Genomic DNA, 57,520 nt, shown 5'->3' on the forward strand with positions numbered 1-57,520 from the left:
GTTAAGGCCGCGACAAGGATGCTGCATACACTGCCTCTTGATACCTGCCCTCCCGAAATATCCAGGCTTTAATGCCTGCGGTCGATGGTGACGTGCCGACAATCACCGCCACGGGATGGGGAAGATCATGTGCATTTTGCCTCGCGAATCTCGCAAAACTGGCAATGTCAGTCCCTGAGATGTGAGGAACTGCCTGCGGATGCGTATGCCAGTATCCAACCAAGCGCAATCCCTTCCTGTTTGCGTTCTCGATTTCAATGCGGCAGCGATCGCTGCTCAGTTCGAGCCACGTTCTGCCAGCGCGGTCCGCAGGATGTGGCGCTGAAGCATGACACAGTACAATGCCGCCGGGATGGGCGGGATCGACAAACAGCTGCCCGCCTCGCTCATTTTCTCCCTGTGACTGCCGGTAGTGACCGAACATCTCGGAGACCTGCCGCCCAACCTGCAGCTCCGCATTCATATCCGGCCAGGCCCAGCGCCATGCTATTTCATTCATGCGTTTTGCCCGGGTTTCGGCCAGTTACGTTCAAAAATACTCTGGACAACTCCTTCAGGAAGTACAGGTCCCGTATAGCGTCCTCCTAACACTCCGGCCTCATCAGGGCGATACACACTGGAATGCCATTGAGTGACATCCCCTACAGTCGTCAGGTAACGTATTGCGGCCTGAGTGACCATTGTTGCAACACCATTCATTCCCGCCGAGCCTCCCGGTATAAAACTTTCACCACAGGCAGGAAGAGGCACAACGCCCCCATCCGGCCAGTCGGTAAACCGGTGCTTGAAGTCACCTCTATCGCTAAAAAGATATCTTGCATCAAAGCGGCCTTCAGGTGCGATCAGTGCATGCCCGACAAGTGTATGCGGCTCACTCCAGGCCTGTATCAGCCCCCATTTCGCTCCGGAGGCTTTCTTTTCCCAGAGGGCAGACTCTGATTCCCAGTCAGCTGTCGTGATAATAACCAGATCAACATCCTCGAAAATATCGGGTTTTTGACCCATAACCCATTCGATGTATGTATCCAGCGCGGTGACATCAAGCACAGGCAGATCCTGAAGCAGACGATGGCGCATGGCCTGAGACTTAAATTTGCCTAAATCCTCAGCACCCAGCATATGCCGCCCCAGATTGGGTGACTCCAGTCTGTCAGGATCGATAAGGGTCAGCCTGCCCAGACCGGCCCTGGCGAGTTGAATACTCACAGCAGATCCCAGCGACCCTACACCGACAAAGACAACATGCGAGTTCTCAAGTGTTTTTGCTGTGTTACTTCGATCCCGTGAAAAAAATGCCCCACGATCAATAACGTTCACACGCGATGACAGAATACTGGCCGGAGGTCCTTCTTTCTTTAACCCGGACTGACGGCGTGAGGATCTCAGGCCGTAAAAATTTGTACGGTCTGTTTCCTTCTTTCTGGTGCACAGGTTAACAGTAAATCTTGCCGCCCCGTCCCCACCCGGTAATGCCATGACAACCCATCGAGAAAGCAAAGCACTACTTTTTTCTGACCATTCAGACATCGCGGCCAGGGATTCTTCAGAAATATGGGGAGCAAGCCATTCGAGAAACGCGTGAGGTTCAGGCACCTTAATGCCAGGCAAAGACGTCAGTTTGACAAAGAAACCTGCTTCATGGGGGCTTCTTATCACAACCGAACGGCCAGTGGCATGTCTGAAATGCCGGCGGATAGCGTTCTTGTCAGACGAAACCCATACCGGGTTGAGACCAGTATGTCCGGTATACCTCGGATCGCTTACAACATACAAAACTGAACCCGATTCAGGTTCCCCCAGAAGAATCAGGCTACGTGCCGATCGTTTAAGCTGCCAGAGCCAGTAAGTGGAAATTTCATTCTGAAACTCCATCTCACGCCGTGCAGGATCTGCGTTTTCCAGAGAAAAAGACACAATGCTCGCAAAACGGGACAAGCTGTCCTGAACAATTTTCTCAGGCGAGCCCGTAACGGGCTTTTCCCTGAATCCATGGAGACACAACCCGGACGCCATGGCATGGGGCCAGACTAACCACGGTGAAGGTTCAACCTGAAGGCTAGGGGATTCAGACGGGAAACCGTTGGGAAAACCAATCCGTAGTCTTCGCTCAAGGCCGGTGTAATCAGCGGGTAAAGGAAAATAAAAGGCGGCCGCCTCACCGACCCGCAATTCTGCGGGCCTGAGAAGAGCCGAAGCATTATCCGCGCCCAGACAGTCTTTAAGGGCGGAAATGCCGCGTTGTATCATCTCATCCTTCATATCAGCCGAGTCGCCCGACAGGTGCCACATTTGCCTGAGACTGGTTACTGCTGACTGAACTCCCGAACAGAGACCCCATTGCGACAGAGTTTCGTGTCACACCGTCTTGCCGCCCGGGCATCGTCCAGTTTGCCGGAATGCTCTCGTTAACTTCGCGAACGAATGTCGGACCAATACCGAACTGCTCCTGGACCGCCTTCGCAAAGGTTTCTGTCGACGCGTGGCTGTCGAGCCCCAGCGTCAGCGCCGAACGGGCACTCACATGCCATTTATTAAAGGCATCAACGTATTTATAACCTTCATCTGGGCGATTCCATTTTTCCGCAAAATTCTCGCCGTTATCTTCAGGATTGCAGACGTAATACTCATTACTGTAACGGTGAATATGGTCAGGCATCCTGTTCACGATTGCCAGGATAGCCTGAAGCGGGGTGAAGGCGGTATATTCTGACTGCGCGACAACATCCAGATAAGCGTGAGTCGCAAGCGTGGTGATAACTGCCGAAATAGGCCGGTATTCTTCATTTTTCGTCCTGATCGCCCATTCATCCCTGTGCCTTTTCATCAGTTTAATGCTCGCACGTAACGGATCATCTTTTTGATATTCTTTATATTCAGGCAGCGGGGCCTGGGTCGCAGAGTCCATTGCTGCACGACTTTTATTAAACTCAACAACATGTTCAAGCATGATGTCATGCTTTGACGCATCATGCAGCCAGTCTGCATAAGGAATGGGACTGCTTGCCTTCCAGCCGTGCTCCCTGTCGGGTACTTCGAGCATGCCCAGTCCGTCGCTTTGCTCATTATGATGGCAGGGACGTGCAGGTGTGACATCAATGTGGAAACCCGGATTTTCATCGGCGTAAACAATCCTGACACCGCGACGAAGTTGTTGAATATCCTCCTGAACCCTACTGCCCTCCTGGAAACGACGTTCAATGACCTCTAATACAGTCCGGGCATCGATCCCTCTGGCATGGGGTAACCAGACAATCGCATCTGCATCAATTGTCCCGAGATCTGCTGGCGCACCAGGCACCGGGTTAATCGTTGTCTGAAGACGCATAGAACCCTGGGGAAAAATATGGGCATCCGCAAGCAGGGGATCATCGGCAGCAGAAAGAATTTTTTCCAGCTGAGAGTAGCGAGCATCAATAACGCTGTACTGAGCTGCTGATAACGAAATTTTTCGGGCTGCACGGAGAAGAAAATACTCCCAGCTGCGGTGTTTAGTCTGTTCGTTACTCATGGACGTTGCTCCTCTGTACATCCGATGCTAAGCATGGGGCGAAACTGGTTTGCGTTATTTTTGTCACGGTCAAAGATGATGTAGGGATGCTGATGCTGGGTCGTCAGCAAAGCCCCAAATTCAATGGCCAGCGCAGCAGGTAACGCGGCAAAAACATGAATGGCCTGGGTCGTGGTGGCTTCTAACTGACTGAGCAGCTTCTGCAGCTCATCTCTGAACGCATGGATGACCCTGCGGTTTGTCACCATGGCATAGCTGGGTTCAGGGACAGTGAATTCTACAATCCGGGCACCCGGCAGTGCGGCGGTAACATCGCCTCCTGGTACCGCTGCGGAAAGAGACAGCACCAGAGCAACTGGCCCCTCACCTTGCGGAAGTTCAGAAGAGGTAAACGCCGGCGGCAGGGCATCTGTATCCGGCCAGCGCAATATATGTTCCCTGTTAAATGAATACTGAAAGCGTTTATAGCGGTCGCCAATGGTCTGGCCGAGGAAAAACAACGCCGGAATATCCGCAAGCCCAACTATGGCCAGAGCCGGCTTATCGCCAAATTGCCCCCCGCGGCGGGCAAGCCCGGCCTCGAGTTTTTCAGTGATTAAATCCTTAATCGCCTGCCAGTAACTCGCATCCCTTCCCCGTGAACTGGGCTCAGGGAACACAACCGTAACCGGATGGCACTGTGCCGTCAGCCCTTCTGCAGACATGGCGGTAAGAAGGGCCTGCGCCGGAATTGCAACCAGAGTCTGATGATGCTGGCTTTGAACGATAACCGGTATGGCGCGTTCCTCCCCGGGCGTGGAAGCCGCTAGGCGAATTCTGGTCAGGCAGGCAGAGTGAAGTCCGCTAAGATCGTCTTCGGGATAATTATCGCCGTCACGATCAACCCGATCATGGCATCCCGGACACAGTAGCATAAGATTCTCGCTGTCATTCGTCAGTGCCAGGGCCTCTTCTTCGCTGTGTGTGGCGTTTCCCCTGGGGCCTTTCGGGCTGGCAGGAAGAATATGGGCTACTTCTCCCCATTTCATCGGCGTACCAATACGAAAATCATGTGTCAGATCGGTTCCGCAGAGCTCACAATGACCCGCAGCACGGATCCAGACCAGAGTTTTCACTTCAGGGCTAGTGTTAAAACGCCCACTCGAATCATCCGCCTTTTTTTTCGCATTCACGTAAGGGCACTCCTGAAAAGGAAAAACCATTAGCACGGGAAATAATGAAATAGGTACTGTTCATATTTTTTTCAATACGCAACCGCGAAAAATATAACTCGTGAAACAAAATACGGAGCGGACTGCCTATAGCGCTGCCAGGTCTGCATTTGGTACAAAGCAGACGTTAAAGCCTACAGCATCGGGATGCTTTCGGATGCCGCGTCAGCGGCATGGAGGCGCCAGATGAGGTTACATGTGTCTGTGGAGTCAAATGGCGCCGAAAGCCCGGCGTAGCCGGTTGCCGGGCTATAAATTCTGCCACCCTACCCCCGGCCCTGATTAGCCTTAACTTGCGAACAGCAATGAAGAAGTAAAAGTAATCCCTTTTAACCCCGGTGAGCGGGCTTTACGGCGTTTACGACGTAAAGGGCGTGATTTCCGGGGCCTTGGCGGCGGCAGCTTGCTGCTGACGCTTAGGGGGATGTTCTTCTGTTATTTCAGCGACACCAGGGAACTTAACACGGTAGCTTGTATCTGACAGTTTGTGGTGATTAGCTACCACCACTGAAGCAGAGTGAGCCGCCCCTTCACTTAAGGTCAGAAAAGCAAGCACCGCTGAACCTTGATTTGCAGCATATGGCCCTCCGCCAGCACATCAGGTTTCTAGATTGATGGCTGTGAGGATCGTGGTCCGGCCTGCATGCTGCTAGTTAGTGCTTATGCTGTAAGCAACTTCTCTCTCGAAAAACAGTGAAAAAAGTTGGTTGCACATGTTGAGTATGCAACTTACAACCGCTATATTGTGTGTACGGAAAGATTCCGTACACAATCTAGAACGTTTTGAATAGGTGATTAACCTAAGTATATACCGGTCGAGTGACCAACATAATGTAGTAATTAACTGTTTTTACAGAAGCCTGTGAGAACAGCTTGGAGAACAAATGTATGTCCGCACTGAGAAAGCAGCGCATAGATCTAAGATTAACTGATGACGACAAAAGCTTAATCGAAGAAGCCGCGGCAATGTCAAACCAGACTATTACACAGTTTGTAGTTGCCAGTGCCTCAGAACGTGCAGCGGAAGTGATTGAACAACATCGCAGAATGGTTCTAAACGAGGAGTCTTGGAACCTTGTCATGGATGCGATCGCAAACCCTGCTGCGCCGAATGAGCGGCTGAAGCGAGCAGCGAAGCGTCTACAAAAAATGAGGTAGCTTAAACGTGATGCAAGAGCTGGCGATAGAGATGATCAACGACGAATTTGACTATGACATAGGCGAATTCGATTGTGGAGAAGAAACCTTAAATACATTTTTGAAAGACCATCTCAAGCGGCAGCATGATGGGCAAATTTTAAAAGGTTATGTATTAGTAACCAAAGAACAGAAGCCTAAGCTGTTAGGCTATTACACATTATCCGGGAGCTGTTTCGAGAGAAAAATGCTCCCGTCAAAAACACAGCAAAGAAAAATCCCTTATCAGAATGCGCCAAGCATTACTTTGGGACGCTTGGCTATTGACAAATCAATTCAAGGTCAGGGATGGGGTGAATTGCTAGTAACTCACGCAATGAATGTCGTCTGGGATGCATCTAAGGCCGTAGGAATATATGGTCTCTTCGTGGAAGCTCTGAACGATAAAGCTAAGCGCTTCTATACCAGATTAGATTTCATACAGCTCGTTGGTGAGAATAGTAATCTGCTATTTTACCCGACAAAATCTATTGAAAAAATCTTTACCGAAGAGTAACTAGAGAAAGCCTCTGAATCTTCTGAGGCAGTTTTATATGCAACAACAATAAAATAACAACAGCTAAGATTAAGGTGGCTGAAATGTTAGAGTTTTTTAAAGAAATTTATGCTTCAGTAAAATCCAACTCTAGTGAAATAGTTAAAAATTACTATATTGGAGCATTTATATTCTCGTGGCTCACTATTAACTGGAAATTTGGTTTAACGATACTTTTTAGTGAAAGTAAGATTGAAGAGAGAATAGATAAAGCAGGTTTTTATCTAACCACTGACAAGTGTCTGACTCTCCCCTTTATTGTATCTGTTTCCATTTGTTTATTGCTGCCCATTATTAATATGATTATTGCTTACGCTCAAAGAAACCCTAATAAGTATTTGCGCGGCGGGTGATGCTGCCAACTTACTGATTTAGTGTATGATGGTGTTTTTTTGGTGCTCCAGTGGCTTCTGTTTCTATCAGCTGTCCCTCCTGTTCAGCTACTGACGGGGTGGTGCGTAACGGTAAAAGTACTGCCGGACATCAGCGCTATCTCTGCTCTCACTGCCGTAAAACATGGCAGTTACAGTTCACATACACCGCCTCTCAACCCGGTACGCACCAGAAAATCATTGATATGACCATGAATGGCGTTGGATGCCGGGCAACCGCCCGCATTATGGGCGGTGGCCTCAACACGATTTTACGTCACTTAAAAAACTCAGGCCGCAGTCGGTAACCTCGCGCATACAGCCGGACAGTGACGTCATCGTCTGCGCGGAAATGGACGAACAGTGGGGCTACGTCTGGGCTAAATCGCGCCAGCGCTGGCTGTTTTACGCGTATGACAGGCTCCGGAAGACGGTTGTTGCGCACGTATTCGGTGAACGCACTATGGCGACGCTGGGGCGTCTTATGAGCCTGCTGTCACCCTTTGACGTGGTGATATGGATGACGGATGGCTGGCCGCTGTATGAATCCCGCCTGAAGGGAAAGCTGCACGTAATCAGCAAGCGATATACACAGCGAATTGAGCGGCATAACCTGAATCTGAGGCAGCATCTGGCAAGGCTGGGACGGAAGTCGCTGTCGTTCTCAAAATCGGTGGAGCTGCATGATAAAGTCATCGGGCATTATCTGAACATAAAACACTATCAATAAGTTGGGACCATTACCTTTCTTCTGATCCGATTTCTGGTGAAATCGGAACCTGCGCTAATCCTTGCTGGCTTATGTCAGAACAGCGAATGGAAGAAGGTCGAATCCCACCTACAGACGTTGCATGATCTGTTGACTAAGTGGATCAGAACTGGCGATGAGAATCCTCCTTCTGAATATCAAAGCCAGGATTACAAATGAATAAGTTTGAGCTGATGCAAAAGCAGGAGAAAATTCAGAGGGAATCTGGAACTATAGCTATATGCCATTTGATGTTGTATAGGCCGATCATTTTTTCTGACTGATCGCAAATGTTAAACACAATTCGTGTCCCCGGAAATAGTCGTCATTTCCAGTATTTTGGTCAACCATACTCGGAGCGGATTATCATTACTTTTCCGATGCCAGGCGACAGTGACATCAAACGGGACCATTTTTTCTGGCATCTCCAGTTTACAGTAATTTCCCTGCGCTCCTATCGCTGATGGAATGAAAGCAATGGCGTCATTCGCAGTGAAAAAAGCGCCGAGCGTCGTATAACACGGTAACGTAGCGATGACATTATTTTTCATTCCGGCTTTGTTAAAAAAATCATCAACCAGATTTTCAATATTACCGGCACTCGGAGCAAATTTAACGGCAGGAATGTCTGAAAAGGACATTTTCATTTCAAGTTTTCCCGGAATAGCTGAGCCGTGTCTGACCACACAGCAGTACTCTTCACGCCGGATGTTTTTGCGTATCAGTCCGGGATCAATATGATTCGAAAAACCCAGTACCAGATCGACATCGCCGGAATTAAGACTTTCAACGTGGTGCCTGGAATTGAAGTCTTTGATTTCAACGCTGGCCCGCGGTGCCTGCATATGTAGTGTCTTCAGTAAGGATGGGATGATAGTAAGTTGAGCATATTCGTTTGCCATTATGCATATGCTGAAGTCCTGAATGTTCGGATTAAATACCTGGGGTGAACGAAGCTGGCTAACCTCATCCAGAATTTTTTCTATTTTAGGCACAAGAGAAAGGGCATAGTCGGTCGGCTCAAGTCCTGCACTCCTGCGTACAAACAGCTCGGTTCCGAAATAAGTTCTCAGTCTTTTAAGATATGCACTGACCGCCTGCTGAGAGATATCCAGCTTTGAAGCTACCCTTGAGACATTAAGTTCTTTAACCAGCAGTAACAATACACGCATGTGTTTGATATCAATGTAATCCACGTTTAGTTGTACCTCATACAATGTTTGCTTTATTTAAATTGTATCATAACCCATATATGATTTCTCCTGTCTTTCATAAACATATCCGAGGTAAATAATGAAAACTGTAATTCTGATTGGTGCTCAGGGGAAAATGGGCAAAGCGGCGCTGACCGGTTTGGGCGATCACAAAGTGATTACCGCCAGTCGCTCAGGAAAAGGTACGGACTATCAGGTAGATATTACAAGTCATGAATCCCTGAGAGCACTTTTCAAAAACGTCGGCGCCTTTGACGCTGTTGTTAACGCCGTTGGCCACTGCGAGTATGCTAATTTTGTCGATATGACAGCTGAGCAGTGGGAGCTCACTGTCCAGAGCAAAATGCTGGGTCAGATCAATGTCGTTAAAATAGGCCTTGAGTACATCAACGACCGCGGCTCATTCACTTTAATTTCCGGCATTCATAATGTGAAACCTATCCCCGGCTCTATAGCTGACGCGACAACCAGCGGTGCTATCGACACATTTGTACAGTGTGTGGCTAACGAACTGCCCCGCGGGATCCGTATCAATGTAGTGAACCCAACCGTACTGGAAGAAGCCTGGGATGTTTACGGCCCTATGCTGCCAGGGTTCCAGCCAGTTCCGGGCAAACTGGTCGGAAAAGCGTTCCAGCGTTCTGTTGACGGATTTATCAACGGTAAAGTTCTCTTTGTCGATGCCTAACTGCCAGTCAGTCTGTTATTCAGCGTAACTGTTATAGCCTGAGGAGGAGCATAACTCCGGACTCAGGCTATATGCGTTGGGAACTAAATGAATTTGTGGGTAATGCTCACGACGGTTTTCAGTACGCAGCTTCAGTGCTTATTTCCCTTTTTTCTAGTGCTCCCGCGAAAATACTGAGCAGGAAAGCGAAGAAAACGACCACACCGGCAAGCCATGTGGTATGCAGGAGACCGAAATGGATTACGACCAGGCCACCTATCCAGGTTCCGCCAGCGATACCGATATTGAAGGCCGATATATTCAGCCCTGATGCCACATCCACAGCTTCAGGAACGAATTTTTCAGCCTGCCTGACAGCCAGATATTGCAGTACAGGGACGTTTGCAAATGCGGCAGCACCCCAGACAAATGTAGTGACCAGCATCAGCCATGAATTAGATGCTGTCAGATATAAAGCGAACAACACCAGGGACAGTAATAAAAATATAATTTTAAGAGCATTAATAGGGCCATGTTTGTCAGAGATCCGTCCGCCATACAGATTGCCCAGTGCAGCTGCAAAACCGTATACCAGCATGACACCGCTTACCGCAGCGGGTGAAAATCCGGATATTTCCTCAAGAGTAGAGGCAAGGTAGGTAAACGTTATAAACGATCCCCCGTACCCTATCGCGGTCAGGGAATATGCCAGTATCAGCTGAGGGGTTGTCAGGACCTTAATCAGAAATCTCACGGGCGCGGGTTCAGATTTTTTTATGCCGCGGGGTATCAGTAAAAAGCTGCCTGCAAAGGCGATCATTCCGAGGACAGACACTGAAAAAAATGTGGCTCTCCAGCCAAGGTGCTGAGCGATGAAAGTCCCCAGGGGAACACCGGTGACCAGAGCGACGGTCAGCCCGGTGAACATGATAGCTATTGCACTCGTGGCTTTCTCTCTTGGAACAAGGCTGGCAGCGATTGTTGAACCAATGGAATAGAACACGCCGTGTGCCATGCCGGTAATGATCCTCGCCACAATCAACGAGACGAACCCGGGTGCCTGCCAGGCATACAGATTGCTTAGAGTAAAAACGGCCATCAGGCACAGAAGAAGCGTTTTGCGGGGCATCTTTCCTGTTGCTGCTGTTAAAAGAGGTGCCCCCACTGCCACGCCCAGCGCATAGAGACTGACAAGCAGACCCGCTGACGGTACTGAAACTGATAAATCAGCTGAAATGATGGGAATGATTCCAACAAGGACAAATTCAGCTGTCCCGATAGCATAAGCGCTGATTGTCAAAGCGAAGAGTGCTATTGGCATAAAAATCCTTAATCGATAAATGTAAGGATTAATACTGAAATATCTCTGTGAATAAGAACAGATTTATGCCGTTAAAACACTTTTGACTTCAAGGCAAAGATGAAAACAACTTTAGCAGAAATGCAGATATTTATTGCTGTTATAGAAACAGGGACATTATCACGAGCTGCGTATGAGCTGGATCTTACCGTATCAGCTGTTAGCAGAGCGCTTCGACGACTGGAGGAGAAATTAGATACCGTACTGGTCAGACGCTCAACGCGGAGACTGGAATCCACTGAAGAAGGAAGGACATTCCTGGAATATGCCAAACAAATCATTGCTTCAGTAGAGGATGCAGAAGAACATGTCACCATGAAACGTCGTCATCCATCCGGGAAGATTCGGATCATTGCGTCCACGTCTCTTGTACTGCACGTCATTACACCGGTTCTGCATCGATATCAGAAATGCTATCCTGAGATAGAAATTGAAATAATTTCAAATGACAATGTTTATGATTTGCTTGAACACAGAAGTGATGTTGCTGTTTGCATCGGAAAACTCAAAGATTCCGGCTTACATGCGAAGATACTTGGGCTGTGCCAGATGATGTTTGTTGCCTCTCCGCGATACATTGCAGAGCATGGTATGCCTCATCGAGTTGATGCATTAAAAAGCCACAGGCTGATAGGTTACAAACAAAACTCCTTAATGAATGACTGGCCTCTGGATACGGGCGAAGAACACTATTATAAAATTCAGCCATCCATTGTCGCTTCAAACAGTGAGATTATAAGACAGCTGGCCATTCACTCGTCGGGTATTGCTTGCCTGCCAGAACCGTATGTAAAAAATGATATTACAAAGGGTGATCTTGTCAATCTTGATATAAAAGAGAAACTGCGTGTCCGCGAACCACTCAATGCGGTTTATTATAAAAACATTGTTCTTCCATCAAGAACCTCATCATTTGTAGAGTTCCTCGCGGAAAGTTTAGTGTTGCCCTCGGAATAAAAAATTATCCCATATCATTATAAATAAAAGAAAGTGTTACCGGTAAATGTTGGACTGTAATCAACGACACCGGAAAGGGATCAGGGTTTCCCCGTTCGTAGTAATGACATCCCGAAACCAGTAAAAACTATCCTTTGGATATCTTGCATAATCGCCATCACCGCTGTCATCATGGTCAACGTAGATAAAGCCGTAACGCTTATCTAACTCTGCGGTGGCGTTACTGACCAGATCGATGGGGGCCCATGCTGTATAGCCCATAACTTCGACGCCATCCTCGATTGCTTCATAAACCTGATACAGGTGATTATTGATGTAATTAATACGGTAATCATCATTGACGGTCATATCCTCGTTAAGCTTGTCTCTGGCACCCAGTCCGTTTCCGGCAATGAACAGCGGCTTCTGATAACGATCCCACAGCATGTTTAACAGAATGCGCATTCCCGTCGGGTCAATTGTCCAGCCCCACTCCGACACCGGCAGCAGCGGGTTTTGTATCATGCTCAGCACGTTACCCCGTGACTTCTCGATGGTGTCCTCGTCGGTTGTCGCACAGCCGCTGTTGTAATAGCTGAACGAGATGAAGTCCACGGTGTTGTTCTTCAGCTGCTCGCGGTCCTCCTCTGTAATATCCAGCACAATATTATTGTCACGGAAGAAGCGCAGCATGTACCCCGGGTAGGCTCCGCGGCACTGCACGTCGCCAAAGAACAGCCAGCCGCGGTTCTCATTCATCGTTTTCAGCACGTCATCCGGTTTGCAGGTCAGCGGGTAAAGCAGGCCCCCCAGGAGCATATTGCCGATTTTTGCATCCGGGATGATGTCATGGCACCGCCCCACGACGATGGCACTGGCGACCAGCTGATGGTGGATAGCCTGATAGATATCAGCCTGACTGCTGCCTTCAGGCAGGCCCACTCCGGTCAGCGGCGCGTGCAGGGACATGTTGATTTCGTTGAAGGTCAGCCACAGCTTGACCTTCTCTCTGTAGCGCCCGAAAACCGTGACGGCGTAGTCAGTGAAAAAACCAATCAGTCTGCGGTCAGCCCAGCCGTTATAGCGGGTCACCAGATTCCAGGGCATCTCATAGTGGGAGAGCGTCACCATCGGCGTAATTCCGTGCTGCAGAAGCTCGTCAAACAGCCTGTCGTAGTAGGCCAGACCGGCTTCATTCGGGGTCTGCTCATCACCCTGTGGATAGATGCGTGCCCAGGCGATGGAAACGCGCAGGCAGGTAAACCCCATCTCGCTGAAGAGTTTAATGTCCTCCGGGTAGCGGTGGTAAAAGTCGATGGCCACGTCCTTGATGCTGCTGACGCTCCCGTCACGTTCCACCACCTCGCCGAAGATACCTGCGGGCTGAACGTCCGAGGTGGACACCCCTTTGCCGTCCTTGTCCCATGCACCCTCGACCTGGTTTGCGGCAATTGCCCCGCCCCAGTAAAAATTATCCGGGAACACTGTTATTGTGAAGTGTTTATTCGCTGTATCTGACATTTTAGCTAACCTGTATACTAGGGCTGGAATAAACATATAATGCTTAAGGACGGTCCAATAGAGAGAAAATCGTTATGTATTATGAGAAGGGTTCATTTTGTCTGAATGGATTCATATAACAACTTAATATCCTGCACCTTCCTGTAAACCCTGCCATGATAAAAGGTTAATCGTATTTAATTTAAAATGCCTGAACGCAGAGTCATTTTTTCCAGTTCTGTCAGATCCTGATTATAATTTGTCGTTTATTCGATGTATCTGCATGAAAGGGAAATAGCGAATAAAAGAGTATCTATGGTCCCGCCCTGACGGAGCTGAAATGGAGCCAGACCGTTCTGTTCATATGAATCTGGTTATGAGAAATATTTAGATGGCGTGGTACCAAACATTGCCTTGAAAGCAGCAATAAAGCTTGAAGCAGACTCATAGCCTGACTCCAGCGCGACATTCATGACACTCTGGCCATAAGCCAGACGTTCCAGTGCAAACAGCATTCGATGTCTCTGTCTCCAGGCTCCGAAGGGAAGATTTGTCTCCTGAGCAAAAAGTCGTTCTATCGTTCTTCCGCTAGCTCCTGCTTCTCTGGCCAGGTCGTGCAGCGACCGTCGTGATCCCGGGTCGTGCTCCAGTAATTTTATTAAGTGGATGGCTCTGGGATCTTTCGGCTTGATCAGTTCCAGTGATGCGAGCTGTAAACCTGAAAGACTGCCTACCAACACCTCTGCCAGTCGGTGACTGTGACTATTTTCATCATAGGTCCACCCCATTTTTGCACACGCCATGATGAGCTCCCTGACCAGGTTGCTCACTTCAACCACGCAGCAGTGTTCAGGCTTATCCATGGAAAAAAAAGCGGGAGAAATATACAGAACAAAGAGCGAGGCTGGCTTCTTGGTTTCAACATAATGTTCAGTACCGGCATCAATCCAGAGTGCCCTGCTGGGTGGAAGAACCCACTCGCCGACATGTGTTTTGATGTGAATGACGCCCCGGGAGGAAAAAATTAACTGGTGGCGCGCATGAGTATGCTTTTCAAGAACATCAGCCCCCCATTGTTCTGGCTGACCTACCAGAGGCGAGATAGCGAAATCTGGATTCATAGTGTTTTGGCGTATATTAGACATAATTTGTCATCCTATCTGAATCATGACACGCATGCTACTGGTATTTTTTAGGTTGTTTTTACACCGTCGCACAGGGCGTATCAGATGAAAAGTAGTGAAGAAATGATATCAGGGAAAGGAAATGAGCTGGCTTATTCAGCAGACAATATTAAGTTCACAGAACTCACGGACGCAAAACTTGCCACCAGACTGGCATTCTTTATCGCTGGTTTTGGGCTCGCCTGTTGGGCTCCCCTGGTACCCTTCGCCCAAAGCCGTATGCAGGCGGAGCCCGCTCTTTTGGGTGCCGTATTGTTATGTCTGGGTCTGGGGGCATTAATAGGGATGCCTGCTGCCGGTGGCATTTCTGCTAAAGCCGGCAGCCGGATGGTCATCATCATGGGTGCTGTGGGTATTGTGGTTGCTTTACCCCTTCTTGCCCTGCTTTCCACCCCCCTGGGAATTGGTGCTGCACTTTTCTTATTTGGCCTTTCGATTGGTGCGACTGATGTAGCAGCCAACATTCACGGTTCTGAAGTTCAGGATCGGGCGGGTATGCCTTTAATGTCAGGATTTCATGGTTTTTACAGCGTTGGAGGGCTTGCCGGCGCTGTGGTTATGACTTTGCTGATTGCCACGGGATTACACGTTTTTGTGGCATCGATGATCGCAATATTTACGATACTGATATGCCTCTCAGTTATCAGAAACAAGTTCCTCAGAACAGTTACGGTTAACGACGCGCCATTATTTGTACTTCCTAAAGGTAAAGTGATTGTGGTAGGCCTTCTGGCAATGGTGATGTTCCTGGCAGAAGGTGCGATGCTTGACTGGGGTGCATTGCTCCTGATTCAGGAAAAAAGTTTACCGGCAAACATAGCAGGATCGGGGTATGTTGTCTTTGCGGTGGCGATGACATTAAGCCGCTTCGTCGGTGACAGGCTCGTCTCACTTGCAGGAGAGCGCTGGATACTGACTCTTGGTGTAATATTTACGGCAATTGGACTTTTGGTTATTTCACTGTCCTCATCCGTTGCCATTGTCTTTAGTGCGATTGCGATAGCGGGCTTTGCTGCCGGTAACGTGGTGCCTATTTTGTTCACGCGTGCAGGCAAACAGGATTCAATGGCCCCTTCTTTGGCTATCTCCGCTGCAAGCATGCTGGGATATCTGGGGGTGCTTATGGGGCCCGCAGCGGTCGGATTTATTGCACATTATACAGGACTGGCCAATGCGTTTTGTTTCCTGTCCGCCCTGGTCATGCTATTTTCCCTGACCATCATCCCTATTTTCTCTGAAAAAAAAATGTAGATCATTAAAAATTAATAGAATATATGAAAGGAATAGCTATGAACCATCTTTCACATGACAACATTAGCCTCTTACAGCCGTCAGAAGGCTCCGTTTGGAACATTGATACGCTATCCCGGAAGATAGCCGTTAGGGCATTGCCGTACAGTGATATTTTCATCGATCCGGGAAGGGGCACAAGCCAGGTAACGTCTGCAAGCCGGTGTAATGCAGCAACACTTTTACGTCCGGCTCCTGGCGGAGACTTTCAATTTCGTTCAACGGTAAAAGTCGAATTCGGTAACACCTTCGATGCCGGCGTGTTGCTTCTTTACGTTAACGAACGATCATGGGCGAAGTTGTGCTTTGAATATTCACCCGAACGTGAACCCATGGTTGTCTCTGTGGTGAACAACGGATATACCTCTGATGATGCCAATGCTTTTACCGTCAGTGGACAGGAAGTGCATTTACGGATCTCCCGCAAAGATAATGTATTTGCCTTCCATGCTTCGCTGGATGGTCAAAAATGGATATTTGTGCGCGCTTTTCCCCTTGATGTGCTGAACGACGCGGAACAGATTTTACACATAGGGTTCGAGGCACAAGCGCCTAACGCCTCCGGATGCGAAGTAGAATTCTCTGATTTCGCCCTCGTTTCAGGAAATGTTCCTGATTTCCGTAGCGGAAAATAGAGAACCGGATTTCAGAGTGAATGCAGGGCATACCGGTAAAAACATATCATGTGGTCCCGCCACCTCACTTTTACCCTGCATGCTAATAGATCTGTATAAATAAAGCCTCATATGATATGAGGCTTTATTTTTTGCTATCTGTATATTTTACGACGATTGATATCGGTAATCCGCCATACTGCATTTCTGCTATTCATATGAACTCAGGCACGGTGTATAACATTTTTGAGGATACAATTAGATATCTGGAAACCCCAGTTATTTATACATTTCTCAGACGAATTTTTAGAAACTGGATTGTTACTGCGTTTGCAGGCAAAACCTTCTTCAGACCAGTATTATCTGGGCGGAGTGGGTTTTTTTTGCTTTTTGAAAGGTAAATGTCCCTATGAAATATCAGTCACTTGCTGAATTTATAATTAACCGGGTCGGCGGCCCGGAAAATATTAAAAGTTTAACCCATTGCGCAACAAGGCTTCGCTTTCAGTTAAGAAAATATGATGTTGTTCTGAAGGATGATTTGAGCAACCATCCAGAGATTATTATGGTGGTAGAAAGCGGGGGCCAACTCCAGGTGGTTGTGGGTAATAATGTTTCTGAAGTTTATAAGGCTATCGAAGCTACAGGCATTACGGATGAGACTGATCTAGCTGCAGGGAGCAGCGACGAGGCAGTCATAAAAGAAAATATCTTTAACAGGCTGATTAATGTGGTTTCGGGGATTTTTACCCCTTTTCTGGGGATCCTGGCCGCTTCCGGGATTATGAAGGGGCTGCTAGCCCTTGCTATCGTTTGCGGAATTACGACTGAGTCGAGCGGAACCTACAAAATACTGGCGGCAGCTGGTGATGCCCTGTTTTATTTCTTCCCTCTCGTGCTGGGTTACACTGCAGGCAAGCGTTTTGGCGGGTCGCCATTCCTGTCGATGGCGATTGGCGGCGCACTGATGCATCCGGCAATGATAGCGGCGTTCGACGCTCAGTTACAGCACGGCGCGTCAGTTGATGCCTTCCTCGGAATTCCCGTCACTTATATTAATTATGCCGGCTCGGTTATTCCGGTCATATTTGCTGCCTGGCTCAGTAGTGTGGTGGAGAAATTCTGTAATAAAATTCTCCCTTCAGCGGTCAAAAACCTCTTCACCCCTCTGATAGCGCTTCTCATCGTCGTTCCTGCTGCGTTCCTGCTTATTGGACCGCTCGCTACCGGCCTCAGCCACCTTATGGCAAATGCGTTTCTGGCCGCTTATGAGTTTGCGCCTGCTTTAGCGGGTACGATCATGGGGGGACTGTGGCAGGTCTGCGTCATGTTTGGTCTGCACTGGGGTCTTGTCCCCATCATGATCAACAACATCAGCGTGTTAGGCCATGATATTATGCAGCCATTACTGGTACCGGCCGTGGTAGGCCAGTTGGGCGCAGCGCTGGGTGTGTTCCTGAGAACCCAGGATCCAAAATTGAAAACTCTTTCGGGTTCGGCAGTCAGCGCGGCCATTTTTGGTATTACGGAACCTGCAGTATATGGTGTTAACCTCCCAAACCGACGGCCATTCATCTTCGGCTGCACGGCCGGAGCCATAGGCGGGACAATAGTCGGAGCATTCCACGGTAGTATCTATTCTTTCGGTCTGACCAGCTTCTTCACTCTCGCTCAGATGATCCCACCTACCGGTATGGATATGACCGTGTGGGGGGCCATAATCGGCACGGCCTTATCGCTCGTGCTTTCTACCTTACTGACCTATTTCTTCGGTTTACCGGCATCAAAAGAATCGCCAAGTGCTAACCCAGGTATCGCACCAGAAACAGCAGAGATCGTTATTCTCTCTCCGCTACAGGGGAAGGTTATTGATATTGCCGAAATCCGCGATCCGACCTTTGCCAGTGGCCTGCTGGGTAACGGAGTGGGGATTATTCCAACCTCCGGTAAAGTTATTGCGCCCTTTGACGGAGTTGTGTCGTCAATATTTAATTCCCGACATGCTATCAACCTGGTCAGTAATGATGGTGTGGAACTGCTGATCCACGTCGGGATCAATACCGTAAATCTCAAAGGTGAAGGTTTTACGGCACATGTAAAAACGGGTGATTCGGTAAAAGCCGGTGATCTGTTGATTGAATTTGATCTCGATTTTATTCAAAGCGCAGGATGTCTGCTGGACACGCCGGTATTAATCAATAACAGCGATGAATTCAGGGCAGTACATCTGGCAGATAAACAGACTGTTTCATATGACACGGTATTGATGACAACGATTAAGTGAGGAAGATTCATGAAAAAATTCCCGGATAATTTTTACTGGGGCGGGGCAATTGCCGCAAACCAGGTCGAGGGTGCATGGGACAAGGACGGCAAAGGGGTGTCCACCTCGGACGTTCAGCCCGCAGGTATCTTCGGCGAGGTGGTGGAACGTGACGGGAGCGTCAGCAGCATCAAGGACGTGGCCATCGACTTTTACCACCGCTACCCGGAGGACATTAAACTCTTCAGCGAGATGGGGTTTACCTGCCTGCGCGTTTCCATCGCCTGGGCACGCATCTATCCACAGGGTGATGAGCAGACCCCGAATGAAGCCGGTCTGGCCTACTACGACAGGCTGTTTGACGAGCTTCTGCAGCACGGAATTACGCCGATGGTGACGCTCTCCCACTATGAGATGCCCTGGAATCTGGTGACCCGCTATAACGGCTGGGCTGACCGCAGACTGATTGGTTTTTTCACTGACTACGCCGTCACGGTTTTCGGGCGCTACAGAGAGAAGGTCAAGCTGTGGCTGACCTTCAAAGAAATCAACATGTCCCCCTGCACGCGCCGCTGACCGGAGTGGGCCTGCCTGAAGGCAGCAGTCAGGCTGATATCTATCAGGCTATCCACCATCAGCTGGTCGCCAGTGCCATCGTCGTGGGGCGGTGCCATGACATCATCCCGGATGCAAAAATCGGCAATATGCTCCTGGGGGGCCTGCTTTACCCGCTGACCTGCAAACCGGATGACGTGCTGAAAACGATGAATGAGAACCGCGGCTGGCTGTTCTTTGGCGACGTGCAGTGCCGCGGAGCCTACCCGGGGTACATGCTGCGCTTCTTCCGTGACAATAATATTGTGCTGGATATTACAGAGGAGGACCGCGAGCAGCTGAAGAACAACACCGTGGACTTCATCTCGTTCAGCTATTACAACAGCGGCTGTGCGACAACCGACGAGGACACCATCGAGAAGTCACGGGGTAACGTGCTGAGCATGATACAAAACCCGCTGCTGCCGGTGTCGGAGTGGGGCTGGACAATTGACCCGACGGGAATGCGCATTCTGTTAAACATGCTGTGGGATCGTTATCAGAAGCCGCTGTTCATTGTCGAAAACGGACTGGGTGCCAGAGATATTCTTCAAGACGACTTTACGGTTGACGACAACTACCGTATCGCTTATCTGAATAACCACCTGTACCAGGTCCGGGAAGCTATCGAAGATGGCGTGGATGTGATGGGATACACATCATGGGGCCCCATCGATCTGGTCAGTAACTCCACCGCGGAATTAGGTAAGCGTTACGGCTTTATCTACGTCAATCGCGATGATACGGGACGGGGCGATCTTAAGCGCTACAGAAAAGCGAGCTTCTACTGGTATGCCGATGTTATAAAAAGTAACGGTGAAACGCTGGTGCCAAATATCTGAATATCCGGATTTTGTCATACAGAAACGATGAAGTGAATACGACTTTTATCGCTGAATGACTGTCTGGCCGCCGGATGGCGGCCAGACTTCGTTAATTCACCCAGTCTTCCAGCATCAGGCCCGGCACCCGCTCAAACTCCCGCACATTGTTCGTCACCAGGACGGCGCCGGCTGCGATGGCGTGCCCGGCAATGGCCGTGTCGTTCGGGCCGATCGGCGTCCCGGCGAGGCGCAGCGCCACCCGGATGTCCGTCGTGGCGTCCACCGCGGCGCGGTCCCAGGGCAGGATGGCATCGAGGCGCGCGCAGAACGCATCGACCAGCTGAATATGGCGCGGCGAGGCCTTCGGGCCGGTGGCGCCGAAGCGCATCTCGGCGTACGTCACGGCCGAGACCACGATGCGATCACCGCGCAGCACCGCCTGCTCCAGGCGCTTCAGCACCGCTGCCGGCTGCTCGCGCATGATGAACGAGCAGATGTTCGTGTCGAGCATCCAGGTTTTCTTCATGGCGCAAAGCGTCCTTCATCGCTGACCACATCCTCACGCTCCGCCATAAAGTCCGGATCGGCCCTGTCCAGTTGCGCGAACGAGCCCCATGTCGGCCGGACGGGACGCAGGATGATGCTGTCCCCTTCCCGGACGATCTCGAGCTCGCTCACCCCCTCAAAATCCAGATCGCGGGGCAGGCGGATGGCGCGGTTGTTGCCGTTTTTAAAAATAGATACGGTTCTCATGTTCTTTCTCTCCCGGGTAAGTATGGATATGTGACGCATATCCGGATTGAGGTTCACTGCACCGGGTGTGTGCATATGTTCAGTATAGGCAGATGTTCGGCATATGTATAGATATGGCATATGCAGATGGTGAGTATATGCGTATGCTATACCTATGCAGATGTCATGCATATGGATATCCTTCACATATGCTTTCTTCTCTCTTTTCCCGGTCAGATCCGAAAAATACCAAAGCCGGATCCTTACTGAAAAGCTGATTTAGATTGAGTTGTATTGCTACTGAATGAGGCTTGCCTGGTGGGGTTCCGGTAAATGGTCAAGGTCCGCTATGAGCGAAAAGCGGACGTAATACTTATGTCTGATTTGATAGCAGTAAGTGACGCTTTTTTTGCGGCTGCACACACAGCCGCAACAGATTTATTTAAAACCGAATCCGCGATCTTCAAGCGTAGCGCGAAGGTTCTGGCGTCCGTCCATATAGTCCATGCTTGTTGCTGAGCTTTGTACGGCCTGTTTCCAGGTTTTGTCTTTCATTCCCAGTCCTTCACGAAACGCATGGAACGCTTCTTCATAGCTTTTAACATGTGCGTCAAAGTCAGATGCGTTGTAGCGGTTATGGTGAGCGACCACGCTCTGAGGCAGGCGTGGGCGAATACTTGCGTTGCTTTTCGGATCGGGCCATCCGACAACCAGTCCGCATACAACGTAGCTGTGCGGGGGCAGTTGAATAAGTTCGGCCAGTTCTTTTGCCTTGTTTCGTGTAGCCCCGATATAAACGGTTCCCAGTCCGATTGATTCGGCCGCCACAGTAGCGTTCTGCGAGGCAAGCGAGGCATCCACAGTCGCCATAACAAATGAGTCGAGATATTCATGCACACCCGGATTCAGACCATCCGCCACGGTCATATCATGATTACGCGACAGGTCAGCCACCCATAAAAGTATCGCAGGCGCTTCTTCAATGTAGCCATTAGCCAGACCGCTATCCCCAGCGGACAGCTTTCTTACCTGTGCCTTAAGCTCAGGATCGGTAACCGCTACTACGCTCCATTGCTGTAGATTTGAGGATGTTGAGGCAGACTGTGCGGCTGCCACCAGAGTTTCAAACCAGTATTCAGGCAGAGGTTGCGGCGAAAAGCTTCTGACTGAACGGTGGCAGAGTAACCCTTCTATCTGTTTGTTCCAGATAATATTTTCAGGCCTGTCTTTCTCGCCATAGCGTGCCGCTATCAGCTGTTCTTTCTGAAAATCGTCAGTCATAAATTTTCTCCTCGCAAATTGTAATGATCGTTCAAAAATAGGTTAAATAAAAAGGCCTTCTGGCCTTTTACTGAATACTGCCGATAAGCGCTTCAATCGCATGCTGTTGATATTCAGGTTCATGCACGATCCTGCCAAACACCCGGAAGCCAAAGTAGGCACACATGAATGCTTTCGCCATCGACTGAGCCTGACGGCCCCTTTCAAACTCTCCGGTCGTAATACCGGCAGAAAAAAGCGCAACAAACATCCCTTCAAGTTCTTTGATATAGCTGCGACTCAGGCCTTCAACGGTTTTATCTTTAGCCGCTCTTTCGAGAGGAGAAAATATCGCCATACAGCCATTACGCTCAATGTCGCTGAAATCAAGCTCAATGCCTTTTTCAAGCAGAATTCGGAGTCGATCTTTCACGCTTCCGGGCTGGCGGAAAACTTCCTCGTGAAACTCAATGCTGGAGCGGTGATAGCGTCGCAGGGCTTCATGATAAAGATTTTCTTTACTGCCGAAAGCAGCATACAGGCTGCCACGGCCCAGACCTGTGCTGTCAACGAGTTCCTGCGCCGAAGTCGCTTCAAAACCGTTACGCCAGAATGCATCCATGGCTGCCTGTATTACCAGCTGGTCATCAAATTCTCTTGGTCTGCCTGCCATCGCTTACTCCTGCCTCAGAACTGTTATCACCCTAACAATTATGGAACGGTCAGTCAATAATTAGTAGTATCGTTAAAAGCAGGCAGACGATAACGTCAGCACATTAATTTTTTAACGCGAATTATTCAGGATTTCTGCCTGGCTGGCCTCAATTATTGAAACAAGTTCCTGCAGTTTCACTGCCACAACGCGTCCCAGAGGCGTCAGTGAGTATTCGACATGCGGGGGTATGGTGTCATATGAGTACCGTTTAATCATCCCATCACTCTCAAGAGACTGTAGAGTCTGGGCCAGCATTCTTTCACTTACCCCTTCAATACGCCGTCTTAAGCTGCTGAAACGATGGGTCTCAGATAGCAGGGCGACCATTATCAAAACGCCCCAGCGGCTGCTCAGGTGTTGAAGTACCTGCCTTGACGGGCATCCTGCAGCCATCACATTGCAGGTGATAGCAGGCATCTCTGACGCTGAAGCATTGTCACGAACCTGATCTTTAATCAATGTCATTTAACACTAACCTTTTTGTAAGTACTTACTAAAATAATCTATATCGGTATAGTACCTTTTCAGTTTAAACGTGAGCAACTTTTACCTGATACGGAGAATAAAATGACGATTGCAATCACTGGTGCAACAGGCCATCTTGGCCAGTTAGTTATTGAAAAACTTAAACAAAAAGTTGACGCTTCTGAAATTGTCGCTCTGGTAAGAACCCCTGCGAAAGCAGCTGGCCTGGGTGTAGCTACACGTGAAGCTGATTACACTCGCCAGGATACGCTGGATGTAGCATTGAAAGGAGTTGATACCCTGCTGCTTATCTCCGGCAATGAAATCGGGCAACGTGCGGTGCAGCACGAAAATGTAATCCGTGCTGCTGTAAAAAATGGTGTAAAGCGCATCGTGTATACGAGCTTGCTGCATGCTGACAAGTCACCACTCAACCTGGCACCAGAACACGTCCAGACAGAACAGGCTCTCAAAAACTCGGGGCTGGACTATACAATCCTGCGTAACGGCTGGTATTCAGAAAACTACACGGGTTCTATTGCACCTGCGCTGGGCCTTGGCGCTTTTTATGGCAGTGCTGGCGAAGGTAAAATTTCCTCCGCGCCTCGTGAGGATTACGCAGAAGCCGCTGTAGTGGCGCTGACCGGGCAAGGCCACGAAGGCAAAACCTATGAGCTGGCCGGAGATGAATTCTATACGCTGACTGATTTAGCTGCGGAAATTACGGCTCAGAGCGGCAAAGATATTCCTTACCGTAATATCCCGGAAGCAGATTACGCGGCGGCACTAAAAAATGCAGGCCTGCCTGATGGATTTGCTGAGGCGATTGCGTCATGGGATACGGGTGCCTCTCAGAACGCGTTGTTTGATGACAGCCATGTTCTGTCAAAACTGATTGGCAGAAAAACTACGCCTATCGCAGTAAGCGTTCAGAAAGCGCTTGCCTGACAATGTTGCCCCGTCACTTCGGGGCACCTTTCATCGACAGTTAAAGTCAATTAACTAAGTCTTTTCTTCCAGAATTTTTGAATCTGGATGCCGGTAAAAAATGAGGTTAAAAATGAACCTGAAGCATGACAAAGCTGAGAATGTCATCAGTGATTATATCGAGTCAATTATCCGATGCGATTACGAATTAGCGCGCTCTATATGGAAGGCTGGCGATGACGTCAGTTTCATTCATCGCCGCGGACATGAAAAAGGCTGGGATGAGATTGAGCAAAACTTTTATCGCATGACAATGGATGAAATGTTTTCCAGCCGTTTACTGAAAACCGTAGGTGCGCCTGACATCCGTTACTATGGTGAAAATACGGCCGTAGTAGAGTTTTACTGGGACTTTGTTGCAACCTTTCGTGATAGCGGCGATGAGCTTCATACTACTGGGCGCGAAAGCCAGGTGCTGTTAAAAGGCCCTGACGGAAACTGGAAAATTGCACAGGTTCATTATTCTGGCCCGGCGGTAACAGGCGAAGGTGAAGGATTCTGATGCTGATACAGGGGGGGAAGCTTATCAGGCGTGAACATCATTCCAAGACATTCCCCCCCTGAACTGCGCAATATTTTAAAGGGCATGCGTTTTTGCTGTTCAAAACGTTGCCGGCTACATCCAGGGCTCCAGCCCACAGATGAAGATAATCATTCACCTTTAAAGCGGCCGGGACGTCATAGGCATGATTACCCAGCCTCCATACCGCCCGTGCCCCTGACCTGGCCCCTACCGGTTGATACCCAGCAGCCATAGCAACGCCAGCTTTTGGCACAGAGCAGACGTTAATTACCGAAATGTACACCTGCCTGAAAGAGAGCTTCCCCCATCCTGCTGCGGCGCTATTTTTTTAGCCGCTGAATATCTGTGGTGCGCAGGAGAAACCAGGACGGATGATGGATAACCTCCTGATGATGACGGTGGGCACTCAGCGCGGCCTGCAGAAGACTGGCCGCTCCGGCGGCCAGATTGAGCAATGAAGGCGCCCCCATGTAACCCAGCACAGCCGGCACGGCGAGCAGGGCTGTGTCCTGTATACTCCGCCGCTTCCATGTGGCAAGTTTCTGCTGCAGATCATCCAGCCCTTCATCAGCAATTCGCTCCCGGAAACGCTGCTGCAGCAGGCTGATCTCCGCCGGTCCAGATGCCCGCTCCATTTCAACCGCACAGTCACGCAGCGTGCGTCTGAAGGCTGTTACGCTCGGCTCATAATCGGTGCGGATGCGGAAAATGTCGTGAAGCGACAAGTTCTGCAGAAACGGGAGTTGAACCTCAAGCATTCTGCGTGACAGTCTCCCGGATGCGTCGAGTTTCTGCAGGATTTTGCCCTGCAGCGGACAGCGGGTGACAAGTGAGGCGCCGGCCCGGGCTGACTGACTGATATCAGTCAGCAGCCCGTGATAATGAAAGTAGATACTCCGGTTCATGGCCCCGCGCACCCATCGGTCATACCCTTTACGGCTTTCGTGTTTACCGCGGGTGATCCTTGCCCTGAATCTGCCGTCTTCTTCCACTTCGACTGGCTGCAGCTCCTGGTACATATAGGCATTGGTAAAAGGGCTCTGACAGTCCCGCAGCTCCAGCATGATTTCGTCCGGCAGTGTTTTTTCTGACACGAAGCGGATATGCCCTTCATTGCTGACCCGTCTGACCCCCCGCACCTTCACGCTCCTCTCGTACAGCCGGACCACCTCTGCGGGCATCACGGCGTTAAGGAAATGCCGGTCGGGATTATCCTGCAGGAGCTGCATCTTACGCTCCTGCTCCTGCCGGACTGATTCACAGGGTGTGAAGGCAATAAAGCCGGCCTGGATCAGCAGAAAATTGTCCTTCACAAAACGCACGAACTGCGCCACGCCGGTCCTGATATCTGCCAGCCGATCGGTTGCATTGTAATGTATCAGCCGATCCATCGCTTCCGATGACTCAATGGTATCAAGGCGTAGCACCGCTTCCTCCAGTGTATCGGTCAGGATGATGCGTTCAGCCGACAGCAGGCCGGGGCGATAAAGAGCCAGTTGATCGTGACGGGCAATCCACAGGCTGAGCGGAGAGTCATGCAGGGGATGCCACTCCCCGCGCAGAACACTGACAGCCTGAAGGTAGCTCCTTAACGCACTTCCCAGTGCTTCTGCATCCAGTTCCGTATAGTCTGTAGCCAGAAGGTTGTCATCCCAAAGGATACTCTCACTCAGGGCCGGAAGGTTATTGTACATAAGCCTCTCCTCACAAATCTCCATACAGGCAGCGCAGGCCGTTAAGGGCGTCTGCCTTCGTTATACGTGAAAAGTCGGATCAGGACGGAACGGCCGTCCGGTAATTTAACAGCGTGGCTGTATGGCTGCTTGTTATCTCTAAGGTGATTATTTTGTATGTGAATTTCACGAAGTGAAATTAATGGCGACATAACAGTATGTTTCAGGCGGGCGTGAGTCAGCTGCATCTTTACGCTATACTGATATGCATATCATTAGTATGTATTCCGGAGTGCATTATGAAGCAGCGCATCACTGTCACCATAGACAGCGACAGTTATCAGTTACTGAAATCCGCAGACGTCAATATCTCCGCCCTGGTGAACAGGGCCATGCAGAATGAGGCCCGTCGTCTGCGTGCCGAACGCTGGCAGGCTGAAAATCAGGAAGGGATGGCCGAGGTTGCCCGCTTTATTGATATGAACGGTTCATTCGCCGACGAAAACAGGGACTGGTGAGATGCAGTTTAAGGTTTATGCCTATAAAAGAGAGAGCCGCTATCGTCTGTTCGTGGATGTGCAGAGTGACATCATCGATACCCCCGGGCGACGGATGGTGATCCCGCTGGCCAGCGCCCGGCTGCTGTCGGATAAAGTTTCCCGTGAACTCTATCCGGTGGTGCACATCGGGGACGACAGCTACCGCCTGATGACCACGGACATGGCCAGCGTCACGGCCTCCGTCACCGGGGAGGAAGTGGCCGATCTCAGCCACCGGGAAAATGACATCAAAAATGCGATAAACCTGATGTTCTGGGGAATTTGACAGCCTCCCCGCCCTGAAAGACATCGAGGATGTCAAAACGAAGCATTGCCGCAGAGCTTAACCCTCAGCATGAACTGCCCTCCGGAGCGGATGCCCTGCAGGCTTTCGCAGGGTCAGCTTAAACGAACGGTTCACACAAAAACCCTTAAGCCAGTTACATTTACGCAACGGGACAAAAAGGCCGGTATGGAAGCGAAAACTAAAACCTTCATAAAAACGTCTGTTGATGATAACGGCATGTGGCTACTGACCGTCCCGGCGGGGAGCGCGGGCAACGAAACAATGGTTGTGGCCGTCAGACGGGTGGAGGAATGTCGTTACGGGTCTGAGGACTCGCCAGGGGCACATGTGTCGATCACCTGTAGCCTGACGCTGTACGGTGACGGACAAAGTACACCGCAGACCATTGTCGCGAAGTTCGAGCACGGCCGTGTGGAACTGTTCAGTGTTGAATTTATGCTGAATGAATTTTTACCCCGTGGCCGGGGAGTGGGCAGCTGGATCATGCAGCAGATGGTGCTCTGGACCCGCTCCCTGCCGCCGGAAACGCTGGTCAGACAAATCCACATTTCGTCCGTGGATGCGAAAAACATTCACAATCTGATCCGCCGGAGCAGACTGTGGCGCGGGCTGGGTTTCCGGTTCCCGCCGGGGGAAACCAGCTCAATGCCACTGCGGGCAGACGAACTGCAGTTGCCACGGGGCAGGTGTTCAACGCTCCGGGTGGAGTCCCTGGTATCCGCGGTACGCCGGCTGGAAGACTGTTATCGCGGGCTGCAGAAAAAAATCGTGCAGATCGAAGGCAAAAAAGGTCGCAAAAACAGTTAATTACTTCACTTAGGAATCGTCCATTTTATCATCTGTGGCACAGGAAAGGGGGCCAGCTCCCGGATGAGAAATGTGATGCCCTGCCACTGCGGGCAGAAAAACTGTCTCTGCCGCAGAGCGGGGATTCTGACCTGGAGGTGGCGCAACGGGCTACCGGGGTTATCCGGCTGGCAACCCTGTGTAGTCAGTCGCAGGAAAAAATCGTTGAGCTCGAAAAGGATCTCGCCTCGCAAAGTGAATACCTCGTTTACCTGCAGACAAATCTCCTTTCTATCCTGTGGGAGAAAGTCGCCAACCAGGCCTTATTCTGGGGGGGCGTGGTGGCTTTTCTGGGCTTTATCTACTAGATGTTGTGGTCATGAATGTTCCCGTTCCATAGCAACCCACTGAAGAGGAGTGAAACCTGTGTCCGTAAATATCGTGTCTGTAATCACTGACGGGGTAGTTTTGTTTGTGACTTCGTCTGTTTTCTGGCTGGTTAGTCATCCTGGCTCCGGTAATATTACGAAGAAAATTCTCGGCAAAGAAAAAAGTTAACAGAAATTATGAATAACCTGGTTCCAGTTGGATCTCCGCCATCTCCCGGCACATTGCTCCCGGTGGCCATCGATTACCCTGCCGCCCTGGCCCTGCGCCAGATGGCGCTCGTGCAGGATGAACTCCCGAAATATCTGCTGGCGCCGGAAGTCAGCGCCCTGCTTCATTACGTGCCGGATCTTCACCGTAAGATGCTGCTGGCGACGCTGTGGAACACCGGCGCGCGCATTAATGAAGCGCTCGCGCTGACCCGGGGGGATTTTTCGCTGGCGCCGCCGTATCCGTTCGTGCAGCTTGCCACGCTGAAACAACGGGCCGAAAAAGCCGCCAGAACGGCCGGCCGAGCTCCCGCCGGTAGCCAGGCTCATCGCCTGGTTCCGCTTTCCGATCACCACTACGTCAGCCAGCTGCAGATGATGGTGGCTACCCTGAAAATTCCGCTGGAAAGACGAAACAAGCGCACCGGCAGAATGGAGAAGGCGCGTATCTGGGAGATCACAGACCGTACCGTCCGCACCTGGCTTAGCGAAGCGGTGGAGGCCGCAGCGGCCGACGGGGTGACGTTCTCAGTACCGGTGACCCCCCATACGTTCCGTCACTCCTACGCGATGCACATGCTGTATGCCGGCATACCACTGAAGGTTTTGCAGAGCCTGATGGGCCACAAATCGATTAGCTCGACGGAGGTCTATACGAAGGTGTTTGCGCTCGATGTCGCGGCGCGCCATCGTGTGCAGTTCCAGATGCCTGGCGATGAGGCGGTGGCGCTGCTTAAAGGACGGTGTTGTGATTAAAGCAGTGTATGGTTTTATCTGTAGATACGAAAGCAAGCATGGTAGATACGAAGTTCCGCTTCCGTTGGTAGCATCACGAAGTCTACTGTGATTTCCGGGACAAAATAATTGTAACGTCCAGTTGAGGGGAAAAGGAGAAAGCCAGGCGTAAAAAAGCCGCTTATGCAGCTTCATTCTGTTGTTGGTGCATTCAGCCCCAGCTCAGCGCGGTAATTTATTATGTTTGTACCAGAACAGTACAAATTGATCTCCCAACCCCGCTAAAACTACATGGACAGAATGACTCTACATCACTGCCAGCAACAGTGAGATCTGCGGGGATTAATTGCAATCAATGTGAAGGCTAATTTTTAACCAAGGAAGTGTGATCCACAGTTTTCCACTTTCCATTGTGCCATGTCGATATTCAACACCTTGCCGGTCCACAGCATATCCATGTTCAAGTAAAGGGCTGTTAAATTCTGCCTGACTGGTTCTGACACTGAAAGAATCCCCTCTGTCGATAACAAGTACGCTTTCTCTGGCCACTAGTTCGCCGTCACGGTATTGCTGCAGTTTGCAGAATTCAGCAGCTGACGAAGTACCTGTATAGGCCAGAAGTGCCGTTAAGAAGACTAACTTTCGCATGTAAACTGTCCCCATAAAAATCTGTTCACAAAGATTATGGACAGAAAGTTATGTCTGTCCATTCTTCATGTTGCACGGCATCGGGTAAACTTCAAGATTACGAAAAGCGAAGCGGTTGCAATATTGAAAGGGAATTACCAAGAAATTATTATTTAATAATATCATGATACAATGATTTCGTTTTCCTAGGCAAAAGCGATTCAATACTGTCTAGCGATGTTCGAGTTGCATCCCATGATGACCAACCAGTTGCGCCATAATTGGCGTTGTACCATCTTTCCTTTTCCATTCTATGCTCTTGATAATTAGGAGTATTCATTCCCCATATTTCTACAGGAAAGGGTAAATGGTTTTCTGTAGAAGCATCTGTAAGACAAAAATCCGCGAGATATTCATGAGTGGTTGAATCATAACGTAGGGGTTTATAAAACGAGCGCTCCAGCTCGTATAACTTTTGTTCAAACGCCCCTTGAATCGCCACGGGTTTAACAGACACCTCAGAGTCATTTAAGATGGCTTAAAGAGAGGTGCCCATGAGCGGTAAGCGTTATCCCGAAGAGTTTAAAATTGAAGCAGTCAAACAGGTTGTTGATCGCGGTTATTCTGTTGCCAGCGTTGCAACACGTCTCGATATCACCACCCACAGCCTTTACGCCTGGATAAAGAAGTACGGTCCGGATTCTTCCACTAATAAAGAACAGTCAGATGCTCAGGCCGAGATCCGCCGTCTCCAGAAAGAGCTGAAGCGGGTTACCGACGAACGGGACATATTAAAAAAAGCCGCGGCGTACTTCGCAAAGCTGTCCGACTGAGGTACGCCTTTATCCGTGACAACACCTGTTGCTGGCCTGTTCGCCTGCTCTGTCGGGTGCTGGATGTTCATCCCAGTGGTTTTTACGCCTGGCTTCAGCAGCCGCATTCACAACGCCATCAGGCAGACCTAAGACTGACAGGACAGATTAAACAGTTCTGGCTGGAATCGGGATGCGTCTATGGTTATCGCAAAATCCATCTGGATCTGCGGGACAGCGGGCAACAGTGCGGAGTGAACAGAGTCTGGCGACTGATGAAACGTGTCGGGATAAAGGCTCAGGTTGGATACCGGAGCCCGCGGGCACGTAAAGGCGAAGCCAGTATCGTGTCGCCCAACAGGCTCCAGCGACAGTTCAATCCGGATGCTCCGGATGAGCGTTGGGTAACGGACATAACCTACATCAGGACCCACGAAGGCTGGCTGTATCTTGCCGTGGTTGTTGATCTGTTCTCACGCAAAATTATCGGCTGGTCCATGCAATCCCGGATGACAAAGGACATTGTCCTGAACGCACTGCTGATGGCTGTATGGCGGCGTAATCCCCAAAAACAGGTGCTGGTTCATTCGGATCAGGGCAGTCAATACACAAGCCATGAGTGGCAGTCGTTCCTGAAATCACACGGCCTGGAGGGCAGCATGAGCCGTCGCGGTAACTGCCATGATAATGCGGTTGCAGAAAGCTTTTTCCAGTTGTTGAAACGCGAACGGATAAAGAAAAAGCTCTACGGAACGCGGGAAGAAGCCCGCAGCGATATTTTTGATTACATCGAAATGTTTTATAACAGTAAGCGTCGGCATGGTTCTAGCGATCAGATGTCACCGACAGAATATGAAAACCAGTATTATCAACGGCTCGGAAGTGTCTAGATTATCCGTGGCGATTCACCTTGTTGATTCGCAACATTACCAGAAACCTGTCCGGCAGTAGGGACTGCTGACGTGTCAGGTGCGATTTGCTGCTGCTCATGTCCGCTGGCATAGTTGCCACCAGAACCCAGTGCGACAAACTGATCCAGTTTTTCCGTCGCGGGCGCAATCATACCGGCATTGGCCCCCATGATGCTGACAGCATTTTTCAGCATCTGAGATGTTTTCTGGATATCGCCCAAATTATGTGCAACCGTCTCCCCCGCATCCATATGAGTAAGTTTCTCTGCTTCATTAAACATCATTTTAACAAAGGCATCATTACCGTTTCTCTGGTCTCCCAATGTGTTACTGCTGTTTAATGTATTTTTCATGGATTGCCATTGAGCAACCGCAGCTTCACGGTTTCCACCAATAGAGGCAAAGAAATCACCTACCGATTGCGCGGTCGCTGGTTTGCTCAGGGTGTCTGATAGTTTAGCCCCGTCAATATTAAGACTGTTACTGAGTGAGAGTTGAGAAGCCTGCCCACCTGTCTTACTGAATGCATTACTCTCTTTATTAGTGACAGCCTGGGCATGTTCCTGCATCCTTTGGGCCGTTTTTTGGTAACTGTCAGAATTAGAGAACCCATTCTGTATCACATTAGACTCAAGCTTTGCTATGTCTTTGGCAAATCCATCACCATTTTTCATCGCACTTAACAGATTGTCAGTTAAGCCTTTTTTTACCCTATCAGATAGTTGACTGTTATTTTGTATGCTAGCCGCTATGTTTCCAACCAAATTACCTACAGAGCCACTCCCACCTCCTCCTTTAGCTTTACCTCCTAGGCTAAAACCTAAGCTAGCCATACCACCAAGTACAGCTGCAGCTGCCATAGATTGGAGAGCTTCCGCGGATACTCCAACGTCTTTCCCGAGACTACCGGTCATTGCGGCCGCAACGTCAGTAACAGCCTTCATTCCACCCTGGTTTGTTGAGCCTGCTGTTTGCGTTCGACTGCCTTGCATTCCACTGGTCCAAGCTTCATTAAAAGCCTGCCTTGAGCTGAGCGTGGACAATCTGTCGGTCCCTATCGAGTGCTGCCCTGCTGCGTTAACGGTATCACTTAACGATGACCCCAACCCAAGCGTTGGCATCATCCTGGTCGGAGAATCCAGAAGCCCGCCAGATGATATACCTCCACCGGTTGCAGTGGCTGCTGTGTGTGTCTGGTCACCAAAGGACTGTTTACCCGCATTACCCGCCGACCACACTTCTGGTGTGACATGTCCAGTATTGGCAGGAGCATCCGGAGTCACATTTTTCAACGCCCCCATCATCGGGTGGATGCTGGTGGTCAACAGGAACAGCGTCAGCATCGGCACCATGCAATACAGCGCTGAAGCTACTGACAGGTAGCTGCCGTACGTCTCCTGAATACTCCCCATATTCGCCCAGTTCATAGTGGTCTGTACACCCAGCGATGACCATGTGTCAAACTGCTGATTCAATACCATTTTTACGTATGCGTTGACCATGACCGCCGTTATCGGCCACATGTTAACGAATACAATCAGCTGCAGATACTTTGCTGCTGAAGTTATACCTTCCCCCCCTAAAAACAGGATCGCAATCAGGGCAAAGGGGGCAACCATGTAGCTGAACATTTCCAGAAACGATATTGCAGCGCCTGAGATGTTCAGCCAGAGTTGCCCCTGACTGACCATGGCGTTGGTACGTTTCATGCTCGCTTCGAAAAGCTGGTAGTCAGCCGCTATACCCAACGACTTGCGATACTGCAACACACCTTTATCTATTTGGTTGAGGACAAATGCAGCAGTCGTGATATTGTGAGCCTGACCGGCACTTCCAAAAAGCGTGGTGGCTGCACCTCCGATAAAATCGGTTTGTTGGCCGCTATCCTCCTGCTGCGGTGCTACAAACTGATTCATCTGACCCAAATTACGCATAATTGACGCGCCCTGAGGCGAGTCGAATGCGGCTTTAACCGCCGCCCAGGCATCTGTACACGACGCATACTGCAAACCTGTCGATGTCACCATTGGGACGCTGGCTGTCTTCAGGCTGTTGGCCGTCATTGAATCCATCACGTTCATTACTGACGCAAGATCTGTGGCATAGATTTCATTCAACGCCACCCCTCTGAGTGGTGTATTGACCTCTGAGTCTTGGGTCGTTTTAATACAATAGCGTGCAATAGACTGGATGATTCTGCAGACATCAAAAGTAACAGGTTTTTCACTCCCGCTCATCGTATTTGGGAAAGCCTGACAGAATCCACTGGATTCCCCACCCCACTCCATGTATTTGACCATTTTGGTCATTGGGCCCAGCGTCAGGCTGTCATCGAGCGTGTCAGTGACCTGGCCCACCGGCGTAAGCGGGTCAAACGCTGCTCGCCAGTCCGTAATGAGCCCGTGCAGTAATCCGGTTGTCAGTTCACCGGTTGACGCGATAAATAACGGAACATCGTCTATGTTCCTGACCTCCCCCGTTTTAACCGATTCCAGTGTTACATCGGCTTTAATTACGGCAATGGAATAGAACAGCAACCCCATTATCCAGGAGAAGATCGGGACATCGTTTTTTGTGGGGGCAAGAACCCACCGCAGGGATTTATAAAAAAGTCCAATTGCTGCTGCATATGCAGCAAATCTGAGCCATTCATTGGATCCGTGAGTGGAAAAAATCAGCGCGATCCCGTTAAAAGCCGTATAAACAAAATCAATATCACCAATGGTATAAATAGTGTAATTACTCATATCAGCCACCATTCCCGCTATCGCCATAGGTCCGTTTTTTAACGTATGCCATATCCCAGTAAGCCAGGACCGTTTTTTCCTCAGTGTTCTGTATGGACTGAACCTCTGAAGCGCTGCGGATCTGGTTTCTGAAGGTTTGGTTTATTTTTTCTAGTTGGTCCTTAAACGATGCCATTGCCTCTGAAGGCAAAGTCATATTCGTCATTTTATTCTGCACACTACTCAGCAACTCTATTGTGAAGTTTTTGGCCGCGATCGTACTGATATCATTGATGTATTGAACCCCCTCAGCAGCTGACAAGGTCTGAAGAGTCGGAATGATGTTATTAACACCTAACATACTGATAAGTTTACGTTGGTCTTGCGTCAACTCAGTGTCATTCCTGACAGCCCGCTGAATTTCGAGTAAAGTTTCAATAATGGTTTCAGAAAGACCTTTAAATTGTATAGAGTCCTGACGCATTTCAAGACACTGTGCTTTCCTGTTACTGCGTAAATCAGGTGTTGGGTTACAAACATTTAATTTAACGTTGCCGGATCCTGTCCCCTTTATGAAATCAGCGGCTTTCATCGTAGGTGGGATCGGTGTTATCGCTGAATTTTCTCCATTACTATCCCAGCTGACGATAAGTGTTCCTGTAAGCGACATAATTTGTTCGGCCAGTTTGTAACCTGTTAATTCAGTCACGCCCCCCACATTCATATTGCCGTTATCAATGCTCATGAATCCCTGGTAAACAATATTCCCTGCATATTTCTCTTTAAAGGCATCAGGATCTTTTGCATAGTTCTTTTTGTTGACTTCACTGGCAGGCTGACTCATGGTGCTACCAAAATCCGGGAATATACCTGATACCATGGAGTCAACAGCGCCGCCGCCGAGCCCTATTTTCTCAGTAAACTCCTGAGGTGTACCCAGCCCGTTTTGCAAAAACTCATAGGTTGCGTTACAGCTGTCTTTGGCAAATTTGTTCAGTGCTGCGAGCTTGTCCTGAATGTTGGCAATGATCGCTGCGCAATCGGCACAGATTGCCGATACTGCCGTGTTAAAAGCATATACCGCTGACCCCTGCGCAATACCGCGTCCAATCTGCACAAGCTGATCACCATTGATCATGCTGAAACTGCCGAGGAAAATATCGATGCCGTTACACCCGACGCTGGCTTTCGGGAAACTGACATTGACGAGGTTGGTATTCACCTGAGGCTGGCGGTATGAGAAACTCCCCCCAACAGCTCCGACACGTGATGCCGTTCTTACGGAAGCGGGATCTGTTGAAGCCACCATACCTTTAAATATGCCCTCCATGACGTTGGCAGCATGGACCTGCTGCATGGAGAACACACCAAAGAACATGGCCGATAAAAGTAACTTTTTCATGAAAGTTACTTTTGGAAAATCAGTAGCCACTTAAGCCCCCTTCATTTTCTGAAATACCGGTTTTAACCCGATCGGTTGTTGGCATGTCGTACCCGCTAAGTTTTTCATCCATTATGTGCTGAAGCAGATAAGGATCCTGTTCATAGCGCTCTTTGTTCACGGTCAGAACATCTCTGTCGCCAATGGCATATTGTTTCTTAATATCGAGCGTGTTCTGGAATGTCGCTTCGTCGAGAAGGTTCATACCTCTGGCCGCAAGAATAATCGTATTTTTCAGTTCGTCAGCGGACACCAGACCGGTACTGACTCGTGTAGCCTGAGAACCATCATTGGACATGAGATAAATAGTGGGAACTTCTGTGATGGCGTATTGCTTGATCATCTCCATCGTTGCCCGTCCATAACGGGGAAATAAACCATTGTGAAGAGGTCGCCCGTCTATACTCACCGGCATAATGTCAATGTGATAATAGTTCTGCATGAAATTCAGTATCTGGCTTTGCTCGTGACAGTACGCACAGGTACTCTGGAAAAAGAAAAACAATCCACCTTTCTGAAAGATGGAGGTAAGTGCTTTTTGCTGATTTTCCTCAAGTCCTGCACGGTGTGCATTTAACGCGACAGTTTCGGTTGGCTGTCGTCGTTTTTCTGACATCATCGGGTTATTAAGGAAATAGTCGCGGGTCCGGTCAGAGAAACGGGTGGCAATATCCAGCATTAAACGTTGCGCAGTATAATAGCGGGACAGGTTTTCGTTGGTCGGGTTATCCATTGCCGCATAACGAAGATTCAGCAGATTTTCTTTTAGCCAGCGTGAATCGAGCTTAAGCTCTTCTTTTTTGTCCTGAGACGGCGACCCCGTTAATGGCTGTTGTGGTTGTTCTTCTTCATCTTTTACCGGTTCTTTATCGTTATACCAGAAGAAACCTTTTTTCAGGGATTGTCCCGAAACAAAAGGTGTGTTCTCAACTTTCTGCGTATCCGCCAGGCTCATAGTGGAAAGCACCAGCAACGAACTAATGGCGGCTTTCAGGATAAAAGTTTTGGTGTTCTGCATATGCTACCCCTCGATGGTTAGCATTATCATCCCATAAAAAAAAATCCGATTTCTTCTATAAGGAAGATGTTCTGTACGAAATCTGGATTTTTTCTTGAGGGGTGTTGGGATTCAATGTCGCCGGATCATGAATCATCGGGAAAGCCAGAAATGAGTAACTCCAGGTAACGGGTTTACCTGTAACATGACTATTCAGTAAAACCACCACGGTTATACGCTGAATGATTAAGCCTGTGAATTTACGGAATGTTAAACAATAAACGGGAGGATAGATTCCTGACACACGAACACGTTGACCTTCAGTTGGTTAAAAAGGTCAACACCAGAAAGTAAAAGATAATGAGGAAGATATAACATGACCCCGTTCAGGGACGCCAGGTATTACCCGGCGATTTAAATCTGGACACGGTTTCTTCTGCCTGCATCAGGAGTGCCAGCTGATGCGAAAGATTACATTTTCTGGCAGCGAGTATTTTCTCAACTCTCGCCTTACGGTCAGGGTTTTTTATCATCCGGAGAAAACGGGATGGGCCCGAAAGATATTCGGCCAGACGAATGCTGACAGCATCTGGACTGGCTGAAAACATGGCGTCCAGCTCTTTATCAAACCTGATTTTTCCGGAGGGACAGGTAGTTCTTTTTAACGGTGCAAGTTCCTGAACAAGTTGCAGGATATAAGAAGGAAAATGGTTTTTAAGGTCGCCAGTTTTTAACTCTGTATGAATGACAGGCAGGAATAAATAAGAGGCACAACGGACATGAAGGTCAGGAGAAATCGCACGCAGGCGATTATGGATGCTGTCGGAAAGATGAAAAAAACCCTGCTCATCTGACGGTGTCGTTATTCCCGTCGATGCAAACGCGATATGGCAGATGGTGCTTGCCGTGTGTAAAAGCTGATTTTCCATGTAATCTTAATTACTTTTATTCAAAGGGAATTACGGACTGAGAATAACGCATAATAGCAACTTTGCATTTTTTTGCGCTACATGTCGGGCAGGAATCATACCTGTCCGGCGCATGTATGAAGGGCTTTTTACATACCAGGCAATAGTCTTTATAGTCAGCTTCCGACATCCCGTTGAGAACTTCGACAATCCTGTTGACCTTGAGCGGGTAGTATTCCGGCGTATAGCCCGTGTTAATTAACAAATCAACAAGTGCATTAAAATCCATTTCTCTGGTTGATTCTGTAGGATTTTGAGGGTCATATCCAAAAATATGAATAGCATTGTTTACAACGACATTTGACAGCAACATGGCGGATTTTTCACCGAGCCATTTACCTACCCCTTTTCTTGTATTTATCCCTTTGGGGTACTCCAGGCTGTCGGCAACTTTACGACCATACAAATGTGTTATGGTATATTTATTGGCATCAAATTCTATACTTTATGGCACTTGCCAGACTATTTAGCTGGCTTACCTCGCTCTTTTTAAAGCCCATTATCTGCATTCTCCTTAACGTGTACCTGGTCCGGTTCTGTCGACCGGCAGGAAAAACCACTTCATGTTTTCAGAAAAGTTACTTTTCAGCGAAGCACGCTCGGATACTGTTATTCACTAACATGAATGAACCGTAATCAGGTTACCATATCAATGAGTGAAACCAGCTAACTCATATAGCATCCAGACACCGCTAAAATAACTTTAGCTTCTCATATGAATCTTTAAGAGCAAATTCGACCCGTAAGTTTTCCATATTTTCCCTTGGAATGAAACCTTCCAGAACATCAGCCATAATCTCGTAACCCCATGCATATACTTTGTGATCACGTCGTCCGGTATCATAGGTTATAAACCGGGGAAAAGAACCACATTTGTCATCTCCACAAAGGCGGACATCTCTGTATCGAGGAGCATCTGAAAAGCGTCATTAGACAGGGCCAAATAAGCCCTGACATAAGCCGGTTTAAATCTGGCCAGATTCCATAGATTGACCAGGAAATTCATCTGTATAGAGACGATGTTTTTCCTGAATAACTCAAGGTCGACGGGTTTATAAACATACTGCTTCCCGCTCAATAATTCGCATGGCTCATTTGGTTTCATCTCGGTACTGTCAAAAGGTCTGCCGTACGTTTCAAACTTCAGTAACTGAGAGTCATCCAGGATTAATTTTATTAACTCACCCCATAAAACAGGTTTCCCGTTGACACGGGGAACTAGCAGGCTACCTGGCCTGGCTTCTGACAGGGCAATTCTATTTAGACGCGCATCCGTGGCGGGATGGAAAAAACGCTCCAGCAGGTTGTCCGGTATATAGCGGTAGTCCGACGCGAGATCACGAGGCAACACACTGAGTAGTTTTTTCTGACTACGTATCAACTGCAACTCCGAGCGGAGAAACGCCTTAATGACCGTGTCAGTCTGTACGTTGGGTTGTACGTCCATACGCTCTCCAGGATACTTTTAAATCGCGCTACGTAGGTTACTGAAAGAGGTTTTATTATATCATAGCAATCCGAGGGAGTGTAGAAAAGGGTTAATCACAAATAGTATAAGGCACTTTCTTCGTTTTAGTTCCTTGTGCAAGAACATCCGAATTTTCACCAATATCATTAGGCACTTTTTTGAAAAAACCGTCGATAAGCGACATCTTTCATTGGTATCTTTTTTGAAAAAAGGTACCAATGGGGAAAAATCTTCATTTGTAACTTTTCCCGGAATAGTGACCAATGGACAACAAATTTTCATGCTCCATCATTTGTAACTATTACGCAAAAAGTTACTTATGCATAAGGGTAACTATTACTGGTTCGCAAAAAAGTTACTTTTCCATCTCCACGGTTGCAAGGAGTGGTTTTACGGGAGGTGGAACGCACACTTTGTTGGGCCTCAGGCAGAGGTTGCTGGTCATGCTCACAAGAAAGTTACTTTTTTGCCGACGACATGTGCACAAAAAAATTTAAAAAAAAATGCAAACACCCTTGTTAGTTCAGAAAAATCTTTTGGGATTCATGTAGTCTGTGAGAATGGAGGAGTTGATATGAACCCGATAATTACGGCACATCAGGAAATCGTTATCGAAAACTCGGTTCGCTATATCGAGTTACTGAAATCAGAAGCGACAAAAATTCCGGATGAATACTGGGAGACCTGGAAGGCACGAAATCAACTGATATCCCAGACCACGTATGCAAACGGGGGGAAATTCATGCCCGGTCGATTCGCACCGGTGTTTAAAAAGGTCGGCTCATCGCAAAAGCTGACAATTGTATGGAAAGATTTTTCGCCCAGGTTCAAAAACAAAATTGAACATCATGGCGTGGTTGTTAAACCTAAACTCGGAGGTTACAGCGTTAGTTGTTTTAAAAAAGCCCTGGACTGGGAACTGGAGATGATCCTGGAAACAGAAAACAAAATTAAACCAATCCGTGAACTACTCGCGGAATACCATCAACGAAAACTGGCCGACATCAAAAGGCTGGAAAAACTGAAGAGGTTAATATAATGGCTGAGAACGCATCCCCAAAAACTGAACCGCGCAATCAACGTAACGCTGGCAATAACCGCCCGTTAGGGATGGTCATTTCAAAATTAAAGCCACTTTCAAGTGAGTTCTATACGCATTTTCATGAAAAAAACAGAACCTGCCTGCGCCAGTTTAACGCCATTTCCAATGCAATTTATAATATTTTCCGACTGGTAGAAGGTGACCAGGCGACAAGCACTAAAGTTCAGAAATGGCTCTCCGGTGTTTACGATGAACTGTCGGGTAATGTAAATACCTTCAAGGAGCAGATTGACAAAAATGTCGCCAGACTGCCTCTGGATGATTCATCATTCGAAGGGTTTGACTATGGTGAATTTGAAATTCGCTGGAACCACCCAATGACCTATAAATTACTGGATATTATCCAGACCATCAACGTCCTGACTCGTCAGGCACATCAGTTGTGGTTATACGGTCAGATATCACAACAGGTTCATGACCGAATTATCCTGCAACTCCTGAGCTCACTGCGGGTTGCGATGGACAACATCACTAAAATACTGAACACTGAAAACCGCGTGAATGGAAAATACGACGCATTGCCATTCATCCAGAGCATTAAGCGGTTTAAATCGGTGGAACTTTATATTGCCAGTCTCGAAACTAAAGCCCCTCTTCAGTCCGGTCACAGTAACAGTTCTGCTGATGCTGGCAGTGAGCCGACATTAAAACAAGAAGAAGCAGCTGGCTCCGGTAAACCATCTGACAAAACACAGCCTTCTGCCACTCCTGTTTCGGTACAATAACTCACAGGTTGATATGAATATTATATCCAGGCTTTTTTTAAAAATTAGGGTCGCCCTCTTCGGAGGGCCTGACCACGATATTATTTATGATACAGATGATGAGTACGATATCCCGCACACGCCTAACAAGGATGTTCAAAGCTATCTTGATTATCCAAGCAAGCCTGCGGGTATAACACTCTTTTCAGAGCGTGAGATTCTATCTGTACATGCTAACCGGTTACAGGAAATTAATATGTATATCGGTTTGCCAAATTCAGACCTGAGTGAGGAGGCCTATACCTTCACTAATCTGGTCATTAAGCCATTGATGGAATATACACGCTGGATACATCTTTTACCTGCGTCTGAAAACCATCACCATGCCGGTACAGGCGGCCTGTTAACGCACAGTTTAGAAACTGCTTTCCTCGCTTTAAAATTTGCGTACAGCACTGAATTACTCCCTATTGGTCTGCAGGATGAAGAACAGATCCGAAAACGTCGTTATCTTTATGCAGCCTTTATTTGTGGGCTTTTACATGACGCAGGGAAGATATTTGATGTCGACGTTATTTCGTCCACCCCTGGCGTTAAAAGCACCTGGCGTCCGCTCTCGTCCAGCCTGATGGACTGGGCAAAGTCCAACCGTATTTTTTCCTATGAAGTTATCTGGCGGAAAAGGCAGGCTAACGAGCATTCCGTGCGGGCACCTGTATTCCTGGAACGCTGCTTAAACGATACGTGTCTTAATTATTTGAGCGACGTGGTCAAAGAACGGTTGTACGATAAAATGCTGTCGGCATTGGGTAATTATACAACCAGTGATGATTTTATTTCTCGTTGCATGAGAACGGCCGACTGGCATTCCACCGGCACCGATACCAGCTACCGGTATGATAAACAATCCGGTATTCGGGCCTCTGATACTGCTGCACGTGCCATCGCGATTCTGAAAGACAACATCAGTACTCTTAATATCAATGGTTTCGACTCATCGTCAGTACGACATGACAGAAACTCACCGCCTCCGGTACATATTATGATTATCGGTGGCTCTGTTTACATCAACGAACATGCGGCCCTTGATTTCATCCTGAATCAGTTTAAACATCTTGGGATTAACTTCCCGGATGGCGATCTTGGCCGCAAAGCATTAACCGACCTTCTTTTAAGTGGGGGCTATATAGAGCCATACGGTGAACAACGGGTTGCTCACTTTTTCCATCGCGGTGACTTTACGGAAACTGACATACAACGAATGTTTGATGAGGGTATCAAAGGCCTGAGCTGGTTCTCTCTCTTAAAAATCAAATGGGTTGGCTTTCTGTTTAAATACGATATTCTGCCCGAAAGTACGCCGGGTATTTTCAGTATTAATGAGACTAATGACTATGTTTTTGTCGACCGCAAAGGGAATGACACACTTTACTTACGCCCTCTTGCTAATGGAACAAAATCAATCCGTCTTGGAGTAACTCAATCCACTGATAACGCTGCAGTCTCAACGGCTGATACACATACTGCAGCGGAAAGTAACAGTACAGTTTCAGATACAGATAATACTGCTGATTCTGAAAATGATCAGGCTACTTCCGGTGAGAATCAGCAGGTTCAGGAAAACACTAATAAAACATCCCTTAGAACAGATGCATCTGAACCTGAGACACAAGAACCTGATTCTAAAAAACCTGTTAAAACCCGCCGTAAAAAAGGTGAAGTGAGTCCTGATGAGTACATTTCCAGACTCCAGCATCAGTTCAAAAATAATGCCATTAATGCTAATGAACTGGCTTTAATCGATGGGGTCCTGTATGTATCAGAAACACATATTCGCTCCATAGCACCGCTTGAAGAGCCGCGCTTAATTGAGACCGGTCTTTTTGTTCTTTCTTTACGGTCAGGAAGCCTCGATGAAGAATTCAGCATTCCGTGCAATGACGGGAAACGGTATGTTCAGTTAACTGACGAAGTATCTCTTGTTCAGTTACGTCATCAACCTGATATTAGAGAGGTTGAGATGCTGCCTTTGCTTTCTCCAGATTTATTTGGTGGGGTTAAGACTGATGATGAAGGGGGGTCTTTCACTTTTCCGCCGCCACTGGCTGAGGTGAAACCTGAGCCACTCCCTCCGGAACGTTATGAAGAGCAAACGCCTGAACTGACTCGAACTGAACATGAACCGACTGACATACCATCAGCGGAATTTTCCGATGATCAGGAAGATGATGTTGAACAATTCTGGGCGGATTACGCTTCATATTCGTACGGTGATGGCTGTATAAACCCGATAAATCAAACCATTGAGAGCACTGATGTTGATGTAGCACAGGTCAAAAAGTCACTTTCAGAGCATACACCGGATGATAGTACCTCTGTTCACGGAAAACCCCTGGCAGAGGAGGATGATTTCGACCAAACGGAAGAGGAAGCGCAAGATGAAGATTCTGGTGAGGGGATCGGTGACATTAACAGCGATTTTGAAGCGCTGTTTGCCCGTCAGAGTCAAATTATCACTGATCCGGCTGTCGTCATTGCACACAGCCTTGAGCAGTTAAAATCCAGTACTCCACCAGATCAGCAGCAAGTTGAAAATATTAATAGCGATACGCTTTCATCCGATATCGACACGATTATTACTCTCTTAAATCGTGTCAGGAACAATAACAATTCTGCTCACGTAAGAGTATTGCTACGGGTGGTTTTGGTAACTGATATAAATCTTTGCATCCGTCTTCGAATTTTAGATGATGTCGGATCCTGGGGTTTTAATCAGGAAGAAATCCGTCAACTCAAACTATCACTTTCTCATTTCCCTGTTGCCTCGTTAAAGGTCACGATAGGCCAACCAATTCGACACTACATGATCCGCCTTAGTGATCTTCAACAAGGTGCTCTACGCAATAACATTTTCTACGAAGAATTTATTTCGTATTTTAACCATCAGGAAGTAAGCCATGAAACGCAGAAGCCGTAACAAAACCCACATATCCGGAGTGTGTCGGGCCATAAAGCGGGATGATGAGGGTATTGTTAATGTTGTGTTACTGACGGGCTCCAGTAAGTTTATGGCAGACCCAGCACCGGAGTGGTTGTGCCGTAATTGTGATGACCTCGGGAACAAGTTCACCGCATACGATGCTGAGCCCGTGTATAGTGTTGAGGAGGTTAGCTGGTTCGAAAATGACCTGCGTAAAGCAATGCCGCCGCAGACGCTGTTGACCGACCTGGGTCACGTCTATTCACTGAAACTGAAACATCGACAACCAATATCTGTACCGCACAGGGTGACCTATTTTACGCTACTGACTACCACACTATTCTTCCGTGTGCTGAAAAAGTTATTTTCGCGTAAGCGCTCACAGGTCATCCACAAGCAGTACCGTGAATAGCTCACATCCATTTTCCACCGTTCTATATGCACAGGGCCACCAGCTGGCCCTGTTTAGCTAAAGTAGTCAGATGCAGGAGGATTAAGGTACGGAACGGACTGCCAGGCGCGGATCATGTTAACCATCTGCTCAGCGATCCCCATTGACTGGTTTAACCGGTATGCCGTCCGGGCTACCATTCCTTCCTGACGTTCATCAGATTTCACATCCACCAGCCTGAAGCACCACCACTCTTTGCCGCAGCTGATGACACAGATATCAAACTCGGCATTAACCACCGGCAGATAAGTGTGTTGATTCAGTTCCAGCAAAAGCGAATATGCCTGTGGCATATACCGTCCATCGAATGACCCCGCCCAACGATATGTTGCGATGAACGGCGGCGAGTCCAGAGATTTGAGAAATGTCATGTCATATCCACCAGCAGTTCGAACTTGCTCCCATTATAAATATTCGAAAGCCTCCTCAAAGCCCCCTTTTCAAACATGCAACAAAGCGACTTTCCCGCGCCCCAAAAAAAGTGACTTATATCGGAATTGTATTCGGGTCTGGAACTATGTTTAGTGCGAGTTTTTGTTACCAGTGCTTTTGGTGGGTCTTTAGCAACAGGATTCAGATGATCGGGTATTCATAAACAACGAGAAATTATGTGGCGCATTGATGAATTGCCTCGGTGAGGTCCGTTGATGAAAAGTACCTTTTGTGCTGAATGCCGACCGGGATATCAGGGGGAGTCGCCGTCTCCGGGAGGGCCTGGAATGAACAGCGACGTCCTGTCAGATATACATTAACGCGCTTACGATCGAGCCCGGTCTATCAAGAGCACTGTATGCTGATGTTGATGCTTCCATCCACTAACTGCAGGTTTTTTTAGCATAACAGCATCACTACGGCGAGAATGAGGCATGGTCGGTGACAATTAAAGTTACTTTCTCTTAAATCAATTCAATACGAATCTGAAATTACTGTTGCTGTATACAGCAAGTGCAATCTTATTTTTTCTTCATCAGACCGGCCTGCCATTTGCTCATTGAGCGGCGTTGACCTTACGATGATGTTTCTCGCTATGTTCAGAGGTTTCACGTCTTTACAGGAACCAGCGAGGATAACGGCTTTACCGTCGTTTAATTTTTCATTGAATCTATCTAATTTTACAAATGATACTATTTTCATAATCATCTCCATTTATCTGAATGCCTGTTCATTAAACATATCGTTACTGAGCCAGTACTTCCTCACGGTCAGCGAAAGCTATCCAATAAAATCAAGCAGAACCCTGCGGGCAATGCTTTGCTCCGGCAAATCACTGTAGATACGCCGCATTGCTGCTTTGTGGAATTGGGAACGATTAACCATGTCCACCAGCGCTAACCTGCTTTTGTTGAATGATGCCCTAACCTCCCTGTAACGCTGGTAATGAAACAGCCTGTGGAACAGATTCATGGACAACATCTGATCGCCTGTGACTTTGAATCGTATTACCGCCTCCCTTACCTCAATCCCTTCTGCCGGGATTTCACCATCAGCATAGGAACCCACAATACCAGGGGAAAGCAGGTATTCCTCATCAAGTGGATCGTTCATGAAACGGCTATACATTTGCGGCTCCTGTTTAAGGAAATCGTCGTACCGGGGCATCCCAAAAGTTACTTTTCCCGGTCTGTGCGTTGCTAAGTAAAAATTATCGTTTAGATCTGGATAGGAGAGCCCGATAATCCTGAAAAGCAGATGCACTTGTCACTAACAATGCAAGGGAGGATATCAGCTCCAGGAAGCCTAATTCCTGCGGACTTACAAAGTAATGAACCATGAATGCTATCCCTAGCAAAAACGATGAAACAAACACAACACCTAGTTTATATCGCTCTTTTTTCCGCTCAATATTCCTGCTCACACAGGGATTATCTTTTTCATAAGCAATCATAAGCACTTCAATTTGTGCGGCGAAATAATTTAAAATCTGACTAAAGTCCTCATGTACTGTTTTACACAACCTTTCCTTTTCTAAAGAAATAGAGTTAAGAATCCTAATAGCTTCCTCGTATTCACGATCATTAGTAATCGTCACAACACAATAAGCCTTCATCGTATTTTCATTTACATAGGTTTCGTATGGCATATAACTCATGTGGATTTACCGTCTTTTCTTACTTTTCGATGAGCGATAAAGGGAACCGCACGGATCCCCTCCAGCAGCTGGCAATGATGGTACTGTCAGGAAGACACCAGCTTTTTAATTTCTTCCACACCAAACGCTTTACACTTCATTTGCGTTTTCTGCCCGACAGTTTCAGGTGCTTTCCACATGCCGTATAACTTGTCTTTGTCTGCCATAAATTTCGCGCCTTGCAACTCGCATGACGGAGCCTGTTTTTTATCATTCCATGTGGCATTAACAACGAACGTCCAGACCTGACCCGCCTTTAATTCTGTCGGCATATCGTAGGAGAAGGAGACAGTCGACGCGTGTTGGCTGTTATCTGCAACCGTCATCGATGAAGTATCTACCCCGGCCGCTTTCAGCTCATTGATCGCAGCTCCCCGGCTTGCACCGTTACTTTCCTGCTCATCAATCTGTTGCTGAATCCACTCTTTGTTGCTGGATGTAAGCGAGGATGCATGGCTGTTGTTGCTGCTCATCATCCAGTACATAAGTGCAAGAGTTGTCCAGTCTGTCCCACTTCGCTCACGTTCACGAATGACAGTGCGTACGTTATCCGGAGCCGCCTGACGCAGGTTACTATAATCCCGGCCGGAGGTCCCTGGGATGCGCTGAGCTGGCGCGATTGACGACGATTTAACGGAGGATGGACTTGATGCAGATATAGTCCCTTTCTTAGCCACCAGCTCCGACCCGCTCACTGATTTCTTTGGCGTAGTGCCTGCAGCAGCGCCTTCGTTATCTCCCTTGGTCTGAGAACGACTACTGACAACAGCATACCCATCAGCCTGGTTCCTCACCTTCCCGGAGGTGCTCTCGGACGGTTTATTTCCTGATGACGCGGAAACAGCCCCGACCGTTAATGCGGCTCCAGGACCTGCAATCATCGCTTTCTGTCTGGTGGTCAGCGGCCTGGTGCCAGCTGGTGCTGGGGTATCATTAACCGTGCGGCTCGCCTGGACTCTGGTTGAAGAGGTGTACGACCTGGTAATGGACGAGGGGCGGAAGGACGATTTGTAGGAGGACCGATAGGAACTGGATTTATATCCGGCTTCCGCAGAGGAGGCCACCAGCATCAAACAGATTAGTGAGATCGAGGTTTTGCTGATTTTGCTGCGCATGGTTTATTCCATTTCTTGACGAGTCATTCTGAAAGTAACTTTTGGCCCAGAGAGCGTTAATCAGCCACTCACAGGTTTTTGAAAACGGAATCGCCTCTTAATGCCAGGTTAACCCCCAGCCAGAGGAGGTTACCCATAACCGAACAGGTCAGAATGTTAGTTAACATTCCTTGTTGCAGCAGGGTAGCCAAAGGGACACCCGTGGAATCAAATGCTAATGCAAATCCCACCAGCACATAAAAAAACACGACCGGGAATGAGCGCAGATAATATTCCGTCATTATCGCCGTTGCTCTTACAGCGTAAGCAATATTGCGGATTATGGTTTCTGACCTGGATGGGGCATCCTTTATATTTATCTTCATGCTCGAATCTCTTATTTTTGGGTTTAAGACAACATTTTACAGTAGCCATGTAGTGCCCTATCCCCTTAACTGTTGGATTTTGCCATTCCGGGATTTTTTTCTTTATCCTTTAATCCAACATTCAATCTTTTCCAGGCATTTTGAGTCATTTTCTGGACTGGATTACACAGTATGTTTATGGCAAATTTCTGGCTTCTTTCTTGTTCTCATCCATATCCTATCGGTGATGTAGTATGTCCAGATTTCTGAAAGGTGTTGGTCTTGGTATGGCGGGCATTGTGTTGCTGCTGTGCGGACTTATCGCGCTGTATTATTTTGAGTCGAAAGCAGCGCTCAGAGCTGATATCAAGGCCTGTCCCACGGTTACAGCTGGTCAGGCAACCGATGCCGTCATTCAGGACATACTCGTGAACAGAGAGCGCGTTTTCTCTAAGCCGCAGCTGGAGCGTCGGGACATAGTGATAGAAGAAAGGAACGTCCAGATAGGCTATACAGGAACCCTTGTCCCTTTCAGGATCACCGGTGTCAACGATCGCCGTTTTTTTGGCATGTCGGGATGTGCTTCTCTCGACTCCGTTGAATATGCCACAGAGTTTTTGACCCAGCAGTAGCTTGATCGGCCACAACTAACGAGCAGCATATTTTCCTGATTGTCCGTTTCGTTTGGCTCAGCCGGTGCCACAGTACCGGAGAATTTGCATTCAGGAGAAATGGGCTAAAGTGATGGCCATAGACAGCCAACCGGTCAGCAACACCTGTTCCGGGCGATTCCGGTTCATAATGTTCGCGTCGGCCACCAGCTGACCATCAGTCAATACCAGCATCCTGATTTGCATTAAAAAGAGCCATCTCCTCATCTATAAACACCGGATACTCGAACTTCTCTACCGCCTGAATTACTTCCGGATGGTTACGCCAGCATTCTTCAACAAAACCGAGAGATAACTGTTCAGCTTGCCGCCGCAGCTGTCGTGCAGTCTCGTAGTTGTCCCAGCCACTCTCATAGCTTGCTTTCTGATAGAGGTCTTTTTGCTGTGCTTTTATCTTTTCGATCTCATCAGGGCTGGTTACATGGCGGTGCCACTCCAGTGTGCGGGCATTGCCTGTTAACACCAGCCTGTCACCCCTATCGCGGATCTCTATAGTCCTTTCGGAAAAACTCACCGGCCCCTGGTCACGTCCTGTCAGGTGGTCAATGAACTCATCCCGCCATTCTTCATCCTGGACAATCCATTCACCCCGCGTAAAAGCTTCTTTTGCGCACTCAAGGGCATCATGTATGGTTTTCGCTTTACCTACCAGGTACGTACCTTCTGTAACGTACTTGCCATACATCGGGTCATCTTCCGGATACTCTACCTGACCAGTTACGTATACGAGGAAGGGGCACTGCCGTTCCCTGTGACGGACAATAAATCGTTCGCGTTTTGCCATAGCCTCTTTCTGGTAATAACGCAGCGGCTGAACCGACCATGGCACGATTTGCTTCCACCAGTCTGGGGCTAAACGCATGGCCAGTTGCTCAACGTGTTTAACCATTTCATATACCGCAGGGCTCGTTATGGCACCACAATCCCCTAGCTGAACCACGCACTGAGCAGCTGAGTCCTGACTCACCCCCAGCATGCTATCCATCATCTCTTCATCTACCTCGATACCGTTCCGCAGAAGGCCTTCAAACGTCATTAGAGTGCCTTCATGTTTAGCAAGGTCCACCAGCGTATTCACGATATGGGTAAAAAGAATGTCGCTGTGAGCAACTGGAGTGTTTTGAGTTTTCATTCGTGAACCCCCTGTTTAAAAAAATATTGGCAAGGTATAAGCGAATATTTCATTCATGCACACCAGGATACCAATAAAATAACGACCATCAACCCCTTATTATCATCGGGCGCTATTTCCAGCTTACGGGAAATGCATACCAAACCGGTTATAAACGCCTTAATCATTTACAGCATTCAGAATCATCCAGAGTTTTTATGAGTTAACATGCAGCATACCGGTGTATAAAATCCGACAGGAAAATAAGGATTAATGATTTTCCTGATTGTGTTTCATGGATTTAATTAGCCAGTAATTTAATATATTGATGCCCCCCTCATCCGTTGAGCAGACGTCAGGATAAAGGCTGTGTCTCCGTCCTGTTTTTCAGACTGATGACAGGGTGTCACATGGAGTGAAGTGTGCTAGATTGATTTGCGATTCATTGAATCCATGTGTAGAAAGATGAATGTGTTTTTTTGCCCGTCGTCGTGCGGGCTTTTTTTATTTCATGTAGTCAGGAAAAAGGGGCTACCGGCGAACGGCAACCCCTTCATAAAGGCGCTTCAGGCATGTCGGATCAACACAGCCCTGAAAAGGCGGGGTCTCCCCCGCCTCCAGGTTGCTACTTACCGTTGGATTCGTAAGCCAGGCTTGCCGCGACCTCCCTGTTCCCGTCCTTTAGCCGGACTTCGCATAAGCGGTTCCGGGTCAGGCATGTGAATATCAAGAGCGTTAAACACACGATTAATACGCACCAGACCAGGGCGTTTCGCGGTAGCTTCATGGCTTTCTTCTCCTTGCAAATTGCGCGGTAAGAGGCCATACTGGTGTTGACTAGACATTCAGTGGGCCTCGTGGTGTACTGACCCCAAAAAGTTGGACAGATTAACCGAGGCATCAGAGAAAGAGTCCATTTAATACATGGGCTCTTTTTTGTTCCCTATAATGCTAAATAATCAATTTCGCAGCTGTATTATCCATTCCACAGCATTCCTACTGCACGTGCATTCTTGTCTAGCCAATAACTCGTTCACCATCTTCTCACATGAAGTATGTCTATTGAACTAACCGCATGCGCACTATTTAATTATTGCTCATAAAGTTCCGAACAAAAGGTCCTTTCGCATTACTGAGGGAGTCTGAGGAACAGTGTCCGCGGCTGAGTTTGTGATGGTTTGAAACCATGGTGAATGTAGAAATTTTTGGCTTCTTCTGTGAGCGCATGAACCATGATTGCACGTACACCTATATTCTCGGCAACCCGATAGCAACGAAGTACTGCATCATGAAGTAAATCAGCGCCAAGCCCTTTTCCGCGCAATGAGACATCTACCGCCAGGCGAGCGAGTATAATCACCGGTATAGGATCTGGCATGTTACGCCGAAGACTGCCTGTCGCTTCCGTATGGTTAACGCTACCGGTGGCCAAAGAGTAAAAACCAGCTACTTGCTTCGTACCCTTCTTGCAAACAACGAACGTTCGGGCAGCGCCAAGAGCTTGATTTTTTAAACCTCTCTGTTTTAGCCATTCATCGAGGACTGTCTCTCCACTGACGAACTCAGCCAGCTGATGAGCGCTGGATAACGGCTCGGGCGCGGTTATACGTCCCACTGAGGTTTCCTTGCCAGTAGTTTATTAATGGCGGGCTCATCCTCGACTGGTGCATCGAGCGGCTTTGTTGAATAAATAAGATTTCGTGCGAACGACCCTGTAGCTGGCTGGATTTTCAGGCAATACGCACGCTTTCTGGCATCCCAGCCTTTGTCATCCTGTTCAACGCACGCACCATGGCCATAGCTTCCGCTACCTGACCATCGTAGTCACGCAGCGTCAGTGAATCTCCCAACAACTGCTTCATTCTGTACATTGCCGTTTCCGCTATCGAGCGACGGTTATATTCCGTTGTCCATTTCCACCGTGCATTGCTTCCGCTCAGCCGCTGATTAGCAACGGCACGGTTGCGGTCTGCGTACTCACCGGGCCAGTAACCTGCTCCTTTTCGGGGAGGAATAAGCGCGCTGATTTTTTTGCGGCGCATTTCATCGTGACAAAGCCGTGTATCGTAAGCCCCGTCTGCCGCGGCTGCCCTGATTTTTCTGTGAGTCTGCCGGATAAGGCCCGGGAAGGCTTCTGAGTCCGTGACGTTATTCAGCGACAGGTCTGCACAGACAACTTCATGTGTGTTGCTGTCAACAGCAAGATGCAACTTTCGCCAGATACGACGGCGCTCTTTGCCGTGCTTTCTGACTTTCCATTCGCCTTCACCAAAGACCTTCAGCCCGGTGGAATCAATCACCAGGTGTGCGATTTCACCCCGGGTGGACGTTTTGAAACTGACATTAACCGACTTTGCCCGCTTACTGACACTGGTGTAATCCGGGCAGCGCAACGGAACGTTCATCAGGGCAAAAATGGAATCAATAAAACCCTGCGCAGCCCGCAGGGTCAGCCGGAATACGCGTTTAATCACCAGAACGGTGGTGATGGCGAGATCAGAATAGCGCTGGGGCCTTCCTCGTGATGAAGGCGTTGCCGACTCATACCAGGCCTGAATCGCCTCATCATCCAGCCAGAAAGTGAGGGAGCCACGGTTGATGAGAGCTTTGTTGTAAGTGGACCAGTTGGTGATTCTGAACTTTTGCTTTGCCACGGAATGGTCTGAGTTGTCGGGAGGATGCGTGATCTGATCCTTCAACTCAGCAAAAGTTCGATTTATTCAACAAAGCCCATGTACCTTCTTTTCCGGCACCCGTTACGGGGAGGAAAAATTCACGATATCGATGATGAGGTCAGGGATGAGGCGCTTTCCATGGGAGAGCGGGCACTTTTTATCGAACACCCGACTGACAGAAGCAATGCAGTAAAAGTTAATCAGGTCTCATCGTTTTCGCTCCCGTGGGCAGATCCTCAGAAAATCCCGTACACCATTATGGGGCCCTACCTGAAACCTCTCTTCGACCGGGCTTTTATTGACGGGTTGCATGATCCGTCGAAGCGCCCGACAGCCGATGAATGGGAGAGCGCCCTGGTAAAAACCGTCGATCTCATCCAGCCATGCCAGAACAAGGATTGTGACCAGAAATGGTACGTTTTCAATGGCAAGACGAAACCCGTTTGTCCCTACTGCGGTACACCCTACAAAGGCAAACTCCCCATCCTGAATCTGTATTCGTCGAGAAAGGCTGGAACTTTCAGGCCAGATGATCACCGGCTTATGGTGTGGAGCGGTCAGTCATTATATGCATGGCACGTCAACCGACTGATTGCTCCTAACGAACGAACCACCGATGAGCAGAAGAAAAGGGTTGGATATTTCGTCTTCCATAATGACCAGTGGTGGCTGGTTAACGAGGGGCTTAGCGGGCTCATATTACTTCCCGATCGGAAAAAGGTCGGCATTGGTGAAAAGTTGCTGCTGGAGGACAACACCCAGTTCATCCTTTCTTCAGAGGATGGTGGGCGATTGGTGGTGGTTCAGCTTTTGAATAATTAGATATATTCTCGACAATTGATATCATAACGTTAATATAAGCCCACCTTTTGGTGGGCCATAAATTTCACGGATAAAACATTGCGGCTTTACTGTTTCTTCAAATTAAGTAAGCCTCATGTTCAGTCTTGTCATTAGATATCGTTAATAATATTACCTTCAATGAAGGTCTTTCTTGCTATGTTACCTACAATATTGGTTGAAACCCCATCAAAAGTTCCACCAATAACTCCGCCTACAAGTGGGATCATTTTACCTAAGTTAATAGCACCTTTTTCACCAAACTTAGTGAGGAGTCTGAAACCTACACGCTTATTGATAGCTGTTATTGTTTCTCTTGAAATGTTCTTAATTAACTGTGTGGATAGTTTTGAACCAATGACAATCCCTGTGCCCTTAAGAATGTCTTTTGCAGCATTACCAGCCAGGCAAGAATAAACAAGTGCTTTTACACGATCGTCCTTTACGTCATAACCACCCATGATGGCAATTGTTGTTATCATACTAATCTGGACATACATCACTGTCGCGATACTTGCTGGAATTGATACAGGTAGAGTAATAATACCTCCAAGTCCGGACACAAATCCGGTAGTGGCAGATTTTGTATTTTGCCATCTAATGAGGGAATTGACCTTTTTTGTTAGGTCCCCTTCACCCTTCAGGTAGTTTTCAGCCATCTCATAAGAAGAGTTTGTTCCCGGAATGGTTCCATCCAGTGCTTTATCGTAGGCCCAGTTGAGAGCCTGCATGATTTTTCCTTCATTAAGTTTGCTTGCCATGTTATCATCCTGTTAATATATTGTTATCACATTTTTAGGCGTGGAAGATCCAATTTATAAAGATCTGATTGTATTATATTTGTGGTGACACCCATGCCCTGAATTTCCGCCCGAAGATTTAAAAAATCTGAACTTGATAAACGTGGGTCAAGGCAGATTTCCTCAAAAAGCTCCTCAGGAGTTATGTTTATTTTATATAGCCCCCCCCTCCCATGTTTATGACCTATATCATCGACAATCAGTCTGATTTCATTTTCATGGGAAAAGGCAGTTCTTTTTGTACATAATACCTCCGCGAACTGGGTGTTTTGCCCGCCGAGGATGAATTCAGAAAATGTGGTTGAATTCATGAATTCAATTATCTCTTCTTTATCTTTATAATTAACCTTTCCAATAAAATATTTTAGACTGCAATTTGTGTCAGAAGTGTCATATAAGGTCAAGAATAGTTTTCGAATGGTTGTTTTTACTCTAACACCCCGTTTTTCTGGGCTGTATATTCTCCACATTGCATCAGTGTCTTCGTTTTCAGTCCAGCACTGACCATACCACGAATTACAAAGGCTTTCCAAAGACCCGAATTCGCCATCATCAGAAACCACTTCAGTTTTAAGAAAGAAGTTTTCATATGGATCATCCCACATAGAAGGTTGAACCAATACCAGTTGATTTGTAGTAATTAGTTCGATAAAACGTTCGTAACTAAATATCCTATAGACAGGAGTGTCAATATTATTAATATTTATTGCGTTTTTAATGAATTTTTCTAGATCATTGGTCATTAACACTATCCTTTTAGTTGTTATTTCTGTCTATATCTTCAGGGTGACTTAGAAATGCTTTGTGTACAATTATAAAGCTTCTCATCTTTACCCAGACTCGTTACGTTATAATTAACAAGGAGCGATACTGTTTGCTCATATATTTTTTTTGGGTTTCTGTTACCGGATATTCAATTATATATGTATAAATCATAACATTACGATTGTTTTCTGTCGTATTAATCGCCCTTATAGGAGGTATACTAATATTTGTAACCTGAAGACCTCGAACTGTCCGGTTGTGTTGCGCCGACAGGCCCATCCCCTGAGCGACAGGAACACCGTCCTTTACCACAAAATACTGAATGGTATTTTCATCTCCTCCGGTATCGAGGATCGTTGTTGTGTAACCTCCTTCACAACTTGCAACTGCTTTTGTTAAATGTTCAGCCGCGAACACTGACTGGAATTTGCAGGCAAGTAAAACAACAACTATCGCGAGTTTTCTTTTCATTCCGTTCTCTTAATGATTGTTTTTCATTGAAAATCGTCAAAAAATCGTTGATTTTAATGAGACAAAGCCTTGCTGCAAAGAAAAGTGTGTTGGATACAATGGTATCATTCCAGGCTGTCGATCACTTCCCCCCATTTTTCTGCGTTGTTGAAACTCCCGCTCGATATACAGTTGTTGTGATAGTGGACTGCATATTTGACTCGCAAATTCTTAATCATCTCAGCATGTGCTGTACAAAAAACAAGATAGACAATAGCAACGATGACCTGCTCTGGGCCAGTTCCAAGATGAGCTATTGCTTTTCTGAATGAGGGGGCTACATCTTCAAGAAGGTATGTGACGCCAGGGTTCTTCCTGCCCACATATGAGTTTTCTGACCTACGACCTTCATACTCCATCTCAAACAGACGGAAAGGAAGATTACCCAACACCCCACGAGCCGAATGATTAAACGCAGACGCGCGATCGTAAAATTCAATGACAAACCAGTAAACATCTTGCTCGGTGGGGAGCTTACTTCCCAACTGTCGGGCCAGTTGTGCCGCCAAATCCATTGTCTGATCATCTGTCTCAGGCAATTTTGTTTTGACGCCACCAATCACAAACTCATTTTTATTCAAACCAAACCAACTTCCTATACCCATGTTGCCCCCTCAATAATGTCTTAAGATAAATGTATCAGATCTATTTTTCTGCCTACCTACCATAGTCGGTATCCTTGTGGATACCGAGGGAAAAGGTTCAAGCGCTCGGTACCTGGAGAATGGCTGAAATAAGCATTTTAAATGGTCTAAAACGGGTGCTGGTTACTTCAGAGTTAACATCCCCTCAAATCAGCATTATCCTTGAATAAAACGAGGGCCGCTAGTTAATCCGCCTGGAAGTATTGCTGTACTGGCTAGTGTTGTCAATGAGCAGGGTTAATGTCCCTGGTTGCGATTTGCAACCTCCAGATTCTTCAATGAACGTCTTTTAGCGTGCTATGTCGTTCACGTCTTACAAAGTTTAGTTGGATGGTAAACACAAGAGTGGGTGTATACTCCCCTATCAATATCTGGCTCACTTAAAGGTTAAGCGTCAACCCATGGGAAGATTGTCTAATGCATTACTCATTTCGCTTATGTACACAGCACTAGCGATTATTCTTGATGCAGTTAGCATCTACTATTTCAAGCTGAACGCCCCCGTAACTGTCGTAATTACGACGTTTTTGGCGGTATTCGGTTTAACGTTCGAATACCTGCATGCGACAAAGAGATCAGAGCTGCGATTCGCTGAGAGACGTAAATTACAGGTGGAGTGCGCGAAATTTTCCATGATGTGGGATGTACTAGATTCGGACACGAAACTACGTTTTTACAAAAAAGTCGATGGAAATAGTGAATCCAGTGAGTTTAACCACAGATACCAGCTATTGCAGAACGAAATTCGATATTGGGAAAAAGAAATAGAACGGCTACGTTAATCAGATCAAGAGTGACAGGGGCTCGCCTGACACTAAGCCCATCTCTTCTTTAACGTTGATAATGTCCCACTCCATGCAGTGTAGAGGAAAATGCATAGATAACTTCAACGATTCACTTCTCAACAGCACACCGTGGACTCCGAGTCGCACCAGAAACGTCCGATCGTAAGAGACTGTTGGCCGTTCACGTACATACTCACCACAGAAAACCATTCAGACTTTTATCGGGAATAACAATGTCAGCGTGTTGACTATGGAAGGCTCAAAGCCAAAACGGGTGTAAAAACATTTAACTTCTTCATTCAGCGCATGCACGGCCAGTGCTCTCACCCCGACCTGAAAGGCTATGTTTTGCGTACGGTATATAGCATCCTTAAGAAGTGCGGCACCAAGCCCATTTCCGGCCCAGGCCTGGTCGATGGCAAGCCGTCCCAAAACAATGACTGGAATGACATCAGGCGCGTTGCGTCTATAGGCCCCAGGCACTGTGTTACGGTGGACGCTACCCGAAGATAAACAATAATAACCGATGACCCGGTTAGTGTTTTCTGCGCAGACGACATAGACACGGGAAATGCCGGTACTGTGGTTTCTGAGAGCCTTCTTCTTTAACC

The 57,520-nt window shown here is 48.0% G+C and carries 55 protein-coding genes and 7 pseudogenes (1 of these 62 running past the window's edge); 23 read left to right on the forward strand and 39 right to left on the reverse strand.

Features of this window, described 5'->3' with window-relative positions; all coding sequences use genetic code 11:
- Nucleotide 1: 1 nt before the first annotated feature.
- The 4 genes from AB1E37_RS25725 to AB1E37_RS25740 are packed head-to-tail and all read right to left on the reverse strand — an operon-like array spanning nt 2 to nt 4,680.
- Nucleotides 2–499, reverse strand: coding sequence for a Mov34/MPN/PAD-1 family protein (locus AB1E37_RS25725; protein WP_048264961.1), 498 nt, complete (start codon nt 497–499; stop codon nt 2–4).
- Nucleotides 496–2,259, reverse strand: coding sequence for a ThiF family adenylyltransferase (locus AB1E37_RS25730; protein ID WP_048265023.1), 1,764 nt, complete (start codon nt 2,257–2,259; stop codon nt 496–498). Before AB1E37_RS25730 ends, AB1E37_RS25725 begins: the two co-directional genes overlap by 4 nt.
- A gap of 1 nt (nt 2,260) precedes the next feature.
- Entirely contained in the window at nt 2,261–3,508 is a 1,248-nt protein-coding gene (locus tag AB1E37_RS25735; RefSeq protein WP_048264960.1) for a nucleotidyltransferase, read from the reverse strand.
- Entirely contained in the window at nt 3,505–4,680 is a 1,176-nt protein-coding gene (locus AB1E37_RS25740) for an HNH endonuclease (RefSeq protein WP_077258344.1), read from the reverse strand. Before AB1E37_RS25740 ends, AB1E37_RS25735 begins: the two co-directional genes overlap by 4 nt.
- A 927-nt stretch (nt 4,681–5,607) precedes the next feature.
- Between AB1E37_RS25740 and AB1E37_RS25745 the strand changes: the two genes are divergently transcribed.
- The 4 genes from AB1E37_RS25745 (at nt 5,608) to AB1E37_RS25760 (ending at nt 7,552) form a co-directional block, all read left to right on the forward strand.
- Nucleotides 5,608–5,877, forward strand: coding sequence for a DUF1778 domain-containing protein (locus AB1E37_RS25745; RefSeq protein ID WP_048264996.1), 270 nt, complete (start codon nt 5,608–5,610; stop codon nt 5,875–5,877).
- Between the two features lie 7 nt (nt 5,878–5,884).
- Nucleotides 5,885–6,412, forward strand: coding sequence for an N-acetyltransferase (locus tag AB1E37_RS25750; protein ID WP_072198182.1), 528 nt, complete (start codon nt 5,885–5,887; stop codon nt 6,410–6,412).
- 83 nt (nt 6,413–6,495) lie between these two features.
- Complete coding sequence (locus tag AB1E37_RS25755) at nt 6,496–6,804, forward strand: hypothetical protein (protein ID WP_064167953.1); 309 nt, start codon at nt 6,496–6,498, stop codon at nt 6,802–6,804.
- A gap of 50 nt (nt 6,805–6,854) precedes the next feature.
- A protein-coding gene (locus AB1E37_RS25760) for an IS1 family transposase (RefSeq protein ID WP_227539937.1) occupies nt 6,855–7,552 on the forward strand; the annotation gives its coding sequence in 2 pieces (ribosomal slippage) (nt 6,855–7,104 and nt 7,104–7,552; 699 coding nt in all).
- Between the two features lie 311 nt (nt 7,553–7,863).
- Here AB1E37_RS25760 and AB1E37_RS25765 read toward each other — a convergent pair.
- Nucleotides 7,864–8,766 carry a LysR family transcriptional regulator gene (locus AB1E37_RS25765; protein ID WP_048265000.1) on the reverse strand — a complete coding sequence of 301 codons (903 nt, stop codon included), beginning with the start codon at nt 8,764–8,766 and terminating at the stop codon, nt 7,864–7,866.
- A 97-nt stretch (nt 8,767–8,863) separates the two neighbouring features.
- Here AB1E37_RS25765 and AB1E37_RS25770 point away from each other — a divergent pair, with 97 nt between their 5' ends.
- Nucleotides 8,864–9,472: a short chain dehydrogenase gene (locus tag AB1E37_RS25770; RefSeq protein WP_023345578.1), complete on the forward strand. Its 609-nt coding sequence runs from the start codon at nt 8,864–8,866 to the stop codon at nt 9,470–9,472.
- A 118-nt stretch (nt 9,473–9,590) separates the two neighbouring features.
- Here the strand turns inward: AB1E37_RS25770 and AB1E37_RS25775 are convergent, their stop codons facing one another.
- Nucleotides 9,591–10,772, reverse strand: coding sequence for an MFS transporter (locus AB1E37_RS25775; protein WP_023345579.1), 1,182 nt, complete (start codon nt 10,770–10,772; stop codon nt 9,591–9,593).
- 99 nt (nt 10,773–10,871) lie between these two features.
- Here AB1E37_RS25775 and AB1E37_RS25780 point away from each other — a divergent pair, with 99 nt between their 5' ends.
- Nucleotides 10,872–11,768: a LysR family transcriptional regulator gene (locus AB1E37_RS25780; RefSeq protein WP_023345580.1), complete on the forward strand. Its 897-nt coding sequence runs from the start codon at nt 10,872–10,874 to the stop codon at nt 11,766–11,768.
- 60 nt (nt 11,769–11,828) lie between these two features.
- Here the strand turns inward: AB1E37_RS25780 and AB1E37_RS25785 are convergent, their stop codons facing one another.
- Both AB1E37_RS25785 and AB1E37_RS25790 read right to left on the reverse strand, forming a co-directional pair.
- On the reverse strand, nt 11,829–13,238 hold the full coding sequence (locus tag AB1E37_RS25785) for a glycoside hydrolase family 1 protein (protein WP_032638138.1): 1,410 nt from the start codon (nt 13,236–13,238) through the stop codon (nt 11,829–11,831).
- A 383-nt stretch (nt 13,239–13,621) separates the two neighbouring features.
- Nucleotides 13,622–14,392, reverse strand: coding sequence for a helix-turn-helix transcriptional regulator (locus AB1E37_RS25790; protein WP_023345582.1), 771 nt, complete (start codon nt 14,390–14,392; stop codon nt 13,622–13,624).
- An 84-nt stretch (nt 14,393–14,476) separates the two neighbouring features.
- Here AB1E37_RS25790 and AB1E37_RS25795 point away from each other — a divergent pair, with 84 nt between their 5' ends.
- The 4 genes and pseudogenes from AB1E37_RS25795 to AB1E37_RS25810 all read left to right on the forward strand — a co-directional run bounded on the left by AB1E37_RS25795 (nt 14,477) and on the right by AB1E37_RS25810 (nt 20,034).
- Nucleotides 14,477–15,682, forward strand: coding sequence for an MFS transporter (locus AB1E37_RS25795; protein WP_077258347.1), 1,206 nt, complete (start codon nt 14,477–14,479; stop codon nt 15,680–15,682).
- 38 nt (nt 15,683–15,720) lie between these two features.
- Nucleotides 15,721–16,356: a DUF1349 domain-containing protein gene (locus AB1E37_RS25800; protein ID WP_023345584.1), complete on the forward strand. Its 636-nt coding sequence runs from the start codon at nt 15,721–15,723 to the stop codon at nt 16,354–16,356.
- 388 nt (nt 16,357–16,744) lie between these two features.
- Entirely contained in the window at nt 16,745–18,619 is a 1,875-nt protein-coding gene (locus AB1E37_RS25805) for a beta-glucoside-specific PTS transporter subunit IIABC (protein ID WP_048291888.1), read from the forward strand.
- A gap of 9 nt (nt 18,620–18,628) precedes the next feature.
- Nucleotides 18,629–20,034 (forward strand): annotated as a pseudogene (locus tag AB1E37_RS25810) (glycoside hydrolase family 1 protein).
- Nucleotides 20,035–20,125: 91 nt separating this feature from the next.
- Here AB1E37_RS25810 and AB1E37_RS25815 read toward each other — a convergent pair.
- Nucleotides 20,126–20,542 carry a type II toxin-antitoxin system VapC family toxin gene (locus AB1E37_RS25815; protein ID WP_023345587.1) on the reverse strand — a complete coding sequence of 139 codons (417 nt, stop codon included), beginning with the start codon at nt 20,540–20,542 and terminating at the stop codon, nt 20,126–20,128.
- Nucleotides 20,539–20,769: a type II toxin-antitoxin system VapB family antitoxin gene (gene vapB, locus AB1E37_RS25820; protein WP_023345588.1), complete on the reverse strand. Its 231-nt coding sequence runs from the start codon at nt 20,767–20,769 to the stop codon at nt 20,539–20,541. Before vapB ends, AB1E37_RS25815 begins: the two co-directional genes overlap by 4 nt.
- Before the next feature lie 56 nt (nt 20,770–20,825).
- Here vapB and AB1E37_RS25825 point away from each other — a divergent pair.
- A pseudogene (locus AB1E37_RS25825) lies at nt 20,826–21,011 on the forward strand (hypothetical protein); the annotation flags it as partial.
- Nucleotides 21,012–21,186: 175 nt separating this feature from the next.
- Here the strand turns inward: AB1E37_RS25825 and AB1E37_RS25830 are convergent.
- The 3 genes from AB1E37_RS25830 to AB1E37_RS25840 form a co-directional block, all read right to left on the reverse strand.
- Nucleotides 21,187–22,029 carry a nitroreductase family protein gene (locus tag AB1E37_RS25830; protein WP_048291887.1) on the reverse strand — a complete coding sequence of 281 codons (843 nt, stop codon included), beginning with the start codon at nt 22,027–22,029 and terminating at the stop codon, nt 21,187–21,189.
- A gap of 67 nt (nt 22,030–22,096) precedes the next feature.
- Nucleotides 22,097–22,681, reverse strand: a complete 585-nt coding sequence (locus AB1E37_RS25835; protein WP_023345591.1) for a TetR/AcrR family transcriptional regulator — start codon at nt 22,679–22,681, stop codon at nt 22,097–22,099.
- A gap of 111 nt (nt 22,682–22,792) precedes the next feature.
- Complete coding sequence (locus AB1E37_RS25840; protein WP_032638146.1) at nt 22,793–23,140, reverse strand: helix-turn-helix domain-containing protein; 348 nt, start codon at nt 23,138–23,140, stop codon at nt 22,793–22,795.
- Between the two features lie 150 nt (nt 23,141–23,290).
- Here AB1E37_RS25840 and AB1E37_RS25845 point away from each other — a divergent pair, with 150 nt between their 5' ends.
- Complete coding sequence (locus AB1E37_RS25845) at nt 23,291–24,136, forward strand: SDR family oxidoreductase (RefSeq protein ID WP_023345593.1); 846 nt, start codon at nt 23,291–23,293, stop codon at nt 24,134–24,136.
- Nucleotides 24,137–24,248: 112 nt separating this feature from the next.
- The gene (locus tag AB1E37_RS25850) at nt 24,249–24,677 is read left to right on the forward strand and encodes a nuclear transport factor 2 family protein (RefSeq protein WP_088476845.1); all 429 of its coding nucleotides are present in this window, start codon (nt 24,249–24,251) and stop codon (nt 24,675–24,677) included.
- A 341-nt stretch (nt 24,678–25,018) separates the two neighbouring features.
- Here AB1E37_RS25850 and AB1E37_RS25855 read toward each other — a convergent pair whose 3' ends face one another.
- Nucleotides 25,019–26,392 (reverse strand): hypothetical protein, encoded by a 1,374-nt coding sequence (locus AB1E37_RS25855; protein ID WP_048265005.1) that lies wholly within the window; start codon nt 26,390–26,392, stop codon nt 25,019–25,021.
- A 278-nt stretch (nt 26,393–26,670) separates the two neighbouring features.
- On the opposite strand from AB1E37_RS25855, the gene ccdA reads away from it, so the two are divergent.
- From ccdA to AB1E37_RS25875, 4 genes and pseudogenes are all read left to right on the forward strand, one after another.
- Nucleotides 26,671–26,889 carry a type II toxin-antitoxin system antitoxin CcdA gene (gene ccdA / locus AB1E37_RS25860; RefSeq protein ID WP_015632547.1) on the forward strand — a complete coding sequence of 73 codons (219 nt, stop codon included), beginning with the start codon at nt 26,671–26,673 and terminating at the stop codon, nt 26,887–26,889.
- Between the two features lies 1 nt (nt 26,890).
- Nucleotides 26,891–27,196, forward strand: coding sequence for a type II toxin-antitoxin system toxin CcdB (gene ccdB / locus AB1E37_RS25865; RefSeq protein WP_004197633.1), 306 nt, complete (start codon nt 26,891–26,893; stop codon nt 27,194–27,196).
- A 186-nt stretch (nt 27,197–27,382) separates the two neighbouring features.
- Nucleotides 27,383–28,371 (forward strand): annotated as a pseudogene (locus AB1E37_RS25870) (hypothetical protein).
- A 198-nt stretch (nt 28,372–28,569) separates the two neighbouring features.
- Nucleotides 28,570–29,355, forward strand: coding sequence for a site-specific integrase (locus AB1E37_RS25875; protein WP_048291886.1), 786 nt, complete (start codon nt 28,570–28,572; stop codon nt 29,353–29,355).
- Nucleotides 29,356–29,676: 321 nt separating this feature from the next.
- Here AB1E37_RS25875 and AB1E37_RS25880 read toward each other — a convergent pair whose 3' ends face one another.
- Together AB1E37_RS25880 and AB1E37_RS25885 are read right to left on the reverse strand one after the other, a co-directional pair.
- On the reverse strand, nt 29,677–29,982 hold the full coding sequence (locus AB1E37_RS25880) for a hypothetical protein (protein WP_126034233.1): 306 nt from the start codon (nt 29,980–29,982) through the stop codon (nt 29,677–29,679).
- Between the two features lie 148 nt (nt 29,983–30,130).
- Nucleotides 30,131–30,478, reverse strand: a complete 348-nt coding sequence (locus AB1E37_RS25885) for a DUF1173 family protein (protein WP_165451970.1) — start codon at nt 30,476–30,478, stop codon at nt 30,131–30,133.
- Between the two features lie 37 nt (nt 30,479–30,515).
- Between AB1E37_RS25885 and AB1E37_RS25890 the strand changes: the two genes are divergently transcribed.
- Nucleotides 30,516–31,663, forward strand: a protein-coding gene (locus AB1E37_RS25890; protein ID WP_088476848.1) for an IS3 family transposase whose coding sequence is annotated in 2 segments (ribosomal slippage) — nt 30,516–30,753 and nt 30,753–31,663 — 1,149 coding nt in all. Because the reading frame shifts where the segments join, the coding sequence is not laid out codon by codon here.
- A 17-nt stretch (nt 31,664–31,680) separates the two neighbouring features.
- On the opposite strand, the pseudogene AB1E37_RS25895 reads toward AB1E37_RS25890, so the two are convergent.
- The 6 genes and pseudogenes from AB1E37_RS25895 to AB1E37_RS25920 all read right to left on the reverse strand — a co-directional run.
- A pseudogene (locus tag AB1E37_RS25895) lies at nt 31,681–34,431 on the reverse strand (conjugal transfer protein TraG N-terminal domain-containing protein); the annotation flags it as partial.
- A gap of 1 nt (nt 34,432) precedes the next feature.
- Nucleotides 34,433–35,842 carry a conjugal transfer protein TraH gene (locus AB1E37_RS25900; protein WP_004026310.1) on the reverse strand — a complete coding sequence of 470 codons (1,410 nt, stop codon included), beginning with the start codon at nt 35,840–35,842 and terminating at the stop codon, nt 34,433–34,435.
- Nucleotides 35,832–36,869: a conjugal transfer protein TraF gene (traF, locus tag AB1E37_RS25905; RefSeq protein WP_048291881.1), complete on the reverse strand. Its 1,038-nt coding sequence runs from the start codon at nt 36,867–36,869 to the stop codon at nt 35,832–35,834. Before traF ends, AB1E37_RS25900 begins: the two co-directional genes overlap by 11 nt.
- A 365-nt stretch (nt 36,870–37,234) precedes the next feature.
- Entirely contained in the window at nt 37,235–37,777 is a 543-nt protein-coding gene (locus AB1E37_RS25910) for a hypothetical protein (protein ID WP_072060590.1), read from the reverse strand.
- A 16-nt stretch (nt 37,778–37,793) separates the two neighbouring features.
- A complete protein-coding gene (locus AB1E37_RS25915) occupies nt 37,794–38,222 on the reverse strand; it encodes a hypothetical protein (RefSeq protein ID WP_224324746.1) in 429 nt (142 codons plus the stop codon).
- A 441-nt stretch (nt 38,223–38,663) separates the two neighbouring features.
- Entirely contained in the window at nt 38,664–39,263 is a 600-nt protein-coding gene (locus AB1E37_RS25920) for a hypothetical protein (RefSeq protein WP_224324745.1), read from the reverse strand.
- Nucleotides 39,264–39,858: 595 nt separating this feature from the next.
- On the opposite strand from AB1E37_RS25920, the gene mobI reads away from it, so the two are divergent.
- From mobI to mobH, 3 genes are read left to right on the forward strand one after another with little or no spacing between them, the layout of a single operon-like run.
- A complete protein-coding gene (gene mobI, locus AB1E37_RS25925; RefSeq protein ID WP_065809520.1) occupies nt 39,859–40,323 on the forward strand; it encodes a conjugative transfer protein MobI(A/C) in 465 nt (154 codons plus the stop codon).
- Entirely contained in the window at nt 40,323–41,111 is a 789-nt protein-coding gene (locus AB1E37_RS25930) for a hypothetical protein (protein WP_048291879.1), read from the forward strand. The genes mobI and AB1E37_RS25930 overlap by 1 nt, the downstream gene beginning before the upstream one ends.
- 13 nt (nt 41,112–41,124) lie before the next feature.
- A complete protein-coding gene (mobH, locus tag AB1E37_RS25935) occupies nt 41,125–44,067 on the forward strand; it encodes a MobH family relaxase (RefSeq protein WP_065809521.1) in 2,943 nt (980 codons plus the stop codon).
- 468 nt (nt 44,068–44,535) lie between these two features.
- On the opposite strand, the gene AB1E37_RS25940 is transcribed toward mobH, so the two are convergent.
- The 6 genes from AB1E37_RS25940 to AB1E37_RS25965 all read right to left on the reverse strand — a co-directional run bounded on the left by AB1E37_RS25940 (nt 44,536) and on the right by AB1E37_RS25965 (nt 48,129).
- Nucleotides 44,536–44,814, reverse strand: coding sequence for a hypothetical protein (locus AB1E37_RS25940; RefSeq protein WP_065366041.1), 279 nt, complete (start codon nt 44,812–44,814; stop codon nt 44,536–44,538).
- 613 nt (nt 44,815–45,427) lie between these two features.
- On the reverse strand, nt 45,428–45,655 hold the full coding sequence (locus AB1E37_RS25945; RefSeq protein ID WP_225545018.1) for a hypothetical protein: 228 nt from the start codon (nt 45,653–45,655) through the stop codon (nt 45,428–45,430).
- A 78-nt stretch (nt 45,656–45,733) separates the two neighbouring features.
- On the reverse strand, nt 45,734–46,081 hold the full coding sequence (locus tag AB1E37_RS25950; RefSeq protein ID WP_065809522.1) for a hypothetical protein: 348 nt from the start codon (nt 46,079–46,081) through the stop codon (nt 45,734–45,736).
- 82 nt (nt 46,082–46,163) lie between these two features.
- On the reverse strand, nt 46,164–46,601 hold the full coding sequence (locus AB1E37_RS25955; RefSeq protein WP_126034224.1) for a hypothetical protein: 438 nt from the start codon (nt 46,599–46,601) through the stop codon (nt 46,164–46,166).
- A gap of 95 nt (nt 46,602–46,696) precedes the next feature.
- Nucleotides 46,697–47,764, reverse strand: coding sequence for a hypothetical protein (locus AB1E37_RS25960; RefSeq protein WP_048291875.1), 1,068 nt, complete (start codon nt 47,762–47,764; stop codon nt 46,697–46,699).
- Nucleotides 47,765–47,832: 68 nt separating this feature from the next.
- Nucleotides 47,833–48,129: a hypothetical protein gene (locus tag AB1E37_RS25965; protein WP_048291874.1), complete on the reverse strand. Its 297-nt coding sequence runs from the start codon at nt 48,127–48,129 to the stop codon at nt 47,833–47,835.
- A 233-nt stretch (nt 48,130–48,362) separates the two neighbouring features.
- Between AB1E37_RS25965 and AB1E37_RS25970 the strand changes: the two genes are divergently transcribed.
- The gene (locus AB1E37_RS25970) at nt 48,363–48,740 is read left to right on the forward strand and encodes a hypothetical protein (protein WP_032719541.1); all 378 of its coding nucleotides are present in this window, start codon (nt 48,363–48,365) and stop codon (nt 48,738–48,740) included.
- Between the two features lie 196 nt (nt 48,741–48,936).
- On the opposite strand, the gene AB1E37_RS25975 is transcribed toward AB1E37_RS25970, so the two are convergent.
- The 6 genes and pseudogenes from AB1E37_RS25975 to AB1E37_RS26000 all read right to left on the reverse strand — a co-directional run bounded on the left by AB1E37_RS25975 (nt 48,937) and on the right by AB1E37_RS26000 (nt 52,589).
- The gene (locus AB1E37_RS25975) at nt 48,937–49,911 is read right to left on the reverse strand and encodes a hypothetical protein (RefSeq protein WP_048291873.1); all 975 of its coding nucleotides are present in this window, start codon (nt 49,909–49,911) and stop codon (nt 48,937–48,939) included.
- A 604-nt stretch (nt 49,912–50,515) separates the two neighbouring features.
- Nucleotides 50,516–50,638, reverse strand: a complete 123-nt coding sequence (locus AB1E37_RS25980; protein ID WP_085842394.1) for a Hok/Gef family protein — start codon at nt 50,636–50,638, stop codon at nt 50,516–50,518.
- Nucleotides 50,586–50,735, reverse strand: a pseudogene (locus AB1E37_RS25985) (DUF5431 family protein); the annotation flags it as partial. The gene AB1E37_RS25980 and the pseudogene AB1E37_RS25985, both read right to left, overlap by 53 nt.
- Nucleotides 50,736–51,019: 284 nt before the next feature.
- A complete protein-coding gene (locus tag AB1E37_RS25990; RefSeq protein ID WP_021312536.1) occupies nt 51,020–51,505 on the reverse strand; it encodes a GNAT family N-acetyltransferase in 486 nt (161 codons plus the stop codon).
- Nucleotides 51,493–51,564: pseudogene (locus AB1E37_RS25995) on the reverse strand (hypothetical protein); the annotation flags it as partial. The gene AB1E37_RS25990 and the pseudogene AB1E37_RS25995, both read right to left, overlap by 13 nt.
- A 56-nt stretch (nt 51,565–51,620) precedes the next feature.
- Complete coding sequence (locus AB1E37_RS26000; RefSeq protein ID WP_004225014.1) at nt 51,621–52,589, reverse strand: IS5 family transposase; 969 nt, start codon at nt 52,587–52,589, stop codon at nt 51,621–51,623.
- A gap of 33 nt (nt 52,590–52,622) precedes the next feature.
- Here AB1E37_RS26000 and AB1E37_RS26005 point away from each other — a divergent pair.
- Nucleotides 52,623–53,387: pseudogene (locus tag AB1E37_RS26005) on the forward strand (kinase); the annotation flags it as partial.
- Between the two features lie 131 nt (nt 53,388–53,518).
- On the opposite strand, the gene AB1E37_RS26010 reads toward AB1E37_RS26005, so the two are convergent.
- The 5 genes from AB1E37_RS26010 to AB1E37_RS26030 form a co-directional block, all read right to left on the reverse strand.
- Nucleotides 53,519–54,166 carry an EcsC family protein gene (locus AB1E37_RS26010; RefSeq protein WP_014386537.1) on the reverse strand — a complete coding sequence of 216 codons (648 nt, stop codon included), beginning with the start codon at nt 54,164–54,166 and terminating at the stop codon, nt 53,519–53,521.
- Between the two features lie 26 nt (nt 54,167–54,192).
- Nucleotides 54,193–54,948 (reverse strand): DUF2971 domain-containing protein, encoded by a 756-nt coding sequence (locus AB1E37_RS26015; protein ID WP_004902235.1) that lies wholly within the window; start codon nt 54,946–54,948, stop codon nt 54,193–54,195.
- Between the two features lie 100 nt (nt 54,949–55,048).
- Complete coding sequence (locus AB1E37_RS26020; protein ID WP_032442757.1) at nt 55,049–55,441, reverse strand: hypothetical protein; 393 nt, start codon at nt 55,439–55,441, stop codon at nt 55,049–55,051.
- Between the two features lie 104 nt (nt 55,442–55,545).
- Nucleotides 55,546–56,085 (reverse strand): hypothetical protein, encoded by a 540-nt coding sequence (locus AB1E37_RS26025; protein ID WP_004902239.1) that lies wholly within the window; start codon nt 56,083–56,085, stop codon nt 55,546–55,548.
- Between the two features lie 1,034 nt (nt 56,086–57,119).
- Nucleotides 57,120–57,520: the 3' portion of a GNAT family N-acetyltransferase gene (locus AB1E37_RS26030; protein ID WP_048333033.1), read on the reverse strand. It continues 82 nt past the right edge of the window; only the last 401 of its 483 coding nucleotides appear in the window; the start codon falls outside the window, past its right edge — the gene reads right to left on this strand; its stop codon occupies nt 57,120–57,122.

It is taken from the genome of Klebsiella sp. Shm-1, assembly GCF_040804525.1.
Lineage (GTDB): Bacteria > Pseudomonadota > Gammaproteobacteria > Enterobacterales > Enterobacteriaceae > Klebsiella > Klebsiella pneumoniae.

Bases quoted from the DNA above. Each gene is read 5' to 3' on its own strand.
- AB1E37_RS25725 (WP_048264961.1), bottom strand. From the start codon at position 499: ATGAATGAAATAGCATGGCGCTGGGCCTGGCCGGATATGAATGCGGAG.
- AB1E37_RS25730 (WP_048265023.1), bottom strand. From the start codon at position 2,259: ATGAAGGATGAGATGATACAACGCGGCATTTCCGCCCTTAAAGACTGT.
- AB1E37_RS25735 (WP_048264960.1), bottom strand. From the start codon at position 3,508: ATGAGTAACGAACAGACTAAACACCGCAGCTGGGAGTATTTTCTTCTC.
- AB1E37_RS25745 (WP_048264996.1), top strand. From the start codon at position 5,608: ATGTCCGCACTGAGAAAGCAGCGCATAGATCTAAGATTAACTGATGAC.
- AB1E37_RS25755 (WP_064167953.1), top strand. From the start codon at position 6,496: ATGTTAGAGTTTTTTAAAGAAATTTATGCTTCAGTAAAATCCAACTCT.
- AB1E37_RS25770 (WP_023345578.1), top strand. From the start codon at position 8,864: ATGAAAACTGTAATTCTGATTGGTGCTCAGGGGAAAATGGGCAAAGCG.
- AB1E37_RS25775 (WP_023345579.1), bottom strand. From the start codon at position 10,772: ATGCCAATAGCACTCTTCGCTTTGACAATCAGCGCTTATGCTATCGGG.
- AB1E37_RS25780 (WP_023345580.1), top strand. From the start codon at position 10,872: ATGAAAACAACTTTAGCAGAAATGCAGATATTTATTGCTGTTATAGAA.
- AB1E37_RS25790 (WP_023345582.1), bottom strand. From the start codon at position 14,392: ATGTCTAATATACGCCAAAACACTATGAATCCAGATTTCGCTATCTCG.
- AB1E37_RS25795 (WP_077258347.1), top strand. From the start codon at position 14,477: ATGAAAAGTAGTGAAGAAATGATATCAGGGAAAGGAAATGAGCTGGCT.
- AB1E37_RS25800 (WP_023345584.1), top strand. From the start codon at position 15,721: ATGAACCATCTTTCACATGACAACATTAGCCTCTTACAGCCGTCAGAA.
- AB1E37_RS25805 (WP_048291888.1), top strand. From the start codon at position 16,745: ATGAAATATCAGTCACTTGCTGAATTTATAATTAACCGGGTCGGCGGC.
- AB1E37_RS25815 (WP_023345587.1), bottom strand. From the start codon at position 20,542: ATGAAGAAAACCTGGATGCTCGACACGAACATCTGCTCGTTCATCATG.
- vapB (WP_023345588.1), bottom strand. From the start codon at position 20,769: ATGAGAACCGTATCTATTTTTAAAAACGGCAACAACCGCGCCATCCGC.
- AB1E37_RS25830 (WP_048291887.1), bottom strand. From the start codon at position 22,029: ATGACTGACGATTTTCAGAAAGAACAGCTGATAGCGGCACGCTATGGC.
- AB1E37_RS25835 (WP_023345591.1), bottom strand. From the start codon at position 22,681: ATGGCAGGCAGACCAAGAGAATTTGATGACCAGCTGGTAATACAGGCA.
- AB1E37_RS25840 (WP_032638146.1), bottom strand. From the start codon at position 23,140: ATGCCTGCTATCACCTGCAATGTGATGGCTGCAGGATGCCCGTCAAGG.
- AB1E37_RS25845 (WP_023345593.1), top strand. From the start codon at position 23,291: ATGACGATTGCAATCACTGGTGCAACAGGCCATCTTGGCCAGTTAGTT.
- AB1E37_RS25850 (WP_088476845.1), top strand. From the start codon at position 24,249: ATGAACCTGAAGCATGACAAAGCTGAGAATGTCATCAGTGATTATATC.
- AB1E37_RS25855 (WP_048265005.1), bottom strand. From the start codon at position 26,392: ATGTACAATAACCTTCCGGCCCTGAGTGAGAGTATCCTTTGGGATGAC.
- ccdA (WP_015632547.1), top strand. From the start codon at position 26,671: ATGAAGCAGCGCATCACTGTCACCATAGACAGCGACAGTTATCAGTTA.
- ccdB (WP_004197633.1), top strand. From the start codon at position 26,891: ATGCAGTTTAAGGTTTATGCCTATAAAAGAGAGAGCCGCTATCGTCTG.
- AB1E37_RS25875 (WP_048291886.1), top strand. From the start codon at position 28,570: ATGAATAACCTGGTTCCAGTTGGATCTCCGCCATCTCCCGGCACATTG.
- AB1E37_RS25880 (WP_126034233.1), bottom strand. From the start codon at position 29,982: ATGCGAAAGTTAGTCTTCTTAACGGCACTTCTGGCCTATACAGGTACT.
- traF (WP_048291881.1), bottom strand. From the start codon at position 36,869: ATGCAGAACACCAAAACTTTTATCCTGAAAGCCGCCATTAGTTCGTTG.
- AB1E37_RS25910 (WP_072060590.1), bottom strand. From the start codon at position 37,777: ATGGAAAATCAGCTTTTACACACGGCAAGCACCATCTGCCATATCGCG.
- AB1E37_RS25920 (WP_224324745.1), bottom strand. From the start codon at position 39,263: ATGGACGTACAACCCAACGTACAGACTGACACGGTCATTAAGGCGTTT.
- mobI (WP_065809520.1), top strand. From the start codon at position 39,859: ATGAACCCGATAATTACGGCACATCAGGAAATCGTTATCGAAAACTCG.
- AB1E37_RS25930 (WP_048291879.1), top strand. From the start codon at position 40,323: ATGGCTGAGAACGCATCCCCAAAAACTGAACCGCGCAATCAACGTAAC.
- mobH (WP_065809521.1), top strand. From the start codon at position 41,125: ATGAATATTATATCCAGGCTTTTTTTAAAAATTAGGGTCGCCCTCTTC.
- AB1E37_RS25940 (WP_065366041.1), bottom strand. From the start codon at position 44,814: ATGCCACAGGCATATTCGCTTTTGCTGGAACTGAATCAACACACTTAT.
- AB1E37_RS25945 (WP_225545018.1), bottom strand. From the start codon at position 45,655: ATGAAAATAGTATCATTTGTAAAATTAGATAGATTCAATGAAAAATTA.
- AB1E37_RS25950 (WP_065809522.1), bottom strand. From the start codon at position 46,081: ATGTATAGCCGTTTCATGAACGATCCACTTGATGAGGAATACCTGCTT.
- AB1E37_RS25955 (WP_126034224.1), bottom strand. From the start codon at position 46,601: ATGCCATACGAAACCTATGTAAATGAAAATACGATGAAGGCTTATTGT.
- AB1E37_RS25960 (WP_048291875.1), bottom strand. From the start codon at position 47,764: ATGCGCAGCAAAATCAGCAAAACCTCGATCTCACTAATCTGTTTGATG.
- AB1E37_RS25965 (WP_048291874.1), bottom strand. From the start codon at position 48,129: ATGAAGATAAATATAAAGGATGCCCCATCCAGGTCAGAAACCATAATC.
- AB1E37_RS25970 (WP_032719541.1), top strand. From the start codon at position 48,363: ATGTCCAGATTTCTGAAAGGTGTTGGTCTTGGTATGGCGGGCATTGTG.
- AB1E37_RS25975 (WP_048291873.1), bottom strand. From the start codon at position 49,911: ATGAAAACTCAAAACACTCCAGTTGCTCACAGCGACATTCTTTTTACC.
- AB1E37_RS26010 (WP_014386537.1), bottom strand. From the start codon at position 54,166: ATGGCAAGCAAACTTAATGAAGGAAAAATCATGCAGGCTCTCAACTGG.
- AB1E37_RS26015 (WP_004902235.1), bottom strand. From the start codon at position 54,948: ATGACCAATGATCTAGAAAAATTCATTAAAAACGCAATAAATATTAAT.
- AB1E37_RS26020 (WP_032442757.1), bottom strand. From the start codon at position 55,441: ATGAAAAGAAAACTCGCGATAGTTGTTGTTTTACTTGCCTGCAAATTC.
- AB1E37_RS26025 (WP_004902239.1), bottom strand. From the start codon at position 56,085: ATGGGTATAGGAAGTTGGTTTGGTTTGAATAAAAATGAGTTTGTGATT.